Raw genomic sequence first — 57,671 nt, forward strand, 5'->3', positions numbered from 1 at the left:
CCCATGACGTTGCCAAGGCTATGCAGCGGAATTGGTGAAACGAATCGTCGACTCAACTCAAAAAAAGCAAGACGTACTTTTCGCGCCATCAGCAGGATTTGCGGATTGTCTGCTCGCATTCAAACCAGACGGTAGATTGCGCCACGCCTGGTTGATCGATGCCGTTCCCGATCCTGTGCTGGGCGAAACGTTGCGCACCTATGCGGAGAACATGACAGCACTCGCCAGTGCCAGGCGGTAGCGAAACGGGGCAGCGATATGTGTGGATGCCCGTCATGTATGACGATGGCCGTTATCGGGCGTCATCTTCGCGTTAAGCAACAGGTTTCCAGCCCACAGCCTGCCCACAATACCGTTTTGAAGAAACATCAGGTCAAATTCGCTGTCTCAGCTGTACGCTGATACTGCTATCTAAGCCTTGTTCTTCTACGTCGGTGGCCTAATTTCAAGATAGACGACCTGCCTGGGTCGCGCATTGGAGATATACGTGAAAAAGCTTTGGTTGACGGGACTATTGGTATTGCTGGTGAGCGCCACGGCTTTCGCCGCCGATGGTCCGAAGGAAGTCGAGGCGGCGCTGCAGCAAGGCAATTACACGCTGGCGGAGCAGGAGCTGCGCCAGGCGATCGTCGAGCATCCGGAAAGCGCCAAGGCGCACTATCTGCTCGCGCAGGTGCTGGCTCATCAGGGCAATATTGGCGATGCGCAGAAAGAGGCGGCTCAGGCCAAGCAGCTTGATCCGAAGATCAGCTTCACCAATCCAGCCCGCTTCGAGCACTTTCAGTCGGAGCTGAATCAGGCGCTTGCAGCGCCTACCAGCGTTCGGCCCACAGCCTCGACGCGAGCGGCGCCTTATGCCGCCGCCGAGCAGCCCGTGGCGAGGCAGCGTTCGAGTGGCAGCATCTGGCCCTGGGTGATTGGCGCCGTGATCGTCGTCCTGTTGTTTGGCTGGTTCCGTCGCCGCCAGCAGGGTGCGTTCAATAATCAGGGCTACAACCAGGGTTATGGTGCGCCCGGCCCGCAAAACCCGTATGGCAATGGACCGTATCCGCCGCCGGGTTATCAGCAAGGGCCGCAAGGCGGATCCGGTATCGGCGGCAGTTTGCTTGGTGGACTGGCCGGTGGCGTGCTTGGTGCGGCCGCCGTCAATGCCTACGAAAACCATGAGCGTCGCGAGGAAGAAGAGCGTGGCGATTACCAGTCCGGCAATAACGCTGCATCCAACCCGCAGGATCAGGCATACGACGATTTGCGCCGCGATCCCATCGACACCGGCAACAACGACAATAGTTGGGACGATAACAGCGGCGGCGGCGACTCGTTCGACGGCGGTGGCGGTGATGATAGCTGGAGCTAGTGCTGCGGCAGCTCACCCCGAGCGACACCTCGCTGGAGTAGGTTGGGATGAGCGTAAGCGAATCCCAACATCATGGTTCCAAGTAACAAGTTATGCATCAATGACGGGTTGTCTTCAGTAGCGCGTCATTGATGCATCGGCCGCCAGCATGTCGTTGGGTATCGCTACGCTCCACCCAACCTACTTTGAAATCACGGAATCTTGCACTGCCCATTCAGTGGCGCCTTGGCAGCGTTGTCGAGATCGGTGCGGCTGACGTCCTTGTTTTTCGACGGATCAAACAGGATTTTCGCGTCGACGTTCTTGCCATCGCTGCTGCGGATATTGGCGATGCCGCTGAAGCTCAGCAGCTCGTGGGTTTTGGCATCGTAGGCAACATCGAGGTGTGGCAGGGCGAAGCCGATCATGCTGTCCAGGCTGAGCCGGTACTGGCGTGCGGCGTGGCCATCGATCTGGGTATCGCCCTGGCGTTTGACCCTGAAGCTGAGCGTGCCTAGCCGACTGGGGAGAAGAAACGGCAAGGTGTCGCCGCTCTTGCCGAGCGTGTCCCAGTGCGTGCGGATATAGGCGTCGAAGCCAGCATCGATCACCGGCATGGGTGAGGTATCCAATGCCGCGGTGCGCTCGGCGGCATTTTTGTCGTTGCGCACGAAGATCACGCGTTTGCCGCCACTGCTGCGCACGCCTTCCCGGTAGCCGGTACGGGCATCATCCAGCTCGAAATCGGGCGCCTGGGGGCTGTCATCGTCGTGGAGTGTCTTGCGGGCGAACGGCTCGCCATCCGGGCAGCGATACAGCACCAACCGCGACGGGTTGCCGCCGTCGTCGTAGATCCAGTGGGATTCGGTGTACATCAGGTGGCCATCCGAGGCGGATGCCTTGCCTTCGACATAGCGAACGGAGTCAGAATCTGTGGGCGCACCAGCTGCAGCGCCGACCGTGGCGGCCAGGCCAAGTGTCAGGCCAAGCGCACAAGCGCGGCGATGGACGGTCATCGTCAAGGGTTTTCTCCCGTAGCGGTGGGGTTTGCCGCAGGTGGGCAGGCATCGCCCGATGCGAAGAGTCACAACGCTTAATTACGGGTCGATACGACCGATGGATGCAGCGGCTCGGCATCCTGAATGCCGAAACGGTCGCGGGCGGCTATGATGGGAGGCCGTCGGGCGCGCGGAAATCGTGTGCGGCCGGCAATTATTGACAGCGGTCGATGTTTCGGCATCGGCCACGCACAGTGAGGTTAGTGATATGGCACGTGGCGTCAACAAAGTCATTCTGGTCGGCAATCTCGGCGGAGATCCGGAAATGCGCCACACCGGCAGCGGTACGGCGATCACCACGATCAACATTGCCACGTCCGAGTCGTGGACCGACAAGCAGTCGGGCGAAAAGCAGGAGCGCACCGAGTGGCACCGGGTGAAGCTGTTCGGTCGGTTGGCCGAGATCGCCGGTGATTATTTGAAGAAAGGCCGTCAGGTTTATATCGAAGGTTCGCTGCGCACCGACAAGTACACCGACAAAGCCGGCGTCGAGCGCTACAGCACTGACGTGATCGCCAGCGAAATGCAGATGCTTGGCGGCCAGGAAGGCGGTGGTGGTGGTGGCGGTCAGCGTGAGCGTCCGCAGAGCTCCGGCGGTCAACGCAGCAGTGGTGGTGGCCAGTCACGTGGCAACGACGACTACAACCAGCGAGCGCCAGCGCCGTCGGCACCGGCCGGAAACAGCAGCTTCGATGATGACGATATCCCGTTCTAAAACGTACCTTAGATCAGAATTGTCGTTTTTCACCTAAAAACCCCCGAGAAATCGGGGGTTTTTGCTTTTCTGGAGTGGACATTTACCATCGCTTTTGGTGCCGATGGTTAGCTGTCGTCGAAGCGTGCCGATCACGGCTTCGATCAGCACCGTGAAATCGCGGATCGCTGCTCACAGGTCACCTGCCCTGCGCTCAGTACATGCTTCAAGAGTCAGCTTTGCTGCGCGATCGTACCTGATACATAACGGCTGCCAGGCACACTCCATCGCCATGGGAGATCCTTGCCTAGGCTGATGCCGATACGAGGTCCGCCTGTTAAATCTTTGGGTGGAGCCATGCCATCGTCGATGATAGTAAATCCATCACGGGTGCCAACCAGATCAATCCCATTTTGAACTCCGCTGATGCCCATCGCCTGAGTCAGGCGAGCTGGCCCGCGGCATAAATCACGATCACGCGCTGTCCGTGGGCGCGCCGCGCGCATTTGCTCAAGCCCGCGCAAGGGTTCCAGCGCACGAATGAGCACACCGCTACCATCGCCCTCGGGGCCACACACGCAGTTACAGCACCAGTGCATGCCGTACGTGAAATAGACATACATGTGCCCGGGTGGTCCAAACATGGTCGCATTCCGTGGCGTCTTTCCCCGGTACGTATGCGCCGCCGGATCGATAGCGCCGACATAGGCCTCCACTTCCACAATGCGACCCGCCCGGCCATCCGCTGCTACCAGGATCTTGTTGAGCAGCTGTGGTGCCACTGTGGGCGCGGTCCGATCAAAGAACGCACGGGACAAGGGGATACCTAGCCAGATGATCGACGCAGTTTCTTTTTGAACCACCGAGTTCTCCATACGCGTTGTCCGACCATGCATACCGTATCTTGCTGGAATGCGCAGGCTTGCCAAAGCGTACCGGTGCACTCGTTCGGAGCTTTACCGGGTCACTGGCTTTACGAAGTCATCGCCATTGGAAGTGGCAACCACTGCTAGACAAAGTTGACGGTACGCTTCGACCAGACGGTCGAGACCGAACGCACGATTTCTCCCGCTAGGGTTGGGCAGAACCCAAATTAAAGCGCCTTCCATGCGAGTTGGTTGCAATCCCCAGGCGATGTCTCGTTGACCTGAAAGCCCGGAGTACGCCGCCTTACCTAGAAAGGCGACGAAGTGTGGCGCATGGCGTGCGATCTTCCGCTCGAATTCGGCAGCGGCAGCGATGAATTCCTCTGGCGAAAGCTGATCTGCACGCGCCGTCGGCCGTTTCACTACCGACGTCACACCGCAGCCGTATCTGAGTATCGCGTGGTCTTCCTGCGGCTGTAGTTCCTCAGGGGTAAAGCCAGCCAGATGGATAACCCGCCAGAAGCGATTACTTCTACCAGCGAAATGGTGTCCCGTTGCGGCTGCCGTCATTCCAGGGTTGATTCCGCAGAACAGCACCTTGAGGCCTGCGGCAATGATATCCGGGATCTCGTCAGTCATCGTAGGCCTCGCAAACTCGGGCAGGCGTCGAGCTCGATCCGAATAAGGAGCCGATATTCCCTTCGGGGAGATAGATCAAATCGACCGGTCATCAGCAGATCACGCTCACCGCTTTCTGTGCGAGCTTCCTTAGGTCGTTGTGGGAGGCGCCGGCGCGAGCGCGGATGGCCAGGGTATGCATCGTCGCCGAGGCGAGCAGGGCGAGGGCTTTGAGGTCAGCGTCCTGTTTCAATTCTCCGGCGGCACGCGCCAGTTTGAAGCGCGCCTCGAAGTTGGCATCGAGCGTACGAAACCCCTCCGCAACAATGCGTTGGATCTCCGGGTCGCCGGGCGCCTCGGTAATGGCGGTGCCGACCACGAAACATCCAAGCGCCTGATCGTCGTTAGAGAAATAAATTGACAGTGATGCGTCGTAGATCCTCATCAACGTCGCGGCCAAGCTCCCGCCACTGTCGAATGCTTTACGCATCGACTCAAATTTGAATTCCCAGTAGCGGCTTAGCGCCTTGACATAGATTTCGTGCTTATCGCCGAACGCCGCACGAAGGCTCGGCCGGTTCATGCCGGTCGCAGCAGAAATGTCGTCGAGCGAGGTGCCCGAATAACCGGTCTTCCAGAATGTCGCCGCCGCCAGCCGGAGCGCAGTTTCCGGATCGTAGGCGCGTGGCCGCCCTCGGGGCTTTTTCTCGGTCTCGTCCTTTTTTGTTCCTGAGTGCATAAAAATCTTGACCCCTCATCTTCGTCATGATTATTATTCGAACATGTACAAAATTCAAGATGGTGGGAATTCGGGCGCGGGGCTGGTCGACCGATGATCTGGGCCGACGATCAGCAGGTAGTTCGGTAGAGGTCTGGTTTCAGTTGAGGTAAGAGGCCGCGTACGCGGCAGGAACCCGGTACGAGGTGGTCACGCGTACCTTGCATCCAGCATCTCGACGAGCTGCGCCACGCGTCGTCAGCACGGCAGATGGATTACGACAAGAGAGCACACACATGAATGCCTTTGAGCGTTTTCGTAATACAAGAATTCCACTGGCCCATGGGGTCGGAGCAATCCCTGCGGTCGGATTCGGTACGTTGATTCCAGATCGCATCGTGGCCAAGCAAGCCATCAAAGTCGCGTTGGAGGTCGGATTCCGACACCTCGATGGCGCGGAGGTCTACCGTAACGAAGACGTGGTCGGCGATGCTATGCGAGAGGCTTTTGAAGCCGGGACGGTCAACCGAGAGGAGCTCTTCGTCACCACGAAGCTATGGAACAACAATCATCGTCCCGATCGAGTCAAAGCAGCCTTCGAAGCAAGCCTCCGTCGTCTTCAGCTCGACTACCTTGACTGCTATTTGATCCATACGCCCTTTGCCTTTCCGCCGGGCGACGAACAGCATCCGAGGAATGAACAGGATGAGCCGATCTATGACGCGGGGGTGACGCTGGTTGAGACGTGGCGGGCGATGGAGCGTCTCGTGGATGAGGGAAGGTGCAGGGCCATCGGACTATCCGACATCACGCTGCCGAAGCTGAAAGAGATCGTCGCGGTGGCACGCATCAAGCCCGCCGTGGTGCAGGTCGAGTGCCATCCTTATCTTCCCGAGTGGGAGCTACTCGACTTTTGTCGGCAACATGGAATCGTGCTGCTTGCCTTCGCGCCATTGGGTCATGGCATGGAACCAAGAATAACGGACGACCCGGTGATCAAGGCCATCGCCCAACGTGTCGATAAGACTCCGGCACAAGTGGCGCTGGCGTGGGCTGTGCAGCGCGGTACGGCATTGCTAACCACGTCAACTAACCCCACGCATATCTGGGAGAATTTCGATATCTCCTTGCTGCCCGAAGACGCCATGCAGGAAATGCAGGATCGCATTACGACGAGCATCCGATTGAACGCGGTGGTGGAGACCGGAGTGCCTGGATTTATTTCGCGGCGCGGGTGAATGGGGTGAGATGGTGGGGTGCCGTGCACTTCTGGAATGATCAGCGCTCGGCGGTGCGCTAGAGCTTGACCTAGCGGATTTCCATTACCTCTGGTCTGACTGCGCCAAGCCAAGCTTATGGCTCAGCGCAACTGCTTTGGTTCTGGAAGTAACGCCAAGCTTGCTGAGGATGTTCCCTACGTGGAACTTGACTGTGTCACTGGTAACAGCCATTTCTCGGGCGATCTGGAGGTTACTGTGTCCGCGGACCAGCCACTTCAGTACCTCCAGTTCGCGGGCAGTCAAATCGGGATGGACAGAAATTTCATCGGCCTTGCGTCCTGCAGCGGGCGAAAGATAGCGGCCGCCGCGAAATACCATGCGAATGGCATTCAGAAGTTCTTCGGAAGGCGCATTCTTGAACAGATAGGCATGCGCGCCTGCCTGCAAGGCCTTGGCAATCTCGCTACCGCCGGCATTCGCAGTTAGGACGAGGAATCGTGCGACGGGTGAGGTCGCTCGCAAGATAGCAATCAATTCAATGCCACTGAGATCGGGGAGTGACAAGTCGACCAAGGTGACATCAGGCGCGCGGCTTGCAAAGAGATCAATCGCTTCCGCCGCGCTCGCAGCTTCACCGACGAGTTCCATATCCTCCTGATAACCGACAATCGCGCAAAGTCCAGCACGAACGACGGGGTGGTCGTCGACCACCATAACCCTGACTTTCGATGGTTCGTTCATGCATCAATTCTCGCCACGCCATTGCCGCGCAGACGATGCCATAACCTTGCCAATGTGCCGGGGCGAGGGATGCAGAGCGTTACGGTTGTCCCGTTCCCCACCTCAGTCGTTACCGCGAGCGTGGCACCCAGGCACTCCGAACGATGGCGCATATTCTTCATTCCATATCCACGCGCATGTTCGTGTACACCGGTATGGGGAACGAAACCGATCCCATCATCTGACACCGCAAGACGCAAGGTATCTGTTGCAAACGTCAGGTTGATCGATATCGTGCGGGCATCGCCGTGTTGCATGGCGTTCGATACCGCCTCCTGAACAATCAGCACAATATGGTGTTTCGCCTCCGGCTGCACTGTCCACGCGACCCCGGATACGTGAATGTCGAGCTCATCCACGCGTCCGCCAGTGAGTTGTCTGGTCATCACTGATAAAGATTCCAACAGGCTCTTCTGGTCCAGGATCGGTGGGCTGAGATTGAGTACCGAATATCGTGCGTCATCCAGGCTGCTTTTGGCCAGATCGCGAGCCGACACCAGATGTTTTGACGTCATGTTCGGAGCTCGCTCCATGCTGATAAGTGCGGCCTCCGTCTGGAAAACGATACCGCTCAGGCCCTGGGCCAGGCTGTCGTGAATCTCTCCGGCAATACGCTGTCGCTCCTCCAAAACCGCGGCCCTTGCGTGCAGCCAATTGACCCGCAGTCGATAGAAACCCAGTAACACCAGAATCGTGACGAGCCCTTCCAGGAAGCGAAACCACCACGTCTGATAGAACTGCGGGAGCACGTCGAAGTTGAGCGCGTTTTCCTGGTTGCCCCAACGACCCGTATCGGCACTGGCACTGACATGGAAGGTGTAATGTCCCGGCGACAGGTTGGTGTATTGCGCAATACGCTGGATTCCACCCTGCACCCATTGCTCATCAAAGCCGTCCAGGCGATAGCGAAACTGCGTTCGTTCCGGTGATGAAAGATTGGGAGCCGTGTAGCGAATTTCCAACCGACGCGTTCCAGGCGGTAACCGCACGGATTCGGCGAGGTTGACGTCGACCTCGTCAGCAAGCAGTTGCTCCACTCGAGTTGACGGTTGACGATCACTCAAGGAAAGCCGTGTGGGATCGACGACAACCACGCCTCGGATGGTTGGAAACCAAAGTCGTCCGTCACGGGCGCGCCAGCCGGAAGGCTGCGAGCCTGCGTTAGTCTCACTGCTCTTCATCCCATCTGCTTTGCCGAAGACGAGGGGTTGCGTGGTTTTGCTGGCGCCGGCAGCCACGGCATCCAGCTCATGGCGGCTGATGCGGTAAATACCCTTGTTCGACCCGATCCACAGATTGGCGGCGGCATCCTCCAGGATGTTGTTGATCGTATCGTCCAGAAGTCCCTGGCGGGTCGTGTACCGCGTGAAACGGCCGTTTTCGAGCCGGAACAAGCCTCGTCCGACGGTGCCGATCCACAGTGTGTTCTTTGCATCGAAATACAATGCGGTGACAAGCGCGTCAGAAAGGGAGTTTATTGTTGGATAGTTCTTGATGTAACCATCATGGATGCTGCTGAGTCCGGCGCCGCTGCCGATCCAAATTGTACCGCTCACGCCTTCAGCTATGGCGAACAGATAATTGTTCAACAAGCCGTTTGCTTTGGTATACACGCTGATCTGACCACTGGCGTATCGCAGCAGTCCACCGCCTCTGGTCAAAAACCAGAACTGATGTGCTCGATCCTCGAGAATCCCTGAAATTTGATAGGCAGGCATCCCGTTCCGCGTAGAGATGGCTTGCGTAACACGCTCGTGGGACATCCGAAACAGTCCGGTGGTTGAGGACCCAACCCAAAGATTTTGCGCATGGTCTTCCGACAACGCCATGGTGTGGTCAGTCGGTAGCCCGTCGGCCGTCGTGAACACGCGAATATGATTTTCATGCAGCTGATTAAGTCCAGCGCCCGTAGTAATCCATACATCGCCAACACTGTCGTCAATCACCGAATAGGCCAGATCGTCCGAAAGCCCTTCCTCCTTGGCGTAGGTCGTAAAACTTCCATCCCGGAAGCGCTCAAGACCGCCTCCATTGGTTCCGATCCACACGTTGCCGTCGTGATCCTCGTATACGGTATTCACCTCGTTACTGCCAAGTTCCTCCTTTGTCGTGAATCGACTGACCTGCTTGCCGCTGACTCTAAGCAGTCCTTGAGTCGAGCTGGCGATCCACACGTTTCCATCACGGTCCTCGAGCATGGCCTCAATGGCGGAACCAGAAACGCCTTGAATTCGCCAGGGTTCAAAACGTCCTTCAACTCGACGCGTGAGTTCTGAGTTCTGCGTCTGGATCAACAAGATGCCAGTGGCATCAAGATGCAAGCCAATCACGTCGTCACTGGGCAGTCCATCCTTTGTTGAATAGGCGCCGATCTTGCCGTTGGTCAGGTGATTCAATCCGCCATGAGTAGCGATCCAGAGTGACCTGTCTTTATCTACAAGAACACGCGTAACCGAATCACCTGACAATCCATCGGCGGTCGTATAGGTCTTGATGGCTTTTCCGTTCTTGACATGCGCCAGGCCTCCATTGCCACCAATCCACACGCTGCCATCGACATCGGCGGCAAGCGTCAGTCCAGCACGTTCACTGATGGCACTTAAATGGGAAAAGCGTCCATTGCGAAAAGTCGTGACACCACCATTGTGAGTGCCAATCCACAGCGTTCCCTGGCTATCTTCGACGAGATCGGCAATGTAGTCATCGTGGAGTGCCGGCGTATTGGTGTGGTCGAAGACCGTAAAATGCACGCCGTCGAATCGGGCGATGCCCGCCTGCGTACCGACCCACAAGTAGCCGTCCGAAGTCTCAAGGATTTTGGTGACCGCGTTTTCGGGAAGCCCCTCGTCCGTTCGCCACACCGTGTGCACGTACTGCGTGATAGCTTTGGTTGGGTCGAGCGCGATAGCCGATTGAAACGGCATCAAGGCCCAGAGCAGCCCGAGCACGCGCTCGGCAAGTCTCCTCCGCAGCCAGCTCATTGCCATTTCTTTGCCCCTCGGCGATCAGCACTCTGCCGCTACCTTGTCGTGACAGGGTAGCGGCAAATTCGACCTGTTTTTCCAGCCTACTCTTTCGGGTAGGTCGAGCCTACTCTCATTGGGGACGTTCCAACTCGTCGCCTGTGCCAGAGTCATGGCAGGCATGTACGGGGCGATCGGCACTCAAGCGCGGCATCCATTGCACGTGACTTCCTTACGTAGCGCCTGACGTCAGCTTCATGCGAGTTGATGGTTCCACCAAGCGTTCGGACGCTTGGCTGTGTGGGGCGTTGGAGCGCCGATCGTTATCTGGAGTAACAGCTCCGTCCAGGAGTCATCCGGACTGTCTTTCAACCAAATCTTGTATGCGGACTCTTCATGACTATCAAGAAGCTTTATAGCTCGTCCCTCCCTGCGCTGGCCATGACGGTGTCGCTTGCACTCGCTGCTGCCACGGTGATGTCTGTCCAAGCCAGTGCTATCACTAGCGGTACGGGTATCACGGTGGCGAGCACCACAGCGCTGCACCCCGGCGATGTATTCACAGGCGTGCTTGCGCACACACAGCCCATGCACATCGTGGTCGCGCTGAAACTGCGCAATAGCGATGAGCTCGATGCTCTTGTCGCCGCGCACCAGACGCTGACGCCGGCACGGTTCTCGTCAGAACATGCGCCGACGCAAGTGCAGGCTCAGGCGGTCGCGACCTATCTGACCCAGATGGGCTTCAAGAACGTAGTGATCGCAGCCAATCATCTGCTGGTGTCGGCAGACGGCACGGCCGCCACCGCGCAGGCAGCCTTCCAGACCTCGTTCGCGCGAGTGCAGACGAAGGACGGCCGACAGGCTTTCGCCAACAATAGCGATGCTCATATGCCCGCTACGCTGCAGGACAGTGTGCTGTCGGTGATCGGTCTGCAGAACGCGTATGTCGCGCATACCTTCGCGCAGCGTGCACAGCTTGCGCAGGTAAAAAACCTCGCCAGCGCAGCCACCATCGCTCCGCATGACCCGACCCAATTTTCGTCGATCTATGGCGGCACCGGCATACCGACCGCAGCGGGTGTCACCGTAGGCATCATCACCGAAGGCGACATGACCCAGGCGGTCGCCGACCTGAATACTTTCACTGCCAACAACAATTTGGCGACAGTCAACACACAGGTGATCTACACCGGCGCGGACAGTGGCGACAACAGCGGCAACGACGAGTGGAGCATCGATAGCCAGGACATCATCGGCGCCAGCGGTGGTCAGGTAGGTCAGCTCATCCTTTACGCCGCGCCGAGCTTGACCGACGCCGATTTGCTCGCCGACTTCAATGCGGCAGAAATGGCCAACGTGGCCAAGGTCATCAACGTGTCGATCGGTGGTTGCGAAACCGACACGAGAAGTGACGGTACGGCAGCGGCGTCGGATCAGATCTTCGAGCTTGCCGTCGCGCAAGGCCAGACCTTCTCGATCGCCACCGGTGACAAGGGCGCTGACGAATGCCAAAACGGCGGCACCACACCGAGTTGGCCGGCCGACTCACCGTATGTAGTCGCCGTTGGCGGCACCACGCTAAATGCTTCGACGACCACCTGGAGCAGCGAAACCGTCTGGGTCGACGCCGGCGGCAGCCCGAGCACGTTCGAACCGAAGCCGAGCTGGCAGAACGCGCTCGTTCCCGGCACCAAGCGTGGACTGCCCGATATCGCGATGGACGCCGATCCGAATTCGGGTGCGGAAGTCTACGTCAATGGTGGGCTTGAGCAGTGGGGTGGCACCAGCCTGGCTTCACCGATCTTTGTCGGCCTGTGGGCCCGCATGATCGCGATCAAGGGTACCTCCATCGGCTTTGCCGCACCGTTGTTGTATCAGTTGCCGGCAGCCAGCTTTCACGACATCACCGCGGGCAACAACGGCGGCGAAGTGGCCAAGGCGGGTTACGACTTCGCCAGCGGTCGTGGCAGCGTGATCCTCAGCGTGGTGGCCAGTCAGCTCGGCGTGCCTAGCCCGCTGGTGGCCAACTTCAGCGAGACTGCCATCGGACTGGTGGCCAAATTCACCGATACCTCTACCGATAGCGCCGGCACCATCACTTCGCACGTATGGAATTTCGGCGACGGCGGCGCGCCAACCACCGCCACCAACACTAGCCACCTCTATCCCAAAGCGGGCGCCTACACCGTCTCCGAGACGGTAAGCGACACCGCTGGCTATGTGATAGCCAAGACCACGTCGGTGACGATCAAGTAGCAGCGATCGCGGTTCGTCGCTTCGATGGCGACGAGCCGCGGCTCTGACATGCGGGATGACCGACAACCCCCTCGCTCCGCCCTACGCGGACATGCGAGTGAGTTCAGGCCTCTCCCCCGAAACCTGACCTTTCGCACGAAGCATCTGAAGACAAGCGACATGGTGATCCCGCAAGCCGGGGCACGCCATCACCGATGACACGATCTGGGGGTTTCATTTCATGATGGGGTTGGACATGCACACACACACGAATGGCCGTCTAAACAAGACCCGCCTCACTCCGACCCTCCCGGTCACGCCGGTCACTCGCGCTATCCGCGCGGCCCTGGCGATTTCCGCCACCTTGTTGGCTTTGGGCGGCAGTGGTACTGCGATCGCGCAGAGCTGCGTCTTCACGACACCGGCCACGGAGACTTGTGAGGGCGCCTTCACCAACACCTTGCCTGACCCCTCATTCTTTACGCCTGTCACGGACCTCACCCTGGTGTTGGGAGACAGCGCAAACACCGTGCCGACCAGCGTGACACCAGCCGCCGGCCTGATGGGCATCGATGCCAATTGGGGTGGCAACGTCGGCGTGACAAGTTACGCCGACATCACCACGCAGGGGGCCGATGGCATTTTTGCGAACAACGCGACCACGGCGACGGTAAATAACCAAGGCAGCATCACCACCAACGTCACGGCCACCGGTGCCAAGGCGATGGACGTCAATGCGTACGGCGACGTGAGCGTGGTCAACAACGGCCCCATCAGCGCCTACAGCACCGGCGTCTACGACGTGACGGCGGTCAGCGCCTACTCAAGCAATGGCAATGTCTCGGTCGATAACCAGGCTGCCGGCACGATCAACGCCGCCGCGCAGGATGGCAACGCCATTGCGGTCAATACGTATGCCTATGGCGGGGCCACAGTCACCAATGAAGGTGTGATCACTGCCAGCTCAGCCAACTCGGTCTACGGCATTGCCGGGGGCATTGTTGCCCAGGCCGTCAACGGCAACGCCAGCGTCACCAACAGCGGCAGCATCACGGCAACGTCCACTGGATTGCAGGCCGTGGGCATACTGGCCACGTCCAACTATGGTTACGCCTCGGTCATCAACTCCGGCTCGGTCACGGCCACCGGTGGACAGGGCAAGACGATTGGCATCGAGGCGATCGGCCAAACCGGAAGCAGTGTCACTAACTCCGGTTCGGTCACGGCCACATCAACTTCAACTTCCGGTACCGCCATCGGCATCCTGGCGCAGACGGTCAACGGCAACGCCACCATCACCAATACCGGCGGCGTTACGGTCACCTCCGGCTATAGCGCCATGGGCGTTTCGGCGATCTCGGCCGACGGTGACGCTTCGGCCAGCAGCTCCGGCCACATACAGGCCATCGGCCACGGTGGCGTGACCTCGGGCGTCGAAGCCTATACGGCTGTTGGCAATGCCAACGCCAGCAACGCTGGCTATGTGTTGTCGGGCTCCTACGGCGGCAGTGCGGTGGGTGTGTCGGCCACCAGTGGCGATGGTAACGCGACCGCCAGCAATACCGCCGCCGGTTACCTGCGTGTGGTGACGCTGGGCGAAGCCACCAATTACGCCACCGGTATTGCCGCCAAAACCTACAACGGCGATGCCACCGCTAGCAATGACGGCACCGTATACGCGTCGTCGACCCTTGGCGTGGGTATCGGCATCAACGTCAGCGCCACTGGCGGCAATGCCACGGCCACCAATACCGGAGCGATCACAGCACTCAACTCGCTGTTCGCCAATGTCCGCGGCATCCAGGCGATTTCTTCTACTGGTGAGGTCACCGTCACCAACTCCGGCAGCATCAGGGCCTTTTCAAACCAGGTGCTGGGTTACCCGTTTGCTATCACCAGCGTGCTGGGCATCGGCGCGCAGAGCTACGCCGGCACGACCGTCACCAACTCTGGCAGCATCAGCGCGACCGGCCCGTGGAAAACCTACGGCGTGGAAGGGATTTCCCTATACGGCGACACCCAGGTAACCAATACCACCAGCGGAACGATCTTTGCCAGTGGTCTCAGGGCGGTCGGCATTGTGGCCGACGTTGGCTACGGCACGACGTACCAGGCGGTGGTCAATAATGCCGGCAGCATCCACGTCAGTCAGGTTGGCGATTGCGACTGCAATCCCGGTTTCGTTGCCGATGGTGTGGGTATCGCTGCTTTCTCCGACTTTGCCGGGGGTGTCGCGGTCAACAACACCGGCAGCATCATCGTCACCACGCAGCAAGGCGCGTATGGCATCAGCGCCATTACCTACAACAATGCGGCGACCGTCAACAACTCCGGCACGATTACCGTCGGTACCACTGGCTATAACGCATCCAACTTCGGCATCGCCGCGCAGAGCGCGTACGGCAGTGTCTCCATCGTCAACTCCGGCAAGGTATCTGTTGCGACCGGGTTGCTGATCGGAGCGGGCGCCTATGCCCTCAATGACGTCGTCGGCATCTATGGCCACACCGGGCGTCACCACAACGTGGGCTATGGTGCGGGTTATTACGGTGCCGGAGATACCAAGATCACCAATACGGGCGATGTCAGTATTACGGCCACCCGAGAAGGTACCGGCATCTATGCGGTTGCCGAGTATGGTTCCGCCCTCGTCAGCAATTCGGGCCATGTGGTTGTCAATGACACTTTTGGCGGCAGCGGCATCGTGGTCAAAACGGGGCTTAACGGTTACACGACCGTAGGCAGTGCTGGCATCGACAACACAGGGACCGTCCAGGTTTACGGATCGCAGGACGCGCGGGGCCTCGTAGCGCACGTGGTCGGCGGCAATACGATCGACATCACCAATGCGGGCGACGTGGCCGTATCCGGCGAGGTGGGTGCCTTCGGCGTTTTTGCCCGCAACTACAACTACACCGGCAACGCCATCAACGTAAATAACACCGGTTCGATCAGTGCCGACATCGCTACTACCGGGCTCTACGCCCCCAACACCAACCAGAACCATGCTCAAGCCATCGGCGTGGAGACGTACAATTATTCCGGTATCACCACGGTCACCAATGCAGGCTCGATTGTTGCCCACGTCATCTCGACCACCCCGCTGACCGGCAGCGCCGTCGGCATCAATACCAAGAACGGATACGCCGCCCACTACGGCAATACCGTCGTCACCAATAGCGGCTCGATCACGGCATTCGACCGTTCCAACAATGGCAGCCCCTATTTCCATGCGCCACACGGAGCCTGGGCTGCGGGTGTCAACTCGGACGGTACCTACGGCAATTTCACCATTAGCAACACCGGCAGCATTACGGCGACCGCGCAGTCTGCTTACTTTGCCGACGATGGCCTCACCACGGCGAATGGCATCCTGGCGACATCCACGGTGGGCAACTCCGTCGCGCGCAGCCTGACCCTGGGCAACGTCAAGATCACCAACGGCACCGGCGGCTCCATTTCGGCCAGCGCGGAAACCACCTACGGGGCCGGAAGCACCTTCGCGACCGGTCTGTCTGGTGTGGTCAAGATCGGCAGCAATGGCGGCTCGCTGGTCAGCGCCGGCCGTGGCATCACGATCGACAACGAAGCCCTGGTTACCGCGCAGGCAGTCACCGATGCCGCGGCCATCGGTTCGGCCACGGCCACCGGCGTGTCTGCGATCAACGGATCGGTGCAGGGTTTCGCCAGCGTCATCAATGCGGGCACGGTGTCTACGAACGCCACGAGCACCAGTGTGGCGACCGCCACGGGCATCTTTGCCAGCGGCCACAGCGTAACGGCAGCTCTCAACGCGGGTGGCAGCATTAAAGCAACAGCGACCGGTGCCAGCGGTGTGGCCACCGGTCTGTTACTGACCAACACCGGCAGTGCGGCGTTGACCACAAACAATGACGGTGTGCTCAATGCGACGTTCATCGGCGCCGGCAAGGCCTACGGCGCGATGATCAGCTCGGCCGGCGATGTGGCCTTCAGCAACACCGGCCATATCCTCGCGAGCAATGCGACGTCGGCGGTGGGTGTGGCTTTCAACAGCCCAGCCAACGTCACGCTGATCAACAGCGGCACGATCACCGCTAACTCGGCGGCGGCGGGCAGCTTCGCGGTGCTGAGCACCGGTGCGTCGAACGCTGCCATCAGCAACACCGGTACGATCAACGGTGCAATCCAGACCGGCGTCGGCAACGACACGTTGACCAACGCCGTCGGCGGTGTCTGGAACGCGATAGGTGCCTCGGACTTCGGTGCTGGAGACGACACGGTCAGTAACGTCGGCACGATCAACCTGAGCAACACCACGATCAGCCTGGGCAGCGACCCGGCTGGCAACCAGTTCATCAACGCCGGCACGATCGCGGTACTGGGTAGCAACACGATCACCATGGGTACCGGGACTACGATCAATCCCAACCCGTTCACCAACAATGGCACGATCAACTTTCAGAACGGCGTAGTGGGCGACACGCTGACGATCAACGGCAACTTCGCCGGCAACGGCCAGGTCGACATGGATGTGAGTGGCTTGCACGGCACCAGCGATCTGCTGAAGATCAATGGCAACGTGGTTGCCGGTAGTGTGAACACGGTCAACGTGATCTTGCTGGATGATCCCACCACCGCCTCCACCCTGATCCCGTTGGTGCAGGTGAGCGGAACGTCGGCAGCCGGATCGTTCGTGTTGGGTCAATTCGTCCAGCCCAAGGGCTTCCTCGGCTTAAGTGAGATCCTGGTGAGCACGCCGAACGCGGCATCGCTGGGCCTGACGGTCGCTGCCGCACCCGCGCCGCCAACTCCACCAGCACCACCGGTGGCGCCGCCACCTTCCGGCACAGGTGTCGTCGTGACCGTGAGTGGCCTGAGTCAGCTGGGCACGCTGGCCGCGTCGGCCGCACCGGGTGTGCAGAGTTTGATGAGAAGTCAGATCGGTACACTGGAAGATCGGATGGGCGCGGTGAGCCAGACGATCAAGGGCGGCTTGAGCTTGTGGACGCGCGCGTTCGCGGACAGCGGCACGGTGGACCCGCAGCACTCGGCCGGCAACTTCGGTCAGAACGGCAACTTCGGCTTTGACCAGAGCAACTCCGGTGAGGAAGTGGGGCTGGACTTTGCGATCTCCGACGAGGTCAAGGCCGGTGCGTTGTTCGCCAAGTCGCAAGCGAACCAGTCACTCGATGGCAACGAGGCTGACTCGAGCAAGATCACCGGCGATACCAGCGGCATCTATGGCACGTGGATTTCCTCAAGTGGCTTCTATCTGGACGCGTCTTACCGCTGGATGACTTTCAATGATCGCCTGCACGCGCCAGTGGGCTACGCCTCGATCCATGGCAATGCCGATGCGTTCAACCTGGAGGCGGGCAAGACCTGGAAACTGCAGAACGGTCTGCAGATCGCGCCGCAGTTCCAGTACACGCTGACCAAGGTGGACAACATCAACGCGCAGACCGGCAGTCTGGCCGGCTTCCAGTCCACCGGAGACGATGCGTCACGGGCAAGGTTGGGTGTGATGTTCAGCAAGGAGTACACGCCGGCCAGCAGCCACGCGATGTGGATGCCCTATGCCTCCTTGTCGGTGGTGCAGGAGCTGGACGGGAAGAACAGCTACTCGGTTAATGACACCTTCTTCGGCGAGACCAATACCAAGGGAACGAGTGTGCTGGCCGAGACCGGCGTTAACGTGCAGCTAGGCAAGCTGGCACTGTACGGCGGGCTGAACTGGCAGGACGGTGGCGCGTTGAAGAGCTTCTTCGGTGGTCAAGTGGGGCTGCGCTACACCTGGTGAAGCGGCGGGAAGGAAGTCCGTGGATGCAAATTTGCTGGACTCCTTTTGCGGAAGACATAACAAGGGAAAGTCCTGGATGACATCAATGGCGACCCGAAGGAGAGCGTTATCGCGAGCAAGTTACATGGAGCGGGGTCCGTCGAGTCTCAGATGAACTTGGTCCAACGCAGTAAACAGGTATTCACGCCTGGTCAGCAGCGTGTTCTCGAACTGGAAGACGGAGACAGTTTTTTGCTGCAAACGATTTTGTTCGATGAAGACGATAGTGTTCTTCCGCGTTGGCGTTATCGCAGCGCGTCGCAAATCGCAGCGCGTCTGTCGAGCTGGGCGCGGAGGCGTCATGTATTGATTACGTATTGCATGATTGACAAAAACACCGTCCGAATCTGGCGGCTCGGTGCGGTCTGAGGATGTCTACATGAGGATCACTGTATTCGAAGGCTACACGGTCGGAAAGATCGAGCGAGGTATTCCGTTTTCGGCGAAGCAGAAGAAGCTGCTTTCCACCGAACAGAAGCGGGTCCTGCAAATGAAGGGTGGTGAAAGCTTTGTGCTCGTAGCGCACGCCGGTGAATCCTCGGCCGACAATGCCGAACGGCTCGTGCAATGGGCACGATTGAAGGGCATTCGCATCGTGCGGCGCAGGCTAGATGCCGACTCTGTGCGGATCTGTTACATGGGTATTCTCTGACCTGCGATAGTGGCCAAGCTGAAGAAGTGACCATGACCTCACGCATTCAGCGCGCAAGCCGACAACGCTTGCCGGCTTTCTTTTCTTGCGCGAAAAGAGCGACAAGAGTCGTACGTTTCCAGGACGTATCCTTGGATGACGGAGTATGGTCAATCTTCAACGCGTGGCAGTAGCGAGAATTGGGAGAGCTTTACGTGGCAGGCAAAAAGAGAACATCCGATACCGAGATCCAAGCAACTACTGACAAGGGCGAAATCGAACCAGGTCTGAAGCCCATTGCCGTCGCTTCCGCTCCAACGCCGGCCCCTGCGGATTCCTCGAAACCAACGGCGGATGAACCTGCCGTCGATATAGCCATGCAAGTCGAGAAAAGTTGTTCGCGCGGACTGGCGGCTTGGCTGGCTAGCAGTAACCTTTCCCTCGCGATTTCCTCCTATCAGACGGGCCGGGTGTACCTCGTCGGCAGTGACAAGCTCGGCCGGGTGTCTTTCTTCGAACGCCTGTTCGAGCGCGCCATGGGTATCGTTGGCAATGCCCAACGCATTTACCTCGGTAGCCTGTATCAGTTGTGGCGCTTCGAGAACGTATTGCGCCCAAACGAGGTTATCCATGCTCAGTTCGACAAGTGCTATGTCCCGCGCAATGCCCAGACCATTGGCGACTTGGATATCCACGAACTGGGCATCCGCAAGGACGGCAAGGTAGTCTTCATCAACACCAAATACTCTTGCGTTGCCGAGTTGAGCTTGACGCACAGCTTCAAGGCGATCTGGAAGCCGGACTTCATCAGCAAGCTGGCGCCCGAAGACCGTTGTCACTTGAATGGCCTGGCCATGGTCGACGGCGCGCCCAAGTATGTCACCGCTGTGTGCAAAAGCGATGCGGTGGATGGCTGGCGCGACCGGCGCCACGATGGCGGCGTGGTGATCGACATCGACACCAATGAGATCGTCTGCGAAGGTTTGTCGATGCCGCATTCGCCACGTTGGGCCAATGGCAAGCTGTGGCTGCTCAACGCAGGCACTGGCCACTTGGGTTGGGTGGATTTCGCGACGAAGTCTTTTGTGCCACTGGCGTTCTTGCCGGGGTTCGTGCGCGGCCTGTCGATCTTTGGTAACCATGCGGCCGTGGGCCTGTCCAAGCCGAGGAACCAGCGCTTTGAAGGTCTTCAGCTGGACGCGGAGCTGACCAAACGCGATGTCGAACCTTGGTGTGGGGTGCAGATCATTTCGCTCACTAACGGCGACGTGCAGCACTGGATCCGTTTCGAAGGTGACATTTCCGAGATCTTCGACCTGTGCTTCCTGCCGAACGTGCGCAATCCTATGATGGTGGGATTGCGTACGCCGGAAATCCGGGAACTGATCACGTTTGAAACTGAACTGCAGAAAGGGGAAGTAGCCCCATGAGCTTGAGAATGACGAGCTCGATGGGGTGCATGGCTGTAGCGTTGTTTATCGCAAACGCGGTACAGGCCCAATCGCAGTCCGTGACAACGGCGACAAAGACGCCGGCCACGCGCGCAATCCAAGCGCAACCTGCCGATGAAGCAGATGCAATATTTGCCCGTTGGGATACCGACCACAACGGAACGCTGTCTCTGGATGAGTTCCGGATCGGATGGCATCAGCTTCAGGCCACGATGACATTGCGTCGGCTGCATGAACAATTCGTAGCGATGGACACTGACAAGAATGGCTGTCTGGACGCAGAGGAGTACAGCCGCCTGGAACTAATCAGGAACGCTGGCAAGCGGGCGCCGCCGATGTCGATGTTCGATACAGAGAAGAACCAGTGCCTGGATTTCAAGGAATACGTGAACGTGGTCAACTACTTGTTGAGGCACGAGCACAAATGATCATCGTTCGACACTTTGTTACAACTTATGCTTTACGAATAGAGATCTGCGTATTGGCGTGGAGCCAGTCGAATAGCCCGGACCGAGCCGCGATGCTGCATTAAAGGTGTTCGGCGATAATGTTTTGTCAGTCATCAGAGTATGACGTCGATTGCTCTGGCACGGCTGGACACAGGTTCAGAAAGCCAGCATGCGGCTTGGGGTCAGGCGGGCGACTGGAGTATTGCAGCAACGATGAGATGAGTTGCCTCAGCCGCGATTTTTTCCAGACTCTGTGGCTTGTCGCCCGGGGTGACTGAAGCGACAGCGAGTCCCCTGATCGCTCCAACAAGTGCAATGGCCGTCAAAGAGAAGTCTCGTTTCGGCGCTAGTTTGATTTTCGCCAAACGATCCGCTTCTTGTTTGATGAGCGAAGCGAACACGTTCAGAGCGGCCTGCCGATGAGCCTCCATAGCGGCGCTTACTCCCACTGATTCAATATGAGCGATGCGCGCCATACGTCTATCGGCCGTCATCGTCTTGAGATAGGCAGTGACACCCGCACCTGCGCGAGCCTTGAAATCCAAAGGGTCTGCCTTTGCTAAGGATGACGCGGCCGCTTCAATCGCACGCACATTGATGTCGTCGTAAAGAGCGTGAAGTAATTCTTCCTTGCTCCCGAACTCTTCATAGAAGTTTCGCGCAGAAATCCCAGCCATCGAGCAAAGCTGTTCTATGGAAGTGTTGCTGTAGCCGTCACTGGCGAAGGCTTCCGTCGCCGCCTCGATCAGTTTGTCGCGGCGTTCAGTTCGGCGCTCGGCGGTCGTGCGACTCCGGTACCGACGACTTTCTGCGTTATTCACCTTCAATGACATGATCCATTTTTGTGGCAGTGCAGCTTGCAAAGCTACATCGTGAGCGTAACTTGCAAATTGGTATGAAGTCTTACCAGTTTACGATGTCCAGTAGGCAGTCGTCCTGGGCATCGCATTGGTGAGTTCGGAGGGGCGTGTGTATGACTGTTCGATTCGTGGCCATTTTAGCAGTAGCCCATGCGGTATCGATTGCTTGTGGACGACCGGCTGCCTGCGCAGATAACGGCTCCAACGACTGGAGCGGCCAGCCTTCCGTTGGATCCTTTGAGTCTCTCGCATGGCCTGGGAGTTTGCAGCCGATCATCTCGTCAGAATTTTCCTCTTTACAGAAATGCCTCGATAAAGCACCGCAGAAGTAGCTTAAGCCGCGTCGTCGTGTCGATGACACTTGTCGTGATGACGTTGGTCGTTGTGTCAGCAATTCGGTCGACTGCTCGCGGTAGAGGCTTATGTGTCACCGCCTGCAGTCTGGGGTTTTAATGCAAACGGCAATGGGAGTAGTGCGATGAAGAAAGCAAGCTTTATGGCAGGCGCGCTGGCGTTGGTTTTCACCCTGACAGGTGCCATCACCAGTTCCGTCAGGGCGCAGACTATTGTTCCGCCACCGAACAGCGATCCGTTCTATGTTCCACCGACCGGTTACTCATCTTTGCCGAACGGGATGATACTCAGCGATCGCACGATCAATGCGGAATATCTGCTGCCGTTTCTATCTACAAATGTCACCAATCAGTTGGGCAGTGCAGGCGCGGCGCTCCTGCCCGCAATCAGCACATTGCAGAACCTGAAGATCAATGCCTATCAGGTGCTGTACAAATCCACGGATTCCAATAACCAGCCGGTGGCCGAAGTGGTGACTATTCTGGTTCCGCAGGAAACGTGGAGCGGCAGTGGCACGCGTCCGTTGGTCGCCTTCGAGAGTGCCGAGGATTCAGTGTCGAACATATGCGAACCGTCGTATACCCTTCGTGCGGGACTACTGGGGCAACCAGCTAGCCAGGCATCGGGCAGCCAACTTGACATGTTACTTGGATTGATTCCATTGACCGAAGGCTATGCGGTCGCGATTGCCGACTATGAAGGGCCGCAATCGGAATGGCTCGCTGGTGCACAGGCCGGACATGCCGTGCTCGATGGTATCCGCGCGGCATTGCATTACGCGCCAGACGGATTGTCGTCTACGACACCGGTTGGTCTCTCTGGCTACTCGGGTGGTGGCGGCGCGGCGGGCTGGGCAGCAGCTTTGAGGCAGGTTTATGCGCCCGAGTTGAACATCGTTGGTGCAACGGTGGGTGCGGCGTCCAATTCCGATCTTAGCGTCGTGTATAAGGCCAACGATGGCACCCTGGAGGAGGGCATACTTCCGCAGGCAGTGGTCGGTCTGTCGCGTGCTTACCCCAATGCAGGGGTCGCGCAATATTTCAATGCCGCAGGCAATCAGTTGCTAGCGGCGGCTGCCAATCAGAACCAGTGCCTCATCACGCAGGCCATCACCTTCGCTTTCGACGGGCCACTTGAGAATTACACGATTAATCCGAGTGTCAATTTGGTGGATTCCCCGCCAGGCGGCATTCTTTTTCCTGCTAACAGCCTTGTCGATCAACCGCTCGTACCGGATATGCCGATCCTCAACTATAACGATGAGTTCGATGGATTCGTGCCGGTGACCGGAGATAACGAAGTTGCACTGAAGTACTGTAAAGCGGGCGCCAATGTGGAAGTAATGCGCACTTCGACACCGTTGCCGTTTTCAAATGGCACTCCGGTTGGCGTCGCCGTGCATGGGATCGCCGCGATCGAGGGTGCGTTGCCAGCACTGCATTACCTTACCAATCGGTTCAAGGGTTTGCCGCCGCGTAATGACTGCCCATACTCGGTCCTGTGGTCGGTGAACGACGGGATGCCTTACCATGCGCTCAATACGCAGTGATGGCGAAGCATTGATAGAGCCGTTGCTCGTCCTGCTCACTGTAATGAATGTTGGCTTCCTACATTGACTGCAAAAAGCCCGCCGAAAGGCGGGCTCTTTTTTATCTGGTGAGACTTCGCTCAGTTTTATTTCATCATGAGAACGTTGTTGCTTCGATTGCGATCTGGCAGCACGTGCTCGGGATCGATGGTGACGGATTTCACCTTGCTCGTGCCTGCGACGTGGACAACGTAGGTGCGGTGCTGTTGCCAGGTTTCCCACGGCACGCGGACATTCTGCTTGCTGCCGTCGTCGTAGATGACTTCGAGCGTCGCTGGCAGTACCAGTTGGTCGAGATTGGCGACGGTGACATCGAGGCCTTTGTGGAAATCGCCGCTGGTGTAGACCGCTTTTTGCACGGCGAGATCAAGCTGCCAGTTGTGCTGGTACCAGGCATTCCAGAACCAGCCCAGATCTTCGCCGGTTTCGTTTTCCATGAAGCGGAAAAAATCCGACGGGCTGGGATGCTTGTAGGCCCAGGTGGCGATGTAGCGTCGGAACGCGGGGTCGAAACGTTCTGGCCCGATGATTTGTTCGCGCAGGAGTTGCAGGCCGAAGGCGCCTTTGAAGTAAGTGATCGGATGGCGGTATTTCTCCGACACCATGTCGGCACCGATCAGTAGCGGTGGGGCATTCGTATCGGTCAGCACTTTGGTCATCTGATCGGCGGGCGTGCCCTTGCCGGGGGCGTACTCACCGTCGCGCTTGGGTGCGTATTCGCCGTTGTGGAAGTGGTCGGCCTCGTAGATATCGATGAAAGTGTTGAAGCCTTCATCCATCCACGCATCGCGGCGTTCGTTGCTGCCGACGATCATCGGGAACCAGCTGTGGCCGATCTCATGGGCGATCAGTGCGTGCAGGTCGCTGCCGCTCGCGGTCTTGTCGTCGAAGGTGATGGCGGGATATTCCATGCCACCCGCGGTACCGGCCTCGTTGACGGCCACCGGCCACGGGTAGGGAAACCACTGTGCCGAGAAATATTCGGTGGATGCCTTGAGGTATTCGGTGGCGCGGCTCCAGGCCTTGTCGCCAGCGCTCTCCACTGGATAAAGCGACATCGCCAGCGCTGTTTTGCCGGCAGGGAGATTGATGCGTGCGGCATCCCAGACATAAGCCTTGGATGCACCGAACGCAACATCTCTGCTGTTCTGTATACGGAAGTGCCAGGTCAGCGTGCCGTTCTGCTTTGGCCGGCTGGACGGCTGGGTGACTTCCTCGGCCATGCGGATCATCACCGTGGTATCGCTGTGCCGCGCCTGTTCGAGCCGCTGCTGCTCGGTGGCGGTAAGTACGTCGGCAGGGTTGAGCAGCTCGCCGGAGCCGGTCACGATCATGTCCCAGGGTACGGTGACCGAATAGTCGAAGTCGCCGTATTCCAGATAGAACTCGCTGTTGAGATAGGGCGCGGTATCCCATCCGCGCAGATCGTCGTACACGCATAGTCGCGGATACCACTGCGCCATCTCGAAGATGTCGCCGTTTTTGCTGTGGTTCACGTCGGTGCGGCCACCGAATTCGCCGGGTACGGTGTAGCTCCAGCGGATATGCAGGCGCAGCTGACCATCCCTGGCTTTCAGCGTGGTCGGCAGGCGCACTTGCATGCGCGTGTCGGAGATCACCCAGGTCGCGTTCTGCAGTTTGCCAGCGCTGTCCTCGACCTGTACCGATTCGATGGTTTCGCCATCGGTGAATTCGGTGGGGAAGCTATCGCTGAAGGCGCCGCGTGCATCCTTGCGATAACGGTTCTGCTCCACCTGCAGCCACAGCACGTCGAGCGCGTCGGGGCTGTGGTTGGTATAGGTGATGATTTCGCTACCGCTGAGTTTGCGGCTGGCCGGATCCAGTGTGGCCTTGATCGAATAGTCCGCGTGGTTCTGCCAGAACAGCGGGCCGGGCATGCCGCTGGCGGAACGGAACGCGTTGGCCGGCTGCGGATACGCGTAGGGCGCGAAGGTTTGCTGCGGATTGAAGCGCGATGCGGGAGATGTATCAGCCGTGGCGCCGGCCGCTGATGCACCACAGGCCGAAAGCATAAACAGTGTGAGACCGGCAGCGAGCCGCTCTGGAGTGAAAAGATTCATGCGACTCTCGTGCGGGGAAGTGGGTCAGGGAACGCCGCCCGACTCTATCAGGGCCAGCACCTCATAGCAGGCTCCCATAGTGTGGTAATCGGTCTTGCCGGCGGGGCTTTTCTCGTCATCCATTTTGCGGTTGTCCACGGTGAGAATCCGGTACCAGGCACCGTATTTGTGGTCCACAAAATGTTCCCACGCGTAAGCCCATAGTTTCCCGTACCAATCGTCATAGACCGGCAGCCCGGTGCGCGCGTGCAGCAAGGCGGCGGCGGCCAGCGATTCGGCCTGGACCCAGAAATACTTGTCGCCATCGCAGACGCTGCCGTCCAGCCCAAAACCGTAGGCGATGCCGCCGTTCTTCTCATCCCATGTCCGTGCCAGCGCGGTGTCGAACAAATGCATGGCGGTCGGCAGCAGCCAGTTCTCTTCGCGGCCGCGCTCGAGCAGCAGCGGTTCCATGATCATCAGCAGCTTGGCCCATTCGGTCTGGTGGCCGGGCTGGTATCCCCACGGGCGGAACAGGTCTTTCGGGTTATCGCGGTGGTAGTCCCAGTCGACGTTCCATTCGCTGTCGTAGTGCTCCCATACGAGTCCGTCGGCCTTGGCCGCCTGACGGCGGGTCATGTGATCGGCCAGCGTGAGCGCGCGCTCCAGATAGCGTGGATCGTCGCTGGCCTGATACGCGGCCAGCATGGCTTCGCACATGTGCATGTTGGCGTTCTGGCCGCGGTAGCTGCTGAAGTGCCAATCGGCATCAGCTTCGTCACGATACAGACCAGCCTCGACATCCCAGAAGCGTTGTTCGAGCAGTTGCCAGGTTTCGTCCATCCAGGCGCTGGCCTCGGTAATGCCGGCCTTCAGTGCGGTGGAGTAAGCCAGCAGCACGAAGGCCACGCCGTAGGCATGGTTGGTGCGATCTTCCGGCAGGCCGTCGCGGATCGTCCACGTGTAGCCGCCGCTTTTCGGATTGCGATGCACGTCACGCAGGTAGCGCAAGCCATGGCGGGCGGCGTCGAGGTACTCATTAGCCAGAGCGGCCTGCTTGCCGAATTCGATCGATGCCATCGCATAGTTGAAGACAAAGCGTGTGCTGCTGACCAGGTGGCGATGGTTGCGATCGTAGATCGTGCCGTCGTCCTTGAAATAATGGAAAAAGCCGCCTGCCGGATCGATCGCGCGTGGATGGTAGAACGCCATCGTGTGGGCGATGTGTTTGCGCAGGAAATCCGCCGAACGGAAATCTGGCGTGGCGGTGTGTGAGCTGTTGTGCGTGTCGGAACTCATGCGTGCGTCTCCATGAAGTGTTTGGTTTCGGCATCGGTTGGCATCGCGGTAAACGAGCCCTGGCGACCGACGGCGATCGCGCCGCAGGCGGCGGCGTAGCGCAGTACGGCATGCAAATGCGGCAGCGAGGTCAGCAGCGGCTGCAGGCGTTCGGCTCCGCGACCATCGAGCGCGGCAAGCTGATACAGCAGTCCACCGACGAAGGCATCGCCAGCAGCCGTGGCATCCACCATCGGTACCGAATAGCACGGCAGTTCGCCGTCCATGTCCGGATGAAACCAGCGCATCGGTTGATTGCCGTCGGTGACGATCAGCAAGGTGGTGCGGCCTTTCCACAGTGCTTCGAGCGCGGCCTCCTCACCATCCACGGCGATGTAGGCAAACTCCTCGGCGCTGAGCTTCACCGCGTCGGCCAGATGCAAAGCCGTCCACAACGCGGCGTGTGGTTCGCTGCCTTGCGGCCAAAGGGCTGGGCGAAGATTCATGTCGAAACTCACCAGCGCACCGGCCTCGTGTGCCCGGCGCATGCCTTCGTAGGTGGCTTCGGCCAGATCAGGGTCGGTCAGGCTGTTTGAGCAGACATGAAAGATGGCGATATCGCCGAAAGTCTTGTTGCCGAAATGATCGGCGCGAAACAGCAGGTCGGCTGATGGCGGTCGATAGAAGCTGAAACTGCGTTCGCCCTTGGCGTCGTGCGTCACAAATGCGAGTGCCGTATTCGCGGCGCTCGTGCGCGCAACGTCCTGGGTGCCGACACCCTCGTGTTGCAGACGATCGAGCAAAAAATCGCCAAAGCGATCATTGCCCAACATGCCGGCAAAGCGCGCTTCGCCGCCGAGGCGGGCGACGGCTACCGCGACGTTAGCGGGCGCGCCGCCGGCAAACGGCACGAATTGTTGCGCGAATCCGCGCTCATCGTTGCCCTGCGCATGAAAGTCGATCAGCGCCTCACCAAAACAGAGAATGGGTTGCATGGTCTTGAGTTCTTGGAGTTGAAAAAAAGCAGGTCGAAAAGACAAGGCGAAAAAAAGCGAGGCGCCGCAGCGCCTCGCTCTGACCGACCATTTACTTGACGGTGCGAACCTTGGAGCCGCTGACGCCGTAGAACAGGATGTACAGGTAGCACAGCAGTGGCAGGAAGAAGGCGTGCTGCAGACCGATGTGGTCGGCAAATACGCCCTGCACATACGGAATTAGTGCGCCGCCGACGATGGCCATGATCAGCAGGCTGGATGCCTTGCTGGTCAGGGTGCCAAGACGCTCAATGCCGAGGGCGAAGATGGTCGGGAACATGATCGAGTTGAACAGGCCAATCGCTACAATGCTGTAGACGGCCATATCGCCGCTGGTCAGCATGGTCGTCAGCACCAGCAGGGTGTTGACGGCGGCAAAGATCGACAGCATGGTACGTGGCGAAATTTTCGCCATCAGTGCGGAACCGATGAAGCGCCCAACCATCGCACCACCCCAGTACAGCGATACGTAGTGCGTCGCTTGCTGCTCGGTCATGTGGCCGATTTCCGGCATCGCCAGATAGTTGACCAGGAAGCTGCCGATCGATACCTCTGCACCGACGTAGAAGAAGATACCCAGCACGCCGAACAGCACGTGCCGATGGCGCAGCGCCTCCATCAGCGTGTGCTTGGCGGTGCCCGGTTTTTCGGTGGTTTCTTCCAACGCTGGCAGGCGGAACAGCCACACGAACACCGCGAGCAGAAACAGCACGACTGCCAGCCCCACATACGGCATCTGCACGGCATGCGCCTGCTGGGTCTGGTAGATCAGCTGCTGTGCTGGCGCCAGCTTGGCCAGCTCATCCGGGCTCTTGACCACGTTGGACAGAATCAGCAGGCCGCCGAACAGTGGCGCCAGCGTGGTGCCCAATGAGTTCAATGCCTGGGCCAGGGTCAGCCGGCTGGAACTGGTTCTTTCAGGGCCAAGCAGGGCCACGTAGGGATTGGCGGCGACCTGAAGCACAGTGATGCCGGTGGCCAGCACGAATAGCGCAGCCAGGAAAGCGTTGTACGAATGCAGCGCCGCAGCCGGCCAGAAACCCAGGGCGCCGATACCAGCAATCGCCAATCCGGCGACGATGCCTTTCTTGTAGCCCAGCGCCGCAACCAGCTTGCCCGAAGGCAATGCCATCAAAAAATACGCGCCGAAAAAAGTGAACTGCACCAGGATCGCCTGGGCGTAATTGAGCTGGAAAATCGACTTCAGATGCGGGATCAGAATGTCGTTGAGGCAGGTCAGGAAGCCCCACATGAAAAAGATCGTGGTGAGCACGCCAAGTGCCATCGGGTAATCGGTGTAGCGATTGCCCTTGGTTTGGCCTGATGCTGCCGTGGGCGGAAGGTTTGGAGCCATGGGGATGGAGAGTCCTTGGTTGGGCTTGATCAGAAAAAGGGCGGCGGACAGCTGCTGGCACGTATAACGAGCTTCACCGGCGCAATGGTTTGGCAATTCGGCGTATGCGGTTCGTGCAGGCGTTGCAGCATGAGTTGCGCGGCCTGCCTGCCGCGCTCGCTTGGCGCGGTGGACAAGGTCGTGAGCGGTGGCATGCCCAGTGCAGCTTCGGCAATGTCGTCAAAACCGGTCAATGCGAAATCCTTGCCTGGGCGCAGTCCACGCTGATTGAGGCCAAGCATCAGTCCCAGCGCCACCGCATCGTTGTAGCAAACCGCTGCGGTGGGGGCGGTATCCCCCGCAAACAGTGCCGTTGTTTGATGCGCGGCGTCGAGGCGGGTCGGCGCGCATTCAATTTGCCATTTCGATTCGACCGGCAATCCCGCCGCGTGCATCGCCTGGATGAAACCGACACGGCGCTGCCTGCAGGAGCTGGAGTCGTGATGACCGCCGAAGAAGGCGATGTGACGATGGCCGCGCTCGATCAGATGTTCGGTGGCCAGCCGTGCGCCGTACTGGTTGTCCAGCATCAGGTGATCCCAGGGTGCGGATTCGGGAACGGTGCCGTCCAGCTCGCGGTTGAACAGCAGCAGCGGTGACCTTGGGCCAACGGCGGCCAAGACGTCTTCTGCGTTGCTGTGTTCGGCCGGCGACAGAATGATGCCGGCCGGGCCGTGTTCCAGCAGCGAGCTGAGCACGGTCTGTTCGCGTGCCGCCGATTCGCCGGTGCAACCCAGCAGCGTAACGTAGCCTGCCTCGCCGAGTGCTTCGTCGACGCCGGCGGCGAATTCGGCGAAGAAGGGATTGGCCAGATCGTTCAGTACCAGCGCAATGCTGGTCGAGGTGCGCCGGCGCAGGTTGGCCGCGGCGCGGTTGTAGACATAGCCTTGATGCCGCAATTCCTGCTCGACCCGCGCCCGTGTATCCCGGTTGACCAGCGGACTGCCGCGCAATACCAGCGATATCGTTGCCCGCGACAGCGCGCAGCCGGCGGCAATATCGTTCAAGGTAACCTTACGATGGATTGGCGGATGGTTGGGCACGGTACTCTGCGAAATAGCGACGATGCAGATTTGGAACGATCCAAATGTAACTTATCGGCGCTGTTACACACGCCGCGACGCAGCATGCACTGGGCTGGTGGTGAATGCTAGCGTGCTGCACCTGGTTGATGCCATGACTGACAGTTAATCCGAGGTTGAAATGACTTTTTGCTCGCGCCGCACGTCGTATTGGCTGATCAGTTCCATGCTATTCATGGCGGGACCCGTCATCCCTGCGCACGCCGAAAGTACGCCAGTCGGCCATGCCGCCGATGTCGATCCACGTATTGGCACCGGTGGCGACGGCCATACCTATCCGGGCGCCACGGTGCCGTTCGGCATGATCCAGCTGAGCCCGGATACGGCGATGCCGGATTTCAAGCACGCCTATAAATGGGCGGCGGGCTATCAGTACAACGACCCAACCATCATGGGCTTTTCGCATACGCATTTTTCCGGCTCGGGTCACTCGGATCTTGGCGATGTGCTGGTGATGCCAATCGCGGGTGACGTAAGGCTGGAGCCGGGTGATGCCACCAAACCGGGCAGCGGCTACCGCTCGCGCTTTTCGCACGATACGGAAGTTGAGCAGGCGGGTTATTACGCGGTGACTCTCGCCGATTATGGTGTGCGCGCGGAGCTTACGGCCGGGCAGCGGATCGGCTGGCATCGCTACACGTTTCCCGAAGGCAAGCCGGCGCATGTGCTGCTGGATCTTCGCCCGAGCATCTACGATTACGCCGGCAAGGTGCTGTGGGCGCATCTGCGTGTGCAGCCAGACGGCGCGGTCACCGGTTGCCGCACCACGCGCGGCTGGGCGCCGGGGCGCGAGCTGTGTTTCGCGATGCGCTTCTCGCAGCCAATGACGTCGCGCGAGCTGTACAACCGCGAAACCGATAACGTCTATAAGGGCTTCGCCGGACCGGGCAATCAGCCACAAGACAAGGATGCGCAGAACGGCCGCGCGCTGGTGGCCTCCTTCGATTTCGGCCAGCTGAAACAGCCGCTGGAAGTGAAGGTGGCTATCTCGACCGTGAGTGAGGTCAACGCGGTCGCCAATCTCGGCCAGGATGGCGCTGGCTGGGATTTTGACGCCCGCCGGGCCGCGGCAACAGCGGCCTGGAACAAGGCGCTGGCGGTGATTGACGTGGAAGGCTCCAAGGCCGCAACGACGAGTTTCTACACCGCGCTGTATCACGCCATGCTCGCGCCCACACTGAGCACGGACGTCAATGGCGAGTTCCGTGGCCCCGATCACGCCGTGCATCGCGCGCACGATGCCAATGGTGACTTCAACTTCTATTCCACTTGGTCGATGTGGGATGTCTACCGCGCCGAGGAACCGTTGATGGTGCTGCTGCGGCCGGATCTCAGCACGCTGTTCATCCGTTCGCTGATCGCCGCGCGTGAGGCCAGTCCGTTCGGCATCCTGCCCGTGTGGGCGTATCAGGGGCTGGAAACCTGGTGCATGACCGGCTATCACGCGCTGCCGATAATCGCCGATGCCTACATCAAGGGCGTGCGCGGCTTCGACGCCGAGGCCGCGATGCGCGCGATGGTCGCCAGCGCGACCTATGCACCGTACGGCGATCTGGGTGATTACATGAAACTCGGCTATGTCCCGATCGACAAGGAAGTGGAAGGCGCGTCCAAGACCCAGGAATATGCCTACGACGACTGGTCGCTGGCACAGATGGCCAAGGCGATGGGCAAGACCGACATCGCGGCGACATTCGAGCAGCGCGCCGGTAACTGGCGCCATGTGTGGGATCCGAAAACCAGTTTCATGCGTGCGCGGTTGAGCAATGGCCAGTTCCGTGAGCCGTTCGATCCGAACTTCGCCGGTTACGGCAGCGACTACACCGAAGCCAATGCCTGGCAGTACTCCTGGTATGTGCCGCAGGATGTGGCCGGGCTGATCGGCGCCTTCGGCGGCGACGCCAAGTTCACCGCCAAACTCGACCAGGTATTCGACGCCAAGGTCGATCCGGCACAGTTCAAGGATGTGGAGGACATCACAGGGCTGATCGGCTGGTATGCGCATGGCAACGAGCCCAGCCACCATATCGCCTATCTGTACGACTATGCCGGCGCACCATGGAAGACACAGCAACGGCTGAAGCAGATCATGGACAGCCAGTACGCATCGCGGCCGGACGGCCTGACCGGCAATGACGATCTGGGCCAGATGTCGGCCTGGTACATTTTCACTGCGCTGGGGTTCTACCCGGTGACCCCGGGCAGCGTCGAATACGCGATCGGGCGACCGTTCGTGGCGCATGCATCGATCCACTTGAGCAACGGCCATACCTTCAGCGTAAGCGCCGACCCCCTGGACGACGCGCATCCCTACGTTGGTGCGGTGACGCTCAACGGCAAACCACTGGATCGGGTGTATCTGCATCACGCCGAGATTCTTGCCGGCGGCGAGCTGCACTTCAGCATGCAGGCCGAGCCGAGCAAGACTTGGGGAACGGGCATTGCCGCGCGGCCATCGGCGACCAGTCGCTATGGTCATTGAGTCATTGCCGAGGTGAATGGTGGCGTTCACTCGACACGTGGGCGAAGCGGCTCGGCGGCCAGCGGAAACATGCCAAAATGTGCTGATGCCCGATTTTGAAGATCGACCGATGACGCGACTCACATGAAAGCCAGGGATATCGTGAACTGGCGTATCGCTGGCCTGCTGGTCGCCATCTTCATCATTGTCGGGCTGCCGTATCTCGTCACGCTCAACAACCTGCATCAGACCCAGGAAGCGACAGCTTGGGTAGCGCATTCCAACGCCGTCAAGTCAGTGACTTACGAGGTCGCCTATCTGGTTCGCGACAGTGAGGCGGCGACTTACCGGATGCTGGTCGGTGACGGCAATCCAACGACACAGATGCGCGCCGATCGCGCCAGTACCGGTGTGACGGGCCTGTTGTCGCAGTTGCGTGAGATGACGCGGGATAACCCCGACCAGCAAATCCTGATTGGTTCGCTGGAGAGTAGTGTCAATGGCCGAGTTACCCTCATGAATCAGGCCATGGTGCGAATACAGCAGGCCAATGCCGCAGGTGCCCGGCAATCGCTGCGCGACGCTGGCGACCTGTTCAAGATCAACCCGCAGATCGCGGCGATCGTGAAAAACGAGGACATGCTGCTGGAATCCCGGCGGGCCGCCGCCAATCACGAGTCGATGAACGGAAAGATCGTGCTTGGGGTTACGGCGCTGGCGCAGCTGTTGCTGCTGGCGATCATTGTGGTGATGTCCGAGCGGCAGATTGGCCGCCGCCTGATGGCGGAAACCCGCGAGAGCAGTGCGGTGATGCGCTCGCAGCAGATTCTGCAGGCGGTGCGTGAGCCCATCGCCCTGTTCGACGACAAGCTGGATGCGTTGCTGGTCAATACGGCCTTCAGTGAGTTGTATCAGATGGACCCGCGAGAGCACTCGCAGCCGTTGATGCAGGTCGGTCACGGTGCCTGGAGCGATCCGATCCTGCAGCAACGGCTCAGGGACGTGCTGTTGCGCGATCGCGAGTTGTGGGATTACGACATGACCCAGCGCACGGCCGACGGTGAAGATCGGTACGTGGTGATCAATGCCCGGCGGCTGCAGCAACGCGAGGCCGACGCGCCGACGCTGCTGCTGACGGTAAGCGATATCACCGCCCGCGCGCTGGTCGAGCAGAAAGTAGGCGAGCTCAATCATCAGCTGGAAGGCAAGATCAGCCAGATCTCTGACGTCAACCGCGAACTCGAGGCATTCAGCTACTCGGTTTCGCACGATCTGCGCGCGCCTTTACGCCATATTTCCGGCTTCGCCCGCAAGCTGGAGCATCATCTGGGCGAACATGTGGATGAAAAGGCGGCCCACTACATCGAGGTGATTTCCGGCTCGGCGCAGCGCATGGCCCAGCTGATTGACGACCTGCTGGTGTTCTCGCGGCTTGGTCGTGGTGCGCTGCGTCTGCAGGCGGTGGACATGCAGACCGTGGTCGAAGAGTCCAAGGCGATCATCGAATCGGGTGTGCATGACCGCCGCATCGTGTGGGATCTGGCGCCGCTACCGATGGTGATCGGCGATGAGAACATGCTGCGCACGGTCTGGCAGAACCTGCTGGGTAACGCGGTCAAGTACACTGCACAGCGCGAAGTCGCCACGATCGCGGTGCGAGTGCAGCAGAGCGCCAACGGTGATTACGAGTTCACCGTGGCTGACAATGGCGCAGGCTTCGACATGCAGTACGCTGACAAGCTGTTTGGCGTTTTTCAGCGCCTGCATCGCGCTTCCGAGTTTGTCGGCAACGGCATCGGTCTGGCCAATGTGCGGCGCATCGTGGGCCGCCACGGTGGCCGCGTCTGGGCTGACGCCGAGCTGGGCAAAGGCGCAAACTTCCATTTTTCGCTACCGGCCACTGATCTGGCGGGAGCATCAGCTTCAACGAATGAGAGCCGCGTATGAACAAGCGTGATCTGCGTACCATCCTGCTGGTTGAAGACAGCCCCGCCGATGCCGAAATGGCACTGGATGCGCTGAGCGGCGCACATCTGGCCAACCCGGTGGTGCACGTGGAGGACGGCGTGGAGTGCCTCGACTATCTGTATTGCCGTGGTGCGTTCGACGGCCGTCAGACCGGTGACCCGGCGGTGGTGCTGCTGGATATCAAGATGCCGCGCATGAACGGCCTGGACGTGCTGACACAGATGCGCGGCGACGATCGCTTTCGGCGCATCCCGGTGGTGATCCTTTCCTCCTCCCGCGAAGAGAGCGATCTGGCACGCAGCTGGGATCTGGGCGCCAATGCCTACGTGATCAAGCCGGTCGATGTGGACCAGTTTTTCGAGGCGGTGCGCACGCTCGGTCAGTTCTGGGCGGTGCTCAATCAGTCGCCGGAAAAAGAGTGATCGCGCAAGGAGCAATGGCGTGAGCAAGAATGAATGGTCGATTTAAAGTTGCGAAACCTTTAGTTGCCAACGGTGTTGCGATCGCAGTTATTCGTGTAACGCGGTTGCACAGTTTCTGGTAAAGCTGATTCAGTTCTCTGGAAACCCCCATGCCAAACCGGCAGATTCAATCCACGCCATCCATTCGCGTGTTGCAGGTCGAGGACAGCGCGCTCGATGCCGAGCTCGTGCTGGCGCAGCTCGATGAGGATGGCATTGCCTACGAGGTGCAACTGGTCGACGATGCGCCGCGTTTCGTCGCCGCGCTTGACGAGTTCAAGCCGAACATCGTGCTGTCCGATCTCAGCATGCCGGGGTTTTCCGGCCAGCATGCGCTGGAGCTGCTGCGCCAGCGCGATGAGGATCTCCCCTTTATTTTTGTGTCCGCCACCTTGGGCGAAGATGCCGCGATCGAAGCATTGCGAAATGGCGCCACCGATTACATCCTCAAGCAGAACCCGGCGCGACTGGCCAGCGCCGTTCGCCGCGCCCTGGCCGAGGCCGATGCGCGCCGCGCCAGTCGTCGCGCCGAAGCCGAGCTGATCCGCGCACAGCGCTTCGAGAGCCTGGCGATGCTGGCCGGTGGCCTCAGCCATGATCTGCGCAACCTCTTGCAACCACTACTGCTGGCTGGCGACAGCTTGCAGGATTATCAGGACGATCCGCGACTGGCGCGGCTGGGCAAGCTGGTGCGTGATTGCGGCAAGCGCGGCCTGGACATGGTGCAGTCGATGCTGTCGTTTGCGCGTGGTGCGCGACGCGCGGAAGAGGTGCGTCTGGGTGCGTTGCTCAATGCGCTCGATCTGCTTCTCCAGGGCAGCATACCGCGCTCGGTCGCGATGGAACTGGCGATCGAGGATCCGGAACTGTTGTTCGAAGGCAACCACACCGAGTTGCAGCAGTGCCTGCTGAATCTCAGCCTCAACGCGATCCAGGCAATGCCGGACGGTGGCAACCTGCGCATTGAAACGGCGCAGATCCAGCTGCCGCTGGATTTCTTTTTGCCGGAGGAACATCCAAGGCGGGGTAAGGGCAACTACCTGCGCATGAGTGTGGTCGACAGCGGCATCGGCATGAGTCAGGACGTGCTGGAGCGCCTGTTCGAGCCGTTTTTCACCACCAAGGAGACCGGCACCGGCCTCGGCCTGCTGTCGTGCAAGCGCATCGTCAGCACGCACGGCGGCGTGATGCGGGTGAACAGCGAGCCAGGCAAAGGCACCCGTTTTGATCTGTATATCCCGCTGGAAGAACTCACTGCCGACAGCGAGCAGTCCGGCAGCAAGGATGGCCTCGAAGGTTCCGGTGAACGCGTCCTGGTCGTGGTGGAAGAAGCCGGCCAGTTGTCGCTGATGGTCGACACGCTCGACTCCTACGGCTACGAAGCGCACGCCAGTCAGAGCGGCACCGCGGCCCTGCAGTGGATCGAAGCCTGTGGCCTGCCGGACTTGGTCGTACTGGATGCCGACATGAATCTGTATACCGGCGTGCGCACCTTGGCGGCCTTGACCGAACATGGTTACAGCGGTGCCGTGATCCTGCTCGGTCGCCCCGAAGCGCCGCCGGATCTGCACGAGCTACCGCCGTTCGATCACCTCTACGTGATGAACAAGCCGATCACCACACAGGTACTTCTAAAGACACTCAACAAGGCACTGCTGGCTGCCGGTGCAGAGAAGTAACCGGCGTACCGAGTCCAGGAATGAAATGGCAAAACTGACGCGTGATTTTCAGCGTCAGTCGATGCCGAGCTTTTTCAGCTTGTAACGCAGTGCGCGGAAAGTGATGCCGAGCTTTCTGGCAGCCGCGGTCTTGTTGTAGCGCGATTCCTCCAGAGCCTTGACGATGGCGGTGCGCTCAAGGTTGCTGATGTAGTCGTCGAGACCACCGTTGCTGTCGACAACCTGCGAAGGTGCTGCCTGCTGCAGGTTATTGCCCGGAGCGCCTTCTTGATGAGTCTGGCGCGGTGCGCGCTGTGGCAGCATCAGATCATCCGCGTCGATGCTGTTGCCATCGCACATGGCCATTGCGCGCTCGAGAATATTTTCCAGCTCGCGCACGTTACCGGGAAACTCGTAAGCCTCAAGCGCCTGACGTGCCGCGGGCAGCAGCTGGCCAACCGCTTCACCACTCTTGCCCGCCAGCGCTTTCAGGATATATGCCGAAAGCTGCGGCACGTCACCGCGACGCTCGCGCAGCGGTGGCACGCGCAGCTCGATCACATTGATGCGATAGAACAGATCCTGCCGGAACTGGCCTTGTTCAACGAGCTGACCCAGATTCTTGTGAGTGGCGGAAAGAATGCGCGTGTCGACCGGAATCTCGTCGCGGCCGCCGATCGAGCGCACCGCTTTTTCCTGGATCGCACGCAGCAGCTTCACCTGCATATGCAATGGCAGCTCGGCTACTTCGTCGAGGAACAGCGTACCGCCCTGTGCCGCCTGAAACAGGCCTTCCTTGTCGCTGCTGGCGCCGGTAAAACTGCCTTTGCGATGGCCGAAGAATTCGCTTTCCATCAGCTCGGAGGGAATGGCGCCGCAGTTGACCGGAATGAACGGCCCGCTGGCGCGCGGGCCTTGTTCGTGGATCAGTCGCGCGACCAGCTCTTTGCCGACGCCAGATTCGCCGGCGATGTATACCGGCGCCTGATTGCGCGCCAGTTTGCCGATGGTGGCGCGCACCTGCTGCATCGCCGGCGAGTCGCCGATCAGCCGATCGCTGGAGTCGCCGGTTTTCGCCGTGCCGCTGCCGTTGCGCTTTTCTTCGGCCAGCTTCAGCGCCGTGCGTACCAGGCCGCGCAGCATCTGGATATCGACCGGCTTCGAAACGAAGTCGAAGGCACCGGCCTTGAGTGCGTTGACCGCTGCGTCCACGTTGCCATAGGCGGTAATCATCGCGACCGGCGTATCCGGCGTGCTGTCGGAAATCAGCTCGATGATCTCCTGTCCGTCACCGTCAGGCAGTCGCATGTCGGTGAAACACAAGTCATAGGTCTTCTCGGCGAGGGCTTTGCGCGCTTCAGCTACGGTGCCTACAGCGTCAACCTGCAGGTCCATCCGCCCAAGAGTAATGGTGAGCAGTTCGCGGATGTCGCGTTCGTCGTCAATGACCAGAACGGTCTGTAAGCTCATGGCAAGCCGTGCAGCAGTAGGTTTGTAAGAGAATACCCGCCTGTGCTCTGCAGGGCAAAGACTGTCATCAGCTTGCGGGCGAGAGGCGACGCGAGTCACTGTCAGCGCCACCCTTCGTTAATATCTAGCGGCCCAGTTGGCGATCGAAAAAATTCACTATCACCGCGTAGGCTTCTTTCGATTCGGGCATCTCTGGATCGGAGAAGAACGAGTGCCACATGCCGTCCCACACGTGCAACTCGGCAGATACGCCGGCATCATCGAGCAGGCGCTGGCTTTGCAATTCCGAACTCATCGAGAAATCGCGCGTGCCGGTAATCAGCAGCGTGGGTGGAAACTTGGCCAGCAGTGCGGGTGAGTTCGCCGGAAATACCAGTGGGTCGTCGGCCTTGGCACCGGCGAAATACGGCAGGCTGGCCAGCTTGAGCGGGGTATTGGGTACTGCCTGACCGTTGAGTATCGGTGCCGTATATACCGAGTCGCCGCTGAACTCGGCGATGGAGCCGCAGAACGTGCCGATGGCGCCAGGCACCGGGAGCTTTTTTGAAATCATCCACGCGACCGCTTCGCCGGTCAGCACACCGCCGGCGGAACAACCGTAGATGCCGATGTTTTTTGCCTGGTATTGTTTCAGTAGGGCGGTATAGACGGCTGCCACGTCTTCGCTGGCAGCGGGGAAAACATGCTCCGGGCCTTCGCGGTAATCGACCGTGATCACCTTGATTTTGCCGAGGTTCGCGATGGGGATGGATTCAACCAGTCCGCCGCTGTGCGCACCCCACAGAAAGGCGCCGCCATGCAGGTTGATCAGTACGCGCTTTTTCTGTGCCGCGGCGATACCTCCGGCAGGCAGCACCACATCGGTGTGAACACCGCCGATAGTCTCGGCATGGATGGTCACCGGATAGATCTTCTGCATGCGGTTGGCGCGGTTGGTATTGATCTTGTCGTAGAACGTGCGACTCGGCTCGATGCCCAAAAGCAGCGATGGGGTTTTCTTGCCGTCTGCCAGTACCTGCTGGAACATCTTTGCGGCTTCCGGCGAGGCATAGGTCGAATAGGGAATGGCAAACGCTGGCCCGGTTACCGCACCGCTCTTGTCGATGCCGGGTTGTTGGCTATCGGCAAACACGGGAGCGCCAAACAGACAGGCCAGGATGGCGATGGATACGGTGCGGCGATAGCGGGTCAGTTTCAAGATGGATTCCTCGATGTGGTTTGGAATACGAAATCGGCGCATCAGTGAGATAGGCGGGTCAATCGGGTTTTGCCGTTGGTATCGCGATCGATCGTGATGTCGTAGTTGATGTTGCGAAAGCGAATATTCCGCAGCGTCAGCGATTTCCACGACGCAGGCAGCACGGGTGGATAGGCTTCCTGCAAACCCTGCTGCTCGATGCGCAGGCCGGTGAAGCCGTAAATCATGTTCTGCAGCAGTCCACCCGCCGCCGTGATGAAGTAGCCGGTGTTATTGGTCGCCGTTTCTGTGCGCACGTTGAACGGCGATTTGATCACGTTGGCAGTGATGTTGCGCTCGAACCACGCGCTGGCTTCGGCGGCATCACCCACGGTCGCTGCAGCGATCGATGTGGGCGCCAGGCCCATGCTGTTGGGATCACGATGCGAACGGGTTATCGGGCTCAGCGCATAGTCGAAGTCGCGGCGTCGCAGTTCGGCGGGCATCGCAAAATCGAGCGAGGGATAGGAAAGCATCGGCAGCGCGCTGCCGCCCCACGAATCGAGGTCGTGCGGCACACTTTCGTCAAAGTCGAGATGGTGGTTCTCGGTGGCAGAAAAGGGAATCAGCATGTGCAATGCGACGTCTGCCCAGCGCGGGTCGGGCTTGTCACCGACAACGGCGGCCGCTGCGGTGGCGATGATCAGCGCCTTGGCTGCCGAGGCATTGGTGAACGTGTCGTTGGACACATCGTTGTAATCCTCGTCGATCGAGGTCACGTGCAGAATTTCGTAGCGCTGCTTTTGCGGGTTGTAGGTGACGCGGCTGACCCAGAATGTCGCGATATCGCGGATCACCGGCCAGCCCTGCTGTTTCAACCACAGCTTGTCGCCGCTGGCCAGGTAGTACTGCCACTGCGCGATAGCGATGTCGGCATTGACGTGGATCTCTCGTTCGCCGAGTACGCGGGCGAAATACGGCGTTTGCTCGGTACCGTTCTGCGGGTCGGCTTCCCACGGGTACATGGCGCCTTGCAGGCCACGCGCTGCAGCACGTTGCTGTGCTGCTGGCAGGGTGCTGTCGCGAAACATCACCAGCGATTTCGCTCGCTGCGGGTGCAGTAGCAACAGGGCAGGAAATACCCACGAATCGCTGTCCCAGAATGCATGGCCAGCATAGCCAGGCGTCATCGCACAGGCGCCGATCGGCCAGGCCGTGTCAGCAGTTGAGTTCGATAGCAGGTAATACAGATCGGAATGCACGATCTGCTGCGCTTTCGGATCACCGTCGATTTGGACGTCCGTTTGCCAGAGTTCATGCCATGCCGCCTGATGCTCGCTCAGCAGTGCAGCGAAGCCATGCGTGCGTGCGGCCTTGGCCAGAGTCGCGTCCTGCTTCGCGTCGCCACCCCAGTCTTCTCGCGATGCGGCAACATATTTTGTGAAGGTGTAGGTATGGCCTTTCTGCACCGCGATGCGCAGGTTCAGCGCGAGGCGATACGCGCTTTTGTAGAACTGTGCATCGAGCGGTTGCAGTCCTTCTGGCAGGCCGATTGCGGCGGCTTCGGCCATGCGCAGGCCTTGCTCGGCGCGAGCGTCCAGCGACAGCGTCAGATCCCTGACGTCACCGTCGCTGGCCAGTACATGCGTATCGCCGTGATACCAGATGGCGGCGCGATCCCCGGTGGCCGGCGCGACCGGCTCGAGCTTCATGTTATGCGATGCGACGGCCTCCTGCATTTGCTCGCCGGTCAATGTGGCCAGCGGCAGTCGGGGCTGGTAGGGCGCCCAGGTATTGAGTGCGAACGACAGTTCCACGACACCATCGAAATTCGGAGTCAGCGACAGCTGACTCGACGCCAGATGCGGCGACGCCTGGCTTACCAGGGTGGTGATCGTGAAATCGGTGGCCCGACTGTGGTCCATGTAGCGATAGCTGGTCGTCAACGTGGCATCGTGCAGGTTCAGCACCTGGCGATAGTTCTGGAATACCGATGGCTCCAGCGCCACCTGATTCATCCAGAAGTGACCGGCGCTCGATGTGCCGGTGCTGTAGTCGATCTCGGTCCAGCCGGGAATGGCCGCGGGCCGTGAGAAATCGTCCCTGGTGTAATCCATGAAGGCGACCATGTAGGCGAGGTTGCCTTCGGTGCCGCGCGGCGCGGTCAGGGTCGAGAAGTAGCCGTTCGCCAGCTGACCCGGAAAATAAGTCGTGAAGTCCTTGGATGTCGCCGTCAGTAGAAAGCTGGGGTCGGTAGCGGCGACCGCCGGACCGCCGAGAAACATCAGCAAGGCCAGCATGATGCCAGACGATTTCACGGGTGCTCCCAGTTGGCGCTAGGCAGCACATCGAAGGCCACCGTAAGTCGCGTTCGATCACTAGTAAACGGTACGGTGCCATGCCAGAAGTACGACGGAAACAGGACCAGCATGCCTATCTCGGGGCGGATCACATGTTCGGCATGCAACGTGGGAGTCGTTGCGATGCCCGGCACACCAAACGTAAGGCAGCCATCGTCGGTCGTTATATTGGCCATGCTGTCGGGAAGGTCGATATAGCAGGCCGAGGAAATCCAGCCGCGTGGATGCACATGGTTGTTGTGATAGCCCGACGTGCGCAGCCTGACCGACCAGCTGCCGTTGAAGCGATAGCTGCCGTTGTTCCGGCGACGCAGCGGATCGGAACCATGGCCGATATGCGTGAGGTAATCGCGGATCGGTGAATCGAAGGTCTTGAAAAGCGCCTGGATCGCCGGATCGGTGCTACGGGTCAGATCGTCGGTTGTCTCGGTGCCGTGGCGCAGCGATTGAAACAGCAAGGGATGGCCGTGTGGGTTGTGCAGACGTTCGAGGCTGCGTTTTACGTCGGCGAAAAAGCTGGCCAGATCAGTCCATGGCGAGGGTACCTGCAGTTGCTGCGGCCATGCCAGTTGTGCGTAATCGCAAAGCTCATCGTGTCGCGCGTCACCCAGCAAGCGCCAGGCGGTCGTTTGCAGCGCGATGAGATATTGATCGTCGGGCGCGCCGGCCAGCAAGGCGTCGCAATGGATGAGCGCGCCGCGCGCATCGCCGACGCCGAGCAGGGCGGCGACCAGGAGGTTTCGCGCGGCGGTATTGGCTGACGAGATGCGTAGCGCACGCTCGGCAAGTGCTAGTGAAGTCGCCGGGTCGAATTCCAGTGCAGCAAGCCCTGCGCGCACGAGCAGGGTTGGGGGAGCCTGCGCATGTGCGGTCTGCTCGGCGAGGCACGCATAAGCACTGCGTGCCTCGCCCGCACCTTGCAGAATCGCGGCCTTGGCCGCCCAGAGTGCGTCGTCGCTGGCGAATCGCAGCAAGGCTTGATCGAGGATCGCCGTTGCTTGCGAGCTGTCACCCGTACGCATCCATATCAGTCGGGCGAGATGGGTTTGCGCGTCGACGAGGCGCGGATCCAACTGCAGGCTGTCGCGCAACGCGTCTTCGGCGCGATCGAAGTCGCCCAGGCCGATCAAGCTTCGCGCATGGGTGAAATGGACGGCCGCAGTTTTATGCCCGTGGATTAGCGCGGAGCAGACTGCACGCTCGGCTTCGGTGTGTAGGTTCGCTGCGTCGAGGACAATAGCCAGGGCATGCGTTGCGGCAGGATTGTCGGGCGAAACGTCTGCCAGACGGCGATAGAACGCAATGGCTTCATCGTGACGCCCAAGAGTCACGAGCGCTGCCACGTGTTGCGTCACCAATTCGGCGTCGGCCTGTCCCAAGACGCACAGGGGGGCGGCGATAGCGAGCGCTTCGGTCGGGCGCTGTCCGTCGTTGTAATAACGGGCCAGCACCAGCGCGGCGCGGGGCAGGCGCTGCGCCGCGCGCTGTAACAGCGGTTCGGCATCGCTGCTGCGGCCGTTACTGAGCAACAGTTCGCCAAGCGTCGCGAGGGTAGGCGTCCAGTTAGGGTCGATCGCCAGTGCTTTGCGCAAAAGCACTTCGGCACCATCGATATCACCGAAGGCCTGTTTGGTCCCGGCAAGCAGGCGTAGCACTTCGACAACATCGGGGTGCTGTTCGACAAGCGCTTCGAGTTGATCGTGTGCCACGCGAATATCGCCCGCTTGCAGCAATGCGTTGATGCGTCGCATGGCATCGAGCATCGCTGGCGATAACGAAGACATCAGGCAAGCCGACTCGATTGAAGTCCGAGGCTATCGAGCAGGCGGGCAATGTATCGGTTCTCATCTGATTCGCTGTTCGCGAGAGACTGACCTTGCCGTTGCAAGCCAAGGTCATCGCTCGCGACACTCGCCATCGTCATAGCGCCTTGCGCGTCAGCTTTGCGTTGCCAGCCGCATCACGATCGACTGTGATGTCGTAGCGCTTGCCGCGAAAAGTGATGTGCTTGAGGGTAAGCGATTTCCACGTCGGTGGCAGTGCGGGTGCATAGGCTTCGGTGAGACCGTTATCGTCGATACGCAAGCCGCTGAGTCCGTAAACCAGGCTTTGCACAAAGCCTGCCGAGGTAGCGAGGATGTAGCCCGCATTGTTGGATGCGGTTTCGCTACGCACGTTGTAAGGCGGCTTGAGGAAACCGACCAGGTTGCGCTGCAGCCATTCACCGGCGGTCTTGCCATCGCCTACTTCGGCGGCGGCGGTGGCGAGCATCACCATCATCATTTCGTTAGGGTCGTTGCCGTGGACCTTGAGTTCTTCCAGTTGAAAATCGAAGTCGTTCTTGCGGATTTCAGGTGACATCGGCAAATCGAGGTTGGGGTACATCAGCCATGCCAGCGATGAGCCCATCCAGGTGATCTTGTCATGCGGCACCGACGCATCGAAATCGAGATGGCGCCGCGCTTTGGCATCGAACGGGATGTACATCTTCTTCGAGATGTCGGCCCACTGTGGATCGGGCGATGCACCAACCTTGGTGGCTGCTGCAGTGGCAATGTCCAGCGCCTTGCGTGCGGCCGCGTTGGTAAAGGAGTCATTCGGCACGTCATCGTAGGCTTCGTCGGGCGAAGTGACGTGCAGGATCTCGTAGCGGTCGTTCGCCTTGTCATAGCTGACACGGCTCACCCAGAAGTCGGCGACCTCCTTGATCACCGGCCAGCCGTTGGCCTTCAGCCAGGCACTGTCGCCACTGGCGAGGTAGTACTGCCACTGCGCGATGGCGACATCCGCATTGACGTGAATCTCGCGAAACACGCCGTAGGCAAAATGCGGTGTGTAATCGATGCCGGTTTCCGGATCGGCTTCCCACGGATACATGGTGCCTTTGGCGCCATACTGGATGGCTCGTTCGCGCGCTGGTTGCATGGTGCGATGGCGAAACATGACGATGGGTTTCGCGCGGTCCGGGTGCAGCAGCAGCAGGGCGGGGAACACCCACGAATCGGAATCCCAGAACGCGTGGCCAGCGTAGTTGGGCGTCAGCGCGCAGGCGCCCATCGGCCACGCTGTGCCGCTTGTGGAATTGGACAACAGGTAATACAGATCGGAATGCACGGCCTGCTGCACTTTGGCATCGCCGTCGATCACGATGTCCGACTGCCACAGGGTGTGCCACGCGGTCTGATGGGCAGCGAGCAGCTTGTCGAAGCCGGTGCTGCGCGCTTTTTTGGCCAGTGCAGCGGTGGCTGACGCGTCTCCGCCCCAGCTTTCGCGCGACATCGCCACGTACTTGGTGAAGCTGTAGGCGTGGCCTTTGTGCACGGGCACCTTCATGTTGAGCGCGAGTTGGTAGGTGCTCTTGTCCAGCGTGATGTCACTGGGCTTGATGCCTTTGGGCAGTTCGATCGCTGCGGCCTCGGCCATGTGCAAGCCTTGCTCGGCCTTGCCGTCGAGTTGCAAGGTCAAATCCTTCGTACTGCCGTCATCGTTCGAGACGTTTGTATCGCCGTGATACCAGACTGGCGCACGATCGGCGGTGCGATAGTTGACTGGTTCGGTCACCGACATGTTGTTGGCGGCCACGGCGGCTAGCATCTCGTCGCCGGTCATCTTGCCGATAGGGAAGCGTGGCTGATGCGGCGCCCAGATATTCAGCGGAAACGACAGCTGCACGCTGCCGTCGAATTCCGGTGTAATCGTGATACGCGTCGCGGCCAGATGCGTATCCGCCTGGCTGACGAAGGTAGTGATTTCGATGCGCGTGGATTTCTGGCTGTCGTCGGTGTAACGGTAGCGCGTGGTCAACGTGCCGTTGTGCATGTCCAGCGTCTGTTGGTAATCACTGAAGGCCTTGTCACTGAGCAGAGTGCGGTTGAGCCAGAACTCGCCGGCGGTAGATTTGCCGGTGCTGTAATCGATGCCGCTCCAGCCAGGAATCGCTGCAGGGCGAGCGATGTCGTCCTTGGCGTAATCCATAAACGCAACCATGTAGGCGAGATTGGCTTCGCTGCCGCGCACCGAAGTCATCGTCGAGAAATAGCCGTTGGCCAGATAGCTCGGGAAATAGTTGTCGAAATTCTTCGATGTCGCGGTCAGAACGAAGCTCGGATCGGTGGCTGCATGGGTCACCACGGGTGCGCTGAAAGCGAGCGCGACGATCAGAGGCGACAGGAGTCGATGGGTAAGCGTCATGTCATTTCCGTTTGGATACAGCGGTAGTGCCAAGCTGAGTGGTGAAATTCATGGGTATGTACGGGATTATTTTGCGACCAGTGTCACCGGCGCCGACACGACGGCGCGATCAGTTTCACGCTTGAAAAAGAACAGCGTGATCAGCACCAGGCCCATCGGTATCAGTGAAAAGTAGAAGGCATGAATACCGTCGAAGCTGGAGAAGACCCTGGCCGTAATGTATGAGCCCAGTGTGCCGCCGAGCGCGGAAAACACCACGATCAGGCCGGTCATGGCTGCGTGCATTGGCTTGGGTAGCGAGCTCAGCGCGACCGAGTTGATGACCGGATAGATCGGCGCCATCAGCAGGCCGATCAGTGGAATAAGATAGGCAGCGGTTGGCGCGTTGAACCAGCTGATATCCGTTCGCGCCACTACACCACGTGCCAGTGGCAACACCACGATGACCAGCACGCCCATGCTGATCACGCACACATTCAGAAGCACATACCAGCGCACGCGTTTCAGCACGATACCTGCGCCGATGCGGCCCAGCGCGGTCATCCCGGCGAGGATGCTGGCAAACTGGATACTCATGGCGTTGGGTAGCTTGAGGATTTCGTTGTTGAACGTCGGCAGCCAGGTGCCGAAGCTTTGTTCGATCAGCACGTAGAGGAACGCCGAGGCCAGAAACACATAGACCAGCGGGCGCACGAACAGGCGAAACATTTCCATCAGTGAATCGACGAACGAGTTGTTGTGTCCATGCGAATGTGCGGGGCTCTCATCCAATTTGCTGGTGGCCAGCAGTGCGATCACTGCTGCACATAATCCGGCCAGCAGCCAGTAGACGTTGAACCACACCGGATTGCCCGGATGAGCGCGATCGACATAACCGCTGAAGATCCAGTTCCCTGACAGCACGCCAACCATGAACATGCCTTCGATGAAATTGGTCAGCCGCGAATGTGCGGTCTTGTCGGTGGTGAGCAGGCCGATCGACGAATACACGCCAACCTTGGCCAGTGCGAACGAAATGCCCACGCAAGCGAACAGTAGCCGCGTGGTCAGGAAAGTGGGGTAGATCGGCATCAGCAGGCAGGCGCCGCCGACGATGGCCAGCGCAAGCATCATCGAGCGTTTGTAACCTGCCAGCGGAATAAACGATGCGACCAGAAACGACGTGAGTGCAATCGACAAATCCTTGTAGCGTTCGAGCGAACTGGCTTCGGGCTTGTCGATGCCGAACGTGGCGATCGACTGCAGGATCACCGTGCCGACGCTGTTGAGGAGGATCGCGAAGATCATGTAGATCAACACCAGCGCGGCGATCATGCGAAATCGGTTCACGGCTACCTCTTCAATTCACTACAGCGTTTCCAAACAATGGCGTGGTCCGGCCCGTCTTGGGATGAGGGCCGGACCACGCTTTCCGCACTAACGTGTTTCTATTGAACCTGTTTCGGTCAATCCGTTCGATCAGAAGCTGTATTTGACCTGGAAGTTGACCTCACGCCCTTCCAGCGGACGAGCCAGGATCACGCCATCAGACACGCCCGTGCCGAAGATGCGCGAGTTGCTTTCGGTCAAGCCCAGCTGGTTGGTGACGTTGGTGCCCTGCAGGCGCAGCTGCCAGTTCTGCTGGATATTGGCAATGATGCCGAAGTCCAGCGTGTAGTAGGTACCCAGTTGCTGCAGGCCGGATACGTCCTGGGTGTGCGGGCCGACATGCGTATATGTCACAAAGGCGGTGATGTCACCCCACGAGAACGGCATTTTGTAGCTTGGCGTAAGCGCATAGTGCAGTTTTGGCTGACGCTGCAGCTGGACGCCGTCGATGTACGCGCAACCATCCTCGCCAGTGACGGTGTTCTGGTAGACCAGGCAGGAATTGTTGTGCGTGTAGTGGCCATCGAGGTAGTCGGCGACCAGCGAGAACTTGAGGTTCTCGACAGGCGTGATCGAGCCGATGAAGTTCACGCCTTTGGAATCGGAGCCGTATAGCGCCTCAGCCCCGATGGGTACACCCGAAGAGGTCGTGGGCTGGTAGGAGAGGCCGTTGAACTGCTTGTGATAGACGCTGATGTCGGCGTACAGCAGTTGCGACTGGTACTTGAAGCCTGCTTCGAAGTTCTGGATCTTCTGCAGCGGTGCCGTGTTGCCGGTGGTATTGCCGCGCAGCGCGTTGTCGAAGTCGCCAAAGTGCACGCCCTTGTTGGCACGAATGTACACACTCATGTTGTCGGCCAGCTCGTAGTTGGCGCCGACCGTCCACGAAGTGTGGGTCTTGTTGTAAGCCGTATGCGCGTAGGTGCCATTACAGACCGGTACATCGTTGTTGTAGAGCGTGTACGGGTTGTTATCCAGGTCCACGTTGCTCAGATTGCAGACGTTGAGCGTCGACTCCTGATTTTCGAGGCGCGCCGATGCATCGAACAGCCAGCGATCCAGGTGCCAGGAATCGGACAGGTAGAACGCCTTGTTGTTCGACACGCCCTGTTCGGTGATGTCGTAATTGCCGTTGAGGTTGCTGAAGCCTTGCGAATCGGTCACGTAATACGTCTTGCCATTGAGCTGATAGCTCACGGCGATCGGCCGCGCGTTGGGCGTGTTGGTCATCAACATCTGGTTGCCCAGTGCCCACGCGTCGTCGTCGGTGTAGTGCGCCAGATAAATGCCTGCCGTCAGTGTGTTGCCCTCGAAGATTTCCTTGCTGAGACGGAAGTCGTTGTTCATGTTCCGCAGATGCTTGTGGATGTACCACCAGCCCTGCTGGATCACGCTTTGGCTGCCACTGACCGGACCACCGCCGCCGGGACCTGCATACGTGGCCGTGTAGGTCGAGCCTGCTGGCAAGAGCAGACCGTTCTGGCTGCTGGGCACGTTATATAGTTCGTCGTTGAGCGATGCCGGATTCGATCCCGAGAACAGCGCGTTGGTATTCACATCGCCTTCGTCGAAGATGAACTTGTCGCTCAGCGTGATGCCGTTGCCAAGGTCGTAGTCGAAATTGCCGCCGAAGAAGTTCATCTTCGCGCCGCGACCGTTGGCGAGGTTGGCATTCGCGCCGCCGTTGGGATATGCCTCAAGAAACACATGCTGGAGGTATTTGCTGTTGTACGTATCCGTGAGTGGATCAAAGCCCGGGTAGGCGCTGAAATTAGAACTGCCGTTCTGTAGCAGCGGGATCGGCGTGATGAACTGGTTCTTGTCGTCCAGCGTGCGGGCGTACAAGGTGAACGATCCCTTGTCCGAATCGTGGGTCAATGTGGCGGTGAGCTGTCCGCCCTTGTCGGCCGCAAACTGTGGGTCGCGCACGCCATCCGAGTCGCGGTAGAAACCGCCCACACTGCCGTACCAGTTGTCGGCGATCTTGAAACCGTAGAAGCCGTCGAAGCGCTTCAGGTCTTCCGAGCCATAAGTCACGCCGATGCTGCCCGACGGCACCTCGGTACCCTGCTTGAGAATGAAGTTTTCGGTCGCGCCGATCTGACCATCGGCGAACACGACAGACGGGCCGCCTTGCACGATTTCCACGCGCTCGATCGTGTCATCGAGACGGAAAATAGAGGTTTCCTCGAAGAACGACAGCGACGGCATGCCGTAAAGCGGTGAACCCATCAGTTGCACCGTGTTGAATGGTGCATCGCCGCCACCCGGGAAGCCGGCGATTTCGATGTTTGCGCCGGTCTGGCCGCCGGTGGATTCCGGCCATAGTCCGGGCGAAATCTTCAAGAGATCCGCCGTGCTTTTCGGGTTCGCTTCCTTGATCTGCTCGGCATTCGCGGTAGTGATGGAATAGCTCGCGTCAATCTTCTTCACGCCGGTGGCGGTGCCGGTGACGACGACCTGATCAAGATTCTTGGTGCTCTTTGTGTCGGCACTCTGCGAATTTTGTTTTGGTGCTGCTGCTGGTGCTGGCGTTGTAGTAGTGTCCTGTGCCGGCGTACTCTCCTGCGCGCTGGCCGTGCCGGACATCAGAATGCCGGAGATCGTCGCCGACAGTATCAGTAGCGCTAGTTGCCTGTTGTGTTTGGTGCTGATCATTTTCTTCTCCCCATTACATTTGGTTTTGATCGCGACCTGTCGACAGCGACGGGTCCGCGTCAGGTCGCGTCTCAGATTTCTGCAAAACTGCCGATGTCGAATGCAGCGACGTCCGGCAACACCACGTCCGCATCGGGCAGCGCGTGCGCCTGTCCGATCCCTACCGCCGCCATCCCCGCGGCATGAATGCTGGCGATGCCAGCCGCAGCGTCCTCCACGCCAAGACACTCGCCCGGTGACACACCAAGGGCGCTTGCCGCAGTGAGAAAAATTTCCGGATCAGGCTTGGAGCGACTGATCCGGTTTGCATCAACCACGTAGTCAAACAGCTCGGCGATACCCAGCCGTTCCAGCAGCAGTGGTGCGTTCTTGCTGGCCGATGCCAATGCGGTCTTGAGCCCGGCTTTTTTCACTGACTCGATCGCGGCACGCGCACCGGGCAGCAGATGCTGCGGTCCGAAATGCTGTACCTGTTCGCGGTAGTAGTCGTTCTTGCGTGCGGCCAGTGCGAGCTTTTCTTCAGGTGTGTACTGACGTGTCGCACGTTCCAGCACGATATCCAGCGAGGCCAGCCGGTCGACACCTTTCAGGCGTTCGCCAACGGTATCGTCGAAGTCGACGCCAATTTCGTCGGCAAGTTGTTTCCATGCCGCGTGATGCACGACGGCGGTGTCGGCGATGACGCCGTCCAGATCAAAGATCACGGCTTTCAGCGGACGTGGCAGCGTGTACCGGGCTGCTGGCGCATCGACGCAAGGCAGACGCAGCGATTGGCCGGCCTGCAGCTGTTGCGCAACGCCGGCGTGCAGAAACGTCAGTGCATTGCCGTCGGTAAGGGTGTACAGCACGCCATCGTGATTCACGTCGACGCGAAGGTGTGCATCGCGCCAGCGCAGTCCGAAGCGATAGCTGGTCCACGCCTCTGGCAATTGCGGTGCAAGTGATGGCTGCCCGTTGCGTACCCGAAAACCGCCGAAGCCCCAGACCAGCGCCAGCCAGCTGCCGGCCATCGCCGCCATGTGGATGCCGTGCGCGGCGTTGCCGTGCAGATCATCCAGGTCGACCCGTAACGTATCCAGAAAATACTGATAGGCCTTGGCCGCATGACCGACCTCGGCAGCGATGACGGCGAAGGTCGATGCTGACAGTGTCGAGTCGTGAACGGTGACGCCTTCGTAGTAGTCGAAATTGCGACGCTTGGCGTGCGCATCGACATGTTCGCCGGCAAGCATCAGCGCCAGCACGGTGTCTGCCTGTTTGCATACCTGGCGGCGATAGATGCTCAATGGATGCAGGCGCAGCAGCAGCGGTTGATCGTTCGGAGCATCCGCCAGTTCTGCCGGCATCCGCGGCTTGTCGAGAAAGCCGTCGTCCTGGGGAAAGATATTGAGTTTGGCATCGACCGGCAGATACATCGCGTCGGCGGCACGCTGCCACTGCGCCACTTCGTTGGCCTGCAGATCGATGCGCGCGGCGAGTGCGGCGTAATCGTCGGGATGCGCTGCGGCCATCTGCGCGGCGACGGCGGCGGCGTCATGCAGATGACGCTGCGCCAAGCGGTTGGTGTAATGGTTGTTGTCGACCAGTGCGGAATATTCGTCGGGACCGGTGACTTCGTGGATGCAGAAAGCACCATCCTGGCGTGCGCTGAAGTGGCCGATGGCCAGCCAGATCCGGGCCGTCTCGAACAACATCTCGGCACCCTGCGACAGCAGGAAGGCGTTATCGCCGGTGGCATCGATGTACAGGCGGATCGCCCACGCGATGTCGGCATTGATGTGGTACTGCGCCGAGCCGCCGGGAAAATACGACGAGCATTCATCACCGCTGATCGTGCGCCACGCGTACAGCGCGCCGCGCGGATGATCCAGTTCGCGCGCATGCAAGCGTGCGCGGTCGAGTGTCTGATAGCGGTAGGCCAACATGCTGCGTGCGAGTTGCGGTGCTGTTGATACCAGCGCTGGCAGCATGAAGGCTTCGGCATCCCAGAAATAATGGCCCTCGTAACCTTCGCCGGTGAGGCCTTTGGCCGCCGTGCTGCTGGTGCCGTCGCGTCCGCTGGACTGGAACAGGTGGAACATGTTGAAGCGCAGCGCCTGCTCGATCTCGGCATCGCTGACGGCGAGATCGGTTTCGCGCCAGAACTGTTCGAGAGTGTGGATCTGTCGAGCCAGCAGTGCCGAGTAACCGATCGCCACGCTCGCTTGCAGGGTTTGCTCGACCTGGCCGACCAGGGTCAGATTCGGCTCGTCATCGCCGGGAGATGACCAGGCATAGGCTACGTATTTTTCCAACGTGACGCTCTCGCCCGGCGTCAGCATGCCGGCAAAGACCTGGGATACGCCATCGGGTGCGGAGGAGGCATCATGAAAACGCAGGCTGTCGTTCTGCAGCTGATGCTGCTGCCCGCAGACAAGGCGGATGCGGCTGTTTGCGGTTTGCTGACTGACCCAGCTGAGGGCGTCGCCGGCCTGGGCATCGATCATCTGCAAGCCACCGTGCAGATGCGCGCCAATACGGGGGTCGTCGCCCTGTCTGGCTGCACCGTGGGCCGTGTTGATCGTCGATTCCAGGCTGATGGGCCCGGTGTAGTCGACCGAGGTCACCTGATAGCGGATCGCCAGCAGGCCGGGCTCATCCAGTGCCACGATGCGTTGTGCCGTGATTTCCAGTGTGGCGCCGGTTGGCGCGCGCCAGCTCAACTCGCGCCGATAGCAGCCGCTACGCAGGTCCAGCATCCGCTCGAAGCCGAGCCACTCGCCCTCGCTCAGCCTGACTGGCGCGTTGCCGAGTTGCAGGCGGATGCCGGTGGCATCGGCAACGGGCACGCGCGTATCGGTGGTACGGGCATAGCCGGTAAAGCGTTCGTGATAGTTGATCGGCGAGCGTTCCCACGCCGCTGCCAGGAAGCTGCCCTGGGTTGCGCTTGGATACTCTTCGAGCCCGCCGCGCACACCGAGTGCACCATTGGCCAGGGCGAACAGGCTCTCTTCCTGGGCGAAATCGGCAGGGTTGTTGCCGCGGCGAACGACCCGCCACGGATCAACGGATAGGGCGTTGAAAGCGGCCAGCTCGGAAGTTTTCCCCTGTGTTGCTACTTGCATGTCCACGAGCTCACGCTGACTTTTGGTGAAGGCACTACGGGGGAAGACGCATGATCTTCCGTCGAATGGCGGCGAGCTTGCCAGCAAATGATATCGTTATCAAGATATCGTTATCATTTGCTGAGGCGCCACTGCAGATGGGGTGTAGCGCAAAAGAAAAAGAGGCCGTGACAGGCAATTCGGGAATTCGGACAGCGGTAAGCTAAGTCGCCATGGACGAATGGGTTGCAACTAGCCACACTGCAAGACATTGCTGCGTCGCGCCATCCGGTACCGTAGGTGTTCCTGCGATTCAGAGGTTTTCGCGGAACCTAAAGGTAGGCCAATAAAAATGCTGAGCAAGAAGCTAGGGGGCTGAGTCTTGAGTCGGACGGGCAAAAAGCAGCCGGATCCGCTGGGTTCGATGAGCTTGACCATGGCCGATCTGGCCGATTTGGCGGGCGTTTCGAAAATTACCGTGTCGCGGGCGCTGAGCGACAGCCCTCTGGTCACGCCGAAAACCCGCGAACAGATCCAGACGCTGGCGCGCGAGCACGGCTACAAGCTTAACGTCAGCGCGCGCAACCTGAGGCTACGCCGCAGCCATACGGTGGCGGTGATCGTGGAAATGAAGCCGTCGAGCGAACGCACCATGTTCGATCCGTACCCGCTGGTGCTGCTCGGCGGTATTTCACAGGAGTTGACTGCTGCGGGTTACAGCGTGCTGCTCACCACCCGCCAAGGCGCGACGGCAGCGGCGGTGCAGGCAGCCGACGGACTGATCCTGCTCGGGCAGGGCGTGCATCAGGACGCCGTGCGCAGGTTCGACAAGCTGGGTCTGCCGATGGTGGTGTGGGGTTCCCACGCGAAAGGTGACCCGCAAATCGTCGTTGGCGGTGACAACCGGCTGGGCGGTGCCATCGTCGCCGATCATTTCGTTTCGCTCGGCCGCCGTCATCCGGTGTTTATCGGCAACCCCAGTCACCCAGAAATCTTCGAGCGTTTGAATGGTTTCGTTGATGTGCTGGCCAAGCACGGGATCAAACCGCTGCTGATGCGTCGCGATGAATTCACGCCGGACTCGGGCATCGATGCGGTGCATTCGCTGAACGCGCGTGGGGTAAGTTTCGACGCTATTTTTGCCTGCAGCGATCTGCTGGCAATAGGCGCTATTCGCGCCACCATAGAGCTGGGGTACACGGTACCCGGCGATGTCTCGGTCGTTGGCTACGACGATATGCCGCTGGGAGCGAGCTTCATGCCGCCGCTCAGTTCGGTGCGACAGGATTGGCAGGGGGGCGGTACCTTGCTGGCGCGCAAGGTGCTGGCCCTGATCAATGGCGAGTCCACGACATCGGAAACTTTGCCGGTCACCCTGATCGTGCGTTCAACCTAGCTGAGTGCTCGTTTCTGTGGGCTGGCCGTGGCAGCTTCAGCGGCTCATTTCGCGCTGGTGGCCGGTGTCAGAATCAGCCGGAAGCAGCTGCCGCCGCCGGCCACTCGCACGTATTCGAGTGCGGCCTGGTTAGCCTCACTCATCTGACGGGCCAAATAGAGGCCGAGCCCGGTGCCGTATTCATTGGTGGTGTAGAACGGTTCGAAAATCTGCGCCGCGACTTTTGGTGCAATGCCGGGGCCGCGATCGATCACTTCCAGAATAGGCACGCCGTGCTCGCCTTGTCGGGTAACTACCATCACCCGCGCCGGTTCGCCGGGCAGGCGGCCGTAGCGCAGTGCGTTCTGCACCAGATTCCAGACCACCTGCTGCAACTGCTGCGGGTCCGCCACCGCGGCTACCGGCGCACCAGCCGCAGCGACGACGCGCAGGGAGTCGGCGCCCAGGTCGTTGCCTTCGCTGTATTCCGCCACGAAATCCTGCGCCCAGTTTCCGAGATCGAGGGTTTCCGGTCGTGAGCGTTCGCGTCGCGACAGCTGCAGGATGTTTTCGATGATTTCGTTGAGGCGGATGCAGTGGTTGTTGATGATTTCGACCATGCGCTGGTCGGTGCTGTCCATGCTTTTCGATTCGGCCAGCAGCTGTGCCGAGTAGCGGATCGCCGCCAGCGGATTGCGGATTTCATGGGCAATCGAGGCGGATAACCGGCCCAGCGAGGTCAGCGTGAGTTCCTCGGCCCGGCGGGACAACAGCGAGGTGTCGTCGAGGAAGATCAGTACGTGCGAGTCGTCGTTCGGTGCCAGCCGGCTGAAGCGCGGGACCACCTCGGGCACGCCATCGGCGAGCTGGGTAGCGGTTTCGTCCAACTTTCCGGAGGTCATCCAGTGATAAAGACGGCGCGACAGCTCCGGGGCCAGTTGACCCAGGTCGCGCTGGTCGGCGCCCGGATTGCCCAGCAGCATCCACGCCGATTCGTTGATCTGATGGATACGGTTGGCATCATCGACCAGCAGCACGCCGGTCTTCATGCGTCGGATGATCAGCTCGTTGACCTGCGCCATATTGGCCAGATCGGTGCTGCGCTGTTCGGCCAGTGCTTCGGTCGCACGCAGCTGCCGGCCCAGTACGTGACACAAGGTGGTGGCGGCGAAATAGGCGAGGCAAAAAAGTGCGGGTTCGAGTAGATCGCGATCGCCTGGGCCGCCATGGGTCGCTTCCAGAAAGGTGTGCCCCAGGATGCCGATCGTGGCCAGCGCCGCGAAGAAACTGGACAGCCGCAGTGGCAGAATCAGTGCGCCTGCGCACAGGTTGACTGCCAGCATCATGGAAATGCCGATGCGGGCATCGTTCATGGCGGAAATGGCCAGCACGGCCGCGGCAATGTCCACCACCAGCGCGGCGGACACCGCCAGCGTGGCGAAACCCATGCTGCGCCGAGTGAGTCCTAGCGACAGCAGCGCGAACAGCAGATAAAGCGTGGTCACGTAGCCGGCAAAGTTGAATGTACCCAGCTGGGGCCAGCCCAGTCCCAGCGGCGTGAAGGCCAGACTGACGTAGACCAGCGCCTGGATCACCCGGAATACGTTGAGAAACGTCAATTCATGTCGGACGGTTTGGGCGCCTGCGTAGCTGGTAGTCAGGGATGATGATGCGCTGGACACGTGCGGGCATGCTCTGCGGCGATTTCAGTGAGTATAGAGGTGGCATCGTCCGCTGCGGTACGTGGCCGGCGAAGCGCATGGAAATGTCACGCGAGACAAGCAAAATCGGCAGGCTCTTTCCATTGCCGCCCGCTTCCGCGAAAATGGGCGGCCGAACAGCGCGGTTTCCCCCTCGCTGGCGTGGCAGAAAAACTGCATCCCGCCAGCGTGTCACTCCGCCGTCCGACCTTCCCGACCCACGCGATCGCTTGCGTGCGGCCTCCATAAGTTTCTCCGTTCGCTCGAGGTATCGAATGAATTTCCACGAGTACCAGGCCAAAGAGTTGTTCGCGCAGTACGGCATTGCCGTGCCGCCGGGCAAAGTTGCCAATTCACCCGACGCCGCTGTCGATGTCGCCAAGCACCTTGGTGGTTCGCAGTGGATGGTCAAGGCGCAGATTCACGCAGGCGGACGCGGCAAGTCCGGCGGCGTCAAGTTCTGCAAGACGCTTGATGACGTCCGTGCTGCCGCCAAGGGCATGCTCGGCACCAAGATGGCAACCTACCAGACCGCCGGCCGTGCGCTGCCGGTGAACCTGGTGCTGGTCACCGACGCGACCAACATCGCGAAAGAGCTGTACCTGTCGATCCTGGTGGATCGCGACAGCAAGTCGGTGTCGTTCATCGCCTCCAAGCACGGCGGCGTCGACATCGAGCAGGTCGCCAAGGAAACGCCGGAAGACATCCACACCATCGTCGTCGACTTCGTCGAAGGCCTGCAGCCGTATCAGTGCCGTCAGCTCGGTTTTGCGATGGACCTCAACGGCAAGCAAGTCAACCAGCTGACCAAGATCATGCTGGGCTTGTACAAGCTGTTCAACGAGAAAGATCTGGCCCTGGTCGAGCTGAATCCGCTCGCCGTACTCGAAGACGGCACACTCGCCGCGCTCGACGGCAAGGTCGATTCGGACGACAACGCCGAATTCCGTCATCCGGATCTGGGCGCCATGCGCGACCTGACCCAGGAAGACGCGGCCGAAGCGGCTGCTGTGCAGAACAACCTCAATTACGTGACGATGGACGGCAGCATCGGCTGCATGGTCAACGGCGCGGGTCTGGCCATGGCCACGATGGACGTGATCAAGCTGGCGGGCGGTGAGCCGGCCAATTTCCTCGACGTCGGCGGCGGCGCCACCAAGGAACGTGTCACCGAGGCGTTCAAGCTGATCCTGTCCTCGGACAAGGTCACCGCCATCCTGGTCAACATCTTCGGCGGCATCGTGCGCTG

General features: G+C 59.8%; 38 protein-coding genes (1 of these 38 only partly in view). 17 read left to right on the forward strand and 21 right to left on the reverse strand.

Annotation, left to right across the window (positions count from 1 at the left end; genetic code table 11):
• Nucleotides 1–34: 34 nt before the first annotated feature.
• Nucleotides 35–241: a hypothetical protein gene (locus HDE79_RS04460; protein WP_184600684.1), complete on the forward strand. Its 207-nt coding sequence runs from the start codon at nt 35–37 to the stop codon at nt 239–241.
• Nucleotides 242–487: 246 nt separating this feature from the next.
• Nucleotides 488–1,357, forward strand: coding sequence for a bacterial transcriptional activator domain-containing protein (locus HDE79_RS04465; RefSeq protein ID WP_184600685.1), 870 nt, complete (start codon nt 488–490; stop codon nt 1,355–1,357).
• A gap of 191 nt (nt 1,358–1,548) precedes the next feature.
• Here the strand turns inward: HDE79_RS04465 and HDE79_RS04470 are convergent, their stop codons facing one another.
• Nucleotides 1,549–2,358, reverse strand: coding sequence for a hypothetical protein (locus HDE79_RS04470; RefSeq protein ID WP_184600686.1), 810 nt, complete (start codon nt 2,356–2,358; stop codon nt 1,549–1,551).
• Nucleotides 2,359–2,602: 244 nt separating this feature from the next.
• Here HDE79_RS04470 and ssb point away from each other — a divergent pair, with 244 nt between their 5' ends.
• Nucleotides 2,603–3,109 carry a single-stranded DNA-binding protein gene (ssb, locus tag HDE79_RS04475; RefSeq protein ID WP_184600687.1) on the forward strand — a complete coding sequence of 169 codons (507 nt, stop codon included), beginning with the start codon at nt 2,603–2,605 and terminating at the stop codon, nt 3,107–3,109.
• Between the two features lie 212 nt (nt 3,110–3,321).
• Here the strand turns inward: ssb and HDE79_RS04480 are convergent, their stop codons facing one another.
• The 3 genes from HDE79_RS04480 to HDE79_RS04490 all read right to left on the reverse strand — a co-directional run bounded on the left by HDE79_RS04480 (nt 3,322) and on the right by HDE79_RS04490 (nt 5,311).
• Nucleotides 3,322–3,963: a DNA-3-methyladenine glycosylase gene (locus tag HDE79_RS04480; RefSeq protein WP_184600688.1), complete on the reverse strand. Its 642-nt coding sequence runs from the start codon at nt 3,961–3,963 to the stop codon at nt 3,322–3,324.
• An 81-nt stretch (nt 3,964–4,044) separates the two neighbouring features.
• A complete protein-coding gene (gene mug, locus HDE79_RS04485) occupies nt 4,045–4,593 on the reverse strand; it encodes a G/U mismatch-specific DNA glycosylase (RefSeq protein ID WP_184600689.1) in 549 nt (182 codons plus the stop codon).
• A 91-nt stretch (nt 4,594–4,684) separates the two neighbouring features.
• Entirely contained in the window at nt 4,685–5,311 is a 627-nt protein-coding gene (locus HDE79_RS04490) for a TetR family transcriptional regulator (protein ID WP_184600690.1), read from the reverse strand.
• Between the two features lie 275 nt (nt 5,312–5,586).
• Between HDE79_RS04490 and HDE79_RS04495 the strand changes: the two genes are divergently transcribed.
• Complete coding sequence (locus tag HDE79_RS04495) at nt 5,587–6,528, forward strand: aldo/keto reductase (RefSeq protein WP_184600691.1); 942 nt, start codon at nt 5,587–5,589, stop codon at nt 6,526–6,528.
• A gap of 84 nt (nt 6,529–6,612) precedes the next feature.
• Here HDE79_RS04495 and HDE79_RS04500 read toward each other — a convergent pair whose 3' ends face one another.
• Both HDE79_RS04500 and HDE79_RS04505 read right to left on the reverse strand, forming a co-directional pair.
• Entirely contained in the window at nt 6,613–7,251 is a 639-nt protein-coding gene (locus tag HDE79_RS04500) for a response regulator transcription factor (protein ID WP_184600692.1), read from the reverse strand.
• Complete coding sequence (locus tag HDE79_RS04505) at nt 7,248–10,271, reverse strand: sensor histidine kinase (protein ID WP_184600693.1); 3,024 nt, start codon at nt 10,269–10,271, stop codon at nt 7,248–7,250. The genes HDE79_RS04500 and HDE79_RS04505 overlap by 4 nt, the downstream gene beginning before the upstream one ends.
• 378 nt (nt 10,272–10,649) lie before the next feature.
• Between HDE79_RS04505 and HDE79_RS04510 the strand changes: the two genes are divergently transcribed.
• From HDE79_RS04510 to HDE79_RS04535, 6 genes are all read left to right on the forward strand, one after another.
• Nucleotides 10,650–12,512 (forward strand): protease pro-enzyme activation domain-containing protein, encoded by a 1,863-nt coding sequence (locus HDE79_RS04510; RefSeq protein ID WP_255488237.1) that lies wholly within the window; start codon nt 10,650–10,652, stop codon nt 12,510–12,512.
• Nucleotides 12,513–12,747: 235 nt separating this feature from the next.
• Nucleotides 12,748–18,273 carry an autotransporter outer membrane beta-barrel domain-containing protein gene (locus tag HDE79_RS04515; RefSeq protein ID WP_184600694.1) on the forward strand — a complete coding sequence of 1,842 codons (5,526 nt, stop codon included), beginning with the start codon at nt 12,748–12,750 and terminating at the stop codon, nt 18,271–18,273.
• Between the two features lie 150 nt (nt 18,274–18,423).
• Nucleotides 18,424–18,681 carry a hypothetical protein gene (locus tag HDE79_RS04520; protein WP_184600695.1) on the forward strand — a complete coding sequence of 86 codons (258 nt, stop codon included), beginning with the start codon at nt 18,424–18,426 and terminating at the stop codon, nt 18,679–18,681.
• A 10-nt stretch (nt 18,682–18,691) separates the two neighbouring features.
• The gene (locus HDE79_RS04525; RefSeq protein WP_184600696.1) at nt 18,692–18,964 is read left to right on the forward strand and encodes a hypothetical protein; all 273 of its coding nucleotides are present in this window, start codon (nt 18,692–18,694) and stop codon (nt 18,962–18,964) included.
• A gap of 179 nt (nt 18,965–19,143) precedes the next feature.
• Nucleotides 19,144–20,373 carry a TIGR03032 family protein gene (locus HDE79_RS04530; protein ID WP_255488238.1) on the forward strand — a complete coding sequence of 410 codons (1,230 nt, stop codon included), beginning with the start codon at nt 19,144–19,146 and terminating at the stop codon, nt 20,371–20,373.
• Between the two features lie 29 nt (nt 20,374–20,402).
• Nucleotides 20,403–20,822, forward strand: coding sequence for an EF-hand domain-containing protein (locus tag HDE79_RS04535; protein WP_184600697.1), 420 nt, complete (start codon nt 20,403–20,405; stop codon nt 20,820–20,822).
• Nucleotides 20,823–21,025: 203 nt separating this feature from the next.
• Here HDE79_RS04535 and HDE79_RS04540 read toward each other — a convergent pair whose 3' ends face one another.
• Nucleotides 21,026–21,706 carry a TetR/AcrR family transcriptional regulator gene (locus HDE79_RS04540; protein WP_184600698.1) on the reverse strand — a complete coding sequence of 227 codons (681 nt, stop codon included), beginning with the start codon at nt 21,704–21,706 and terminating at the stop codon, nt 21,026–21,028.
• 475 nt (nt 21,707–22,181) lie between these two features.
• Between HDE79_RS04540 and HDE79_RS04545 the strand changes: the two genes are divergently transcribed.
• Nucleotides 22,182–23,606, forward strand: coding sequence for a lipase family protein (locus tag HDE79_RS04545; RefSeq protein ID WP_184600699.1), 1,425 nt, complete (start codon nt 22,182–22,184; stop codon nt 23,604–23,606).
• A 125-nt stretch (nt 23,607–23,731) separates the two neighbouring features.
• On the opposite strand, the gene HDE79_RS04550 is transcribed toward HDE79_RS04545, so the two are convergent.
• The 5 genes from HDE79_RS04550 to HDE79_RS04570 form a co-directional block, all read right to left on the reverse strand.
• Nucleotides 23,732–25,678, reverse strand: coding sequence for a M1 family aminopeptidase (locus HDE79_RS04550; protein WP_255488299.1), 1,947 nt, complete (start codon nt 25,676–25,678; stop codon nt 23,732–23,734).
• 72 nt (nt 25,679–25,750) lie between these two features.
• Complete coding sequence (locus HDE79_RS04555; protein ID WP_184600701.1) at nt 25,751–27,004, reverse strand: AGE family epimerase/isomerase; 1,254 nt, start codon at nt 27,002–27,004, stop codon at nt 25,751–25,753.
• Nucleotides 27,001–27,978: a carbohydrate kinase gene (locus tag HDE79_RS04560; protein ID WP_184600702.1), complete on the reverse strand. Its 978-nt coding sequence runs from the start codon at nt 27,976–27,978 to the stop codon at nt 27,001–27,003. Before HDE79_RS04560 ends, HDE79_RS04555 begins: the two co-directional genes overlap by 4 nt.
• A gap of 91 nt (nt 27,979–28,069) precedes the next feature.
• Complete coding sequence (gene fucP / locus HDE79_RS04565; RefSeq protein ID WP_184601111.1) at nt 28,070–29,377, reverse strand: L-fucose:H+ symporter permease; 1,308 nt, start codon at nt 29,375–29,377, stop codon at nt 28,070–28,072.
• Nucleotides 29,378–29,400: 23 nt separating this feature from the next.
• Nucleotides 29,401–30,453, reverse strand: a complete 1,053-nt coding sequence (locus HDE79_RS04570) for a LacI family DNA-binding transcriptional regulator (RefSeq protein ID WP_184600703.1) — start codon at nt 30,451–30,453, stop codon at nt 29,401–29,403.
• Nucleotides 30,454–30,667: 214 nt separating this feature from the next.
• On the opposite strand from HDE79_RS04570, the gene HDE79_RS04575 reads away from it, so the two are divergent.
• From HDE79_RS04575 to HDE79_RS04590, 4 genes are all read left to right on the forward strand, one after another.
• Nucleotides 30,668–32,974: a GH92 family glycosyl hydrolase gene (locus HDE79_RS04575; protein WP_255488239.1), complete on the forward strand. Its 2,307-nt coding sequence runs from the start codon at nt 30,668–30,670 to the stop codon at nt 32,972–32,974.
• 123 nt (nt 32,975–33,097) lie between these two features.
• Nucleotides 33,098–34,900 carry an ATP-binding protein gene (locus HDE79_RS04580; RefSeq protein WP_184600705.1) on the forward strand — a complete coding sequence of 601 codons (1,803 nt, stop codon included), beginning with the start codon at nt 33,098–33,100 and terminating at the stop codon, nt 34,898–34,900.
• Nucleotides 34,897–35,343, forward strand: coding sequence for a response regulator (locus tag HDE79_RS04585; protein WP_184600706.1), 447 nt, complete (start codon nt 34,897–34,899; stop codon nt 35,341–35,343). The genes HDE79_RS04580 and HDE79_RS04585 overlap by 4 nt, the downstream gene beginning before the upstream one ends.
• Nucleotides 35,344–35,492: 149 nt before the next feature.
• Nucleotides 35,493–37,061, forward strand: a complete 1,569-nt coding sequence (locus tag HDE79_RS04590) for a response regulator (protein ID WP_184600707.1) — start codon at nt 35,493–35,495, stop codon at nt 37,059–37,061.
• A 54-nt stretch (nt 37,062–37,115) separates the two neighbouring features.
• On the opposite strand, the gene HDE79_RS04595 is transcribed toward HDE79_RS04590, so the two are convergent.
• The 8 genes from HDE79_RS04595 to pgmB form a co-directional block, all read right to left on the reverse strand.
• Nucleotides 37,116–38,510, reverse strand: a complete 1,395-nt coding sequence (locus tag HDE79_RS04595; RefSeq protein ID WP_184600708.1) for a sigma-54 dependent transcriptional regulator — start codon at nt 38,508–38,510, stop codon at nt 37,116–37,118.
• A gap of 124 nt (nt 38,511–38,634) precedes the next feature.
• Entirely contained in the window at nt 38,635–39,708 is a 1,074-nt protein-coding gene (locus tag HDE79_RS04600; RefSeq protein WP_255488240.1) for an alpha/beta hydrolase, read from the reverse strand.
• Between the two features lie 41 nt (nt 39,709–39,749).
• Nucleotides 39,750–42,005, reverse strand: a complete 2,256-nt coding sequence (locus HDE79_RS04605; RefSeq protein WP_343205902.1) for a glycoside hydrolase family 65 protein — start codon at nt 42,003–42,005, stop codon at nt 39,750–39,752.
• On the reverse strand, nt 42,002–43,831 hold the full coding sequence (locus tag HDE79_RS04610) for a tetratricopeptide repeat protein (protein ID WP_184600710.1): 1,830 nt from the start codon (nt 43,829–43,831) through the stop codon (nt 42,002–42,004). The genes HDE79_RS04605 and HDE79_RS04610 overlap by 4 nt, the downstream gene beginning before the upstream one ends.
• A 136-nt stretch (nt 43,832–43,967) precedes the next feature.
• Nucleotides 43,968–46,238, reverse strand: a complete 2,271-nt coding sequence (locus tag HDE79_RS04615) for a glycoside hydrolase family 65 protein (RefSeq protein ID WP_184600711.1) — start codon at nt 46,236–46,238, stop codon at nt 43,968–43,970.
• Nucleotides 46,239–46,304: 66 nt separating this feature from the next.
• Nucleotides 46,305–47,552 (reverse strand): MFS transporter, encoded by a 1,248-nt coding sequence (locus HDE79_RS04620; protein WP_184601113.1) that lies wholly within the window; start codon nt 47,550–47,552, stop codon nt 46,305–46,307.
• A gap of 144 nt (nt 47,553–47,696) precedes the next feature.
• A complete protein-coding gene (locus HDE79_RS04625) occupies nt 47,697–50,264 on the reverse strand; it encodes a TonB-dependent receptor (RefSeq protein WP_184600712.1) in 2,568 nt (855 codons plus the stop codon).
• Nucleotides 50,265–50,335: 71 nt separating this feature from the next.
• Nucleotides 50,336–53,368, reverse strand: a complete 3,033-nt coding sequence (gene pgmB / locus HDE79_RS04630; protein WP_184600713.1) for a beta-phosphoglucomutase — start codon at nt 53,366–53,368, stop codon at nt 50,336–50,338.
• A 415-nt stretch (nt 53,369–53,783) separates the two neighbouring features.
• On the opposite strand from pgmB, the gene HDE79_RS04635 reads away from it, so the two are divergent.
• Complete coding sequence (locus HDE79_RS04635) at nt 53,784–54,743, forward strand: LacI family DNA-binding transcriptional regulator (RefSeq protein ID WP_184601114.1); 960 nt, start codon at nt 53,784–53,786, stop codon at nt 54,741–54,743.
• Nucleotides 54,744–54,787: 44 nt separating this feature from the next.
• On the opposite strand, the gene HDE79_RS04640 is transcribed toward HDE79_RS04635, so the two are convergent.
• On the reverse strand, nt 54,788–56,341 hold the full coding sequence (locus tag HDE79_RS04640) for a HAMP domain-containing sensor histidine kinase (RefSeq protein WP_255488241.1): 1,554 nt from the start codon (nt 56,339–56,341) through the stop codon (nt 54,788–54,790).
• A 206-nt stretch (nt 56,342–56,547) separates the two neighbouring features.
• Here HDE79_RS04640 and sucC point away from each other — a divergent pair, with 206 nt between their 5' ends.
• Nucleotides 56,548–57,671, forward strand: partial view of an ADP-forming succinate--CoA ligase subunit beta gene (sucC, locus tag HDE79_RS04645; protein ID WP_255488300.1) — the 5' portion only. Its footprint extends 190 nt past the window's final position; 1,124 of the gene's 1,314 nt are visible here — the first part of the coding sequence; its start codon is at nt 56,548–56,550; its stop codon lies beyond the right edge, outside the window.

It is taken from the genome of Rhodanobacter sp. MP1X3, from assembly GCF_014207165.1.
In the GTDB taxonomy this organism is placed as follows: domain Bacteria; phylum Pseudomonadota; class Gammaproteobacteria; order Xanthomonadales; family Rhodanobacteraceae; genus Rhodanobacter.

What these genes read in the sequence shown, in the direction of transcription:
- HDE79_RS04585 (WP_184600706.1), top strand. Translation starts at nt 34,897, where the DNA reads ATGAACAAGCGTGATCTGCGTACCATCCTGCTGGTTGAAGACAGCCCC.
- HDE79_RS04575 (WP_255488239.1), top strand. Translation starts at nt 30,668, where the DNA reads ATGGCGGGACCCGTCATCCCTGCGCACGCCGAAAGTACGCCAGTCGGC.
- HDE79_RS04590 (WP_184600707.1), top strand. Translation starts at nt 35,493, where the DNA reads ATGCCAAACCGGCAGATTCAATCCACGCCATCCATTCGCGTGTTGCAG.
- HDE79_RS04520 (WP_184600695.1), top strand. Translation starts at nt 18,424, where the DNA reads ATGAACTTGGTCCAACGCAGTAAACAGGTATTCACGCCTGGTCAGCAG.
- ssb (WP_184600687.1), top strand. Translation starts at nt 2,603, where the DNA reads ATGGCACGTGGCGTCAACAAAGTCATTCTGGTCGGCAATCTCGGCGGA.
- HDE79_RS04535 (WP_184600697.1), top strand. Translation starts at nt 20,403, where the DNA reads ATGGCTGTAGCGTTGTTTATCGCAAACGCGGTACAGGCCCAATCGCAG.
- HDE79_RS04495 (WP_184600691.1), top strand. Translation starts at nt 5,587, where the DNA reads ATGAATGCCTTTGAGCGTTTTCGTAATACAAGAATTCCACTGGCCCAT.
- HDE79_RS04635 (WP_184601114.1), top strand. Translation starts at nt 53,784, where the DNA reads ATGGCCGATCTGGCCGATTTGGCGGGCGTTTCGAAAATTACCGTGTCG.
- HDE79_RS04515 (WP_184600694.1), top strand. Translation starts at nt 12,748, where the DNA reads ATGCACACACACACGAATGGCCGTCTAAACAAGACCCGCCTCACTCCG.
- HDE79_RS04550 (WP_255488299.1), bottom strand. Translation starts at nt 25,678, where the DNA reads ATGCTTTCGGCCTGTGGTGCATCAGCGGCCGGCGCCACGGCTGATACA.
- HDE79_RS04610 (WP_184600710.1), bottom strand. Translation starts at nt 43,831, where the DNA reads ATGTCTTCGTTATCGCCAGCGATGCTCGATGCCATGCGACGCATCAAC.
- HDE79_RS04580 (WP_184600705.1), top strand. Translation starts at nt 33,098, where the DNA reads ATGAAAGCCAGGGATATCGTGAACTGGCGTATCGCTGGCCTGCTGGTC.
- HDE79_RS04505 (WP_184600693.1), bottom strand. Translation starts at nt 10,271, where the DNA reads ATGAGCTGGCTGCGGAGGAGACTTGCCGAGCGCGTGCTCGGGCTGCTC.
- HDE79_RS04490 (WP_184600690.1), bottom strand. Translation starts at nt 5,311, where the DNA reads ATGCACTCAGGAACAAAAAAGGACGAGACCGAGAAAAAGCCCCGAGGG.
- HDE79_RS04555 (WP_184600701.1), bottom strand. Translation starts at nt 27,004, where the DNA reads ATGAGTTCCGACACGCACAACAGCTCACACACCGCCACGCCAGATTTC.
- mug (WP_184600689.1), bottom strand. Translation starts at nt 4,593, where the DNA reads ATGACTGACGAGATCCCGGATATCATTGCCGCAGGCCTCAAGGTGCTG.
- HDE79_RS04625 (WP_184600712.1), bottom strand. Translation starts at nt 50,264, where the DNA reads ATGATCAGCACCAAACACAACAGGCAACTAGCGCTACTGATACTGTCG.
- HDE79_RS04500 (WP_184600692.1), bottom strand. Translation starts at nt 7,251, where the DNA reads ATGAACGAACCATCGAAAGTCAGGGTTATGGTGGTCGACGACCACCCC.
- HDE79_RS04595 (WP_184600708.1), bottom strand. Translation starts at nt 38,510, where the DNA reads ATGAGCTTACAGACCGTTCTGGTCATTGACGACGAACGCGACATCCGC.
- HDE79_RS04525 (WP_184600696.1), top strand. Translation starts at nt 18,692, where the DNA reads ATGAGGATCACTGTATTCGAAGGCTACACGGTCGGAAAGATCGAGCGA.
- HDE79_RS04545 (WP_184600699.1), top strand. Translation starts at nt 22,182, where the DNA reads ATGAAGAAAGCAAGCTTTATGGCAGGCGCGCTGGCGTTGGTTTTCACC.
- HDE79_RS04480 (WP_184600688.1), bottom strand. Translation starts at nt 3,963, where the DNA reads ATGGAGAACTCGGTGGTTCAAAAAGAAACTGCGTCGATCATCTGGCTA.
- HDE79_RS04560 (WP_184600702.1), bottom strand. Translation starts at nt 27,978, where the DNA reads ATGCAACCCATTCTCTGTTTTGGTGAGGCGCTGATCGACTTTCATGCG.
- HDE79_RS04620 (WP_184601113.1), bottom strand. Translation starts at nt 47,552, where the DNA reads ATGATCGCCGCGCTGGTGTTGATCTACATGATCTTCGCGATCCTCCTC.
- HDE79_RS04510 (WP_255488237.1), top strand. Translation starts at nt 10,650, where the DNA reads ATGACTATCAAGAAGCTTTATAGCTCGTCCCTCCCTGCGCTGGCCATG.
- pgmB (WP_184600713.1), bottom strand. Translation starts at nt 53,368, where the DNA reads ATGCAAGTAGCAACACAGGGGAAAACTTCCGAGCTGGCCGCTTTCAAC.
- HDE79_RS04615 (WP_184600711.1), bottom strand. Translation starts at nt 46,238, where the DNA reads ATGACGCTTACCCATCGACTCCTGTCGCCTCTGATCGTCGCGCTCGCT.